Source organism: Escherichia sp. MOD1-EC4550 (genome assembly GCF_963876935.1).
GTDB classification, from domain to species: Bacteria; Pseudomonadota; Gammaproteobacteria; order Enterobacterales; family Enterobacteriaceae; genus Escherichia; species Escherichia coli_F.
Window position 1 is genome coordinate 230,200 of the sequence record NZ_CAWNSE010000053.1, and the last position, 57,671, is coordinate 287,870.

55 protein-coding genes (2 of these 55 only partly in view) are annotated in these 57,671 nt (G+C 51.9%); 33 read left to right on the forward strand and 22 right to left on the reverse strand.

Going from position 1 to position 57,671, the window contains the following annotated elements; translation table 11 throughout:
* The 4 genes from feoB to greB all read right to left on the reverse strand — a co-directional run.
* A protein-coding gene (gene feoB / locus AACU19_RS23085) for a Fe(2+) transporter permease subunit FeoB (RefSeq protein ID WP_000737014.1) crosses the window boundary here: on the reverse strand, positions 1–2,060 show its 5' portion. Its footprint begins 262 nt before the window's first position; the window shows 2,060 of its 2,322 coding nt (coding positions 1–2,060); the start codon lies at positions 2,058–2,060; its stop codon lies off the left edge, out of view.
* Positions 2,061–2,076: 16 nt separating this feature from the next.
* Entirely contained in the window at positions 2,077–2,304 is a 228-nt protein-coding gene (gene feoA, locus AACU19_RS23090; protein WP_001200455.1) for a ferrous iron transporter A, read from the reverse strand.
* A 456-nt stretch (positions 2,305–2,760) separates the two neighbouring features.
* A complete protein-coding gene (locus AACU19_RS23095) occupies positions 2,761–5,082 on the reverse strand; it encodes a Tex family protein (protein ID WP_000980750.1) in 2,322 nt (773 codons plus the stop codon).
* Between the two features lie 96 nt (positions 5,083–5,178).
* The gene (greB, locus tag AACU19_RS23100) at positions 5,179–5,655 is read right to left on the reverse strand and encodes a transcription elongation factor GreB (protein ID WP_000856744.1); all 477 of its coding nucleotides are present in this window, start codon (positions 5,653–5,655) and stop codon (positions 5,179–5,181) included.
* A gap of 227 nt (positions 5,656–5,882) precedes the next feature.
* Here greB and ompR point away from each other — a divergent pair, with 227 nt between their 5' ends.
* The 5 genes from ompR to AACU19_RS23125 all read left to right on the forward strand — a co-directional run bounded on the left by ompR (position 5,883) and on the right by AACU19_RS23125 (position 10,589).
* Positions 5,883–6,602, forward strand: coding sequence for an osmolarity response regulator transcription factor OmpR (ompR, locus tag AACU19_RS23105; RefSeq protein ID WP_001157751.1), 720 nt, complete (start codon positions 5,883–5,885; stop codon positions 6,600–6,602).
* Positions 6,599–7,951, forward strand: a complete 1,353-nt coding sequence (envZ, locus tag AACU19_RS23110; RefSeq protein ID WP_001253705.1) for a two-component system sensor histidine kinase EnvZ — start codon at positions 6,599–6,601, stop codon at positions 7,949–7,951. The genes ompR and envZ overlap by 4 nt, the downstream gene beginning before the upstream one ends.
* Before the next feature lie 163 nt (positions 7,952–8,114).
* Positions 8,115–9,398: an SMI1/KNR4 family protein gene (locus tag AACU19_RS23115; protein WP_032185310.1), complete on the forward strand. Its 1,284-nt coding sequence runs from the start codon at positions 8,115–8,117 to the stop codon at positions 9,396–9,398.
* Positions 9,399–9,435: 37 nt separating this feature from the next.
* Positions 9,436–9,966 carry a hypothetical protein gene (locus tag AACU19_RS23120; protein ID WP_105277453.1) on the forward strand — a complete coding sequence of 177 codons (531 nt, stop codon included), beginning with the start codon at positions 9,436–9,438 and terminating at the stop codon, positions 9,964–9,966.
* Positions 9,963–10,589: a hypothetical protein gene (locus tag AACU19_RS23125; protein WP_105271512.1), complete on the forward strand. Its 627-nt coding sequence runs from the start codon at positions 9,963–9,965 to the stop codon at positions 10,587–10,589. Before AACU19_RS23120 ends, AACU19_RS23125 begins: the two co-directional genes overlap by 4 nt.
* Before the next feature lie 52 nt (positions 10,590–10,641).
* On the opposite strand, the gene pckA is transcribed toward AACU19_RS23125, so the two are convergent.
* Positions 10,642–12,264 carry a phosphoenolpyruvate carboxykinase (ATP) gene (pckA, locus tag AACU19_RS23130; protein WP_001298201.1) on the reverse strand — a complete coding sequence of 541 codons (1,623 nt, stop codon included), beginning with the start codon at positions 12,262–12,264 and terminating at the stop codon, positions 10,642–10,644.
* Positions 12,265–12,642: 378 nt separating this feature from the next.
* Between pckA and AACU19_RS23135 the strand changes: the two genes are divergently transcribed.
* The gene (locus tag AACU19_RS23135; protein ID WP_105278603.1) at positions 12,643–14,364 is read left to right on the forward strand and encodes a DUF4153 domain-containing protein; all 1,722 of its coding nucleotides are present in this window, start codon (positions 12,643–12,645) and stop codon (positions 14,362–14,364) included.
* A 145-nt stretch (positions 14,365–14,509) separates the two neighbouring features.
* On the opposite strand, the gene hslO is transcribed toward AACU19_RS23135, so the two are convergent.
* From hslO to igaA, 4 genes are all read right to left on the reverse strand, one after another.
* Positions 14,510–15,388 carry an Hsp33 family molecular chaperone HslO gene (hslO, locus tag AACU19_RS23140; protein WP_024211926.1) on the reverse strand — a complete coding sequence of 293 codons (879 nt, stop codon included), beginning with the start codon at positions 15,386–15,388 and terminating at the stop codon, positions 14,510–14,512.
* Positions 15,389–15,412: 24 nt separating this feature from the next.
* Entirely contained in the window at positions 15,413–15,814 is a 402-nt protein-coding gene (gene hslR, locus AACU19_RS23145) for a ribosome-associated heat shock protein Hsp15 (RefSeq protein ID WP_000660487.1), read from the reverse strand.
* A 10-nt stretch (positions 15,815–15,824) separates the two neighbouring features.
* The gene (gene yrfG, locus AACU19_RS23150; RefSeq protein WP_001353628.1) at positions 15,825–16,493 is read right to left on the reverse strand and encodes a GMP/IMP nucleotidase; all 669 of its coding nucleotides are present in this window, start codon (positions 16,491–16,493) and stop codon (positions 15,825–15,827) included.
* Between the two features lie 64 nt (positions 16,494–16,557).
* Positions 16,558–18,693 (reverse strand): intracellular growth attenuator protein IgaA, encoded by a 2,136-nt coding sequence (gene igaA / locus AACU19_RS23155; protein WP_000104521.1) that lies wholly within the window; start codon positions 18,691–18,693, stop codon positions 16,558–16,560.
* 319 nt (positions 18,694–19,012) lie between these two features.
* Here igaA and nudE point away from each other — a divergent pair, with 319 nt between their 5' ends.
* Positions 19,013–19,573 carry an ADP compounds hydrolase NudE gene (gene nudE, locus AACU19_RS23160; RefSeq protein WP_000045742.1) on the forward strand — a complete coding sequence of 187 codons (561 nt, stop codon included), beginning with the start codon at positions 19,013–19,015 and terminating at the stop codon, positions 19,571–19,573.
* Between the two features lie 168 nt (positions 19,574–19,741).
* On the opposite strand, the gene mrcA is transcribed toward nudE, so the two are convergent.
* A complete protein-coding gene (gene mrcA, locus AACU19_RS23165; RefSeq protein WP_105278604.1) occupies positions 19,742–22,294 on the reverse strand; it encodes a peptidoglycan glycosyltransferase/peptidoglycan DD-transpeptidase MrcA in 2,553 nt (850 codons plus the stop codon).
* 119 nt (positions 22,295–22,413) lie between these two features.
* Between mrcA and hofM the strand changes: the two genes are divergently transcribed.
* From hofM to AACU19_RS23265, 20 genes are all read left to right on the forward strand, one after another.
* Positions 22,414–23,193: a DNA utilization protein HofM gene (hofM, locus tag AACU19_RS23170; RefSeq protein WP_001354999.1), complete on the forward strand. Its 780-nt coding sequence runs from the start codon at positions 22,414–22,416 to the stop codon at positions 23,191–23,193.
* Positions 23,193–23,732: a PilN domain-containing protein gene (locus AACU19_RS23175; RefSeq protein ID WP_105278605.1), complete on the forward strand. Its 540-nt coding sequence runs from the start codon at positions 23,193–23,195 to the stop codon at positions 23,730–23,732. The genes hofM and AACU19_RS23175 overlap by 1 nt, the downstream gene beginning before the upstream one ends.
* Positions 23,716–24,156: a DNA utilization protein HofO gene (gene hofO / locus AACU19_RS23180; protein WP_000367369.1), complete on the forward strand. Its 441-nt coding sequence runs from the start codon at positions 23,716–23,718 to the stop codon at positions 24,154–24,156. Before AACU19_RS23175 ends, hofO begins: the two co-directional genes overlap by 17 nt.
* Positions 24,146–24,550: a DNA utilization protein HofP gene (hofP, locus tag AACU19_RS23185; RefSeq protein WP_001264139.1), complete on the forward strand. Its 405-nt coding sequence runs from the start codon at positions 24,146–24,148 to the stop codon at positions 24,548–24,550. The genes hofO and hofP overlap by 11 nt, the downstream gene beginning before the upstream one ends.
* Positions 24,462–25,700 (forward strand): DNA uptake porin HofQ, encoded by a 1,239-nt coding sequence (hofQ, locus tag AACU19_RS23190; protein ID WP_105278606.1) that lies wholly within the window; start codon positions 24,462–24,464, stop codon positions 25,698–25,700. Before hofP ends, hofQ begins: the two co-directional genes overlap by 89 nt.
* A gap of 400 nt (positions 25,701–26,100) precedes the next feature.
* Entirely contained in the window at positions 26,101–26,622 is a 522-nt protein-coding gene (gene aroK, locus AACU19_RS23195; RefSeq protein ID WP_000818618.1) for a shikimate kinase AroK, read from the forward strand.
* Between the two features lie 56 nt (positions 26,623–26,678).
* Positions 26,679–27,767 (forward strand): 3-dehydroquinate synthase, encoded by a 1,089-nt coding sequence (gene aroB, locus AACU19_RS23200; protein ID WP_000439850.1) that lies wholly within the window; start codon positions 26,679–26,681, stop codon positions 27,765–27,767.
* 91 nt (positions 27,768–27,858) lie between these two features.
* Positions 27,859–29,145, forward strand: coding sequence for a cell division protein DamX (gene damX, locus AACU19_RS23205; RefSeq protein ID WP_105278607.1), 1,287 nt, complete (start codon positions 27,859–27,861; stop codon positions 29,143–29,145).
* Between the two features lie 106 nt (positions 29,146–29,251).
* The gene (dam, locus tag AACU19_RS23210; protein ID WP_000742143.1) at positions 29,252–30,088 is read left to right on the forward strand and encodes an adenine-specific DNA-methyltransferase; all 837 of its coding nucleotides are present in this window, start codon (positions 29,252–29,254) and stop codon (positions 30,086–30,088) included.
* Between the two features lie 17 nt (positions 30,089–30,105).
* Positions 30,106–30,783, forward strand: a complete 678-nt coding sequence (gene rpe / locus AACU19_RS23215; protein WP_105278608.1) for a ribulose-phosphate 3-epimerase — start codon at positions 30,106–30,108, stop codon at positions 30,781–30,783.
* Positions 30,776–31,534, forward strand: coding sequence for a phosphoglycolate phosphatase (gph, locus tag AACU19_RS23220; protein WP_001031720.1), 759 nt, complete (start codon positions 30,776–30,778; stop codon positions 31,532–31,534). The genes rpe and gph overlap by 8 nt, the downstream gene beginning before the upstream one ends.
* A complete protein-coding gene (trpS, locus tag AACU19_RS23225; protein WP_000165543.1) occupies positions 31,527–32,531 on the forward strand; it encodes a tryptophan--tRNA ligase in 1,005 nt (334 codons plus the stop codon). The genes gph and trpS overlap by 8 nt, the downstream gene beginning before the upstream one ends.
* A 269-nt stretch (positions 32,532–32,800) precedes the next feature.
* Positions 32,801–33,706, forward strand: a complete 906-nt coding sequence (gene yhfZ / locus AACU19_RS23230) for a GntR family transcriptional regulator YhfZ (protein ID WP_105278609.1) — start codon at positions 32,801–32,803, stop codon at positions 33,704–33,706.
* Positions 33,707–33,722: 16 nt separating this feature from the next.
* Complete coding sequence (locus tag AACU19_RS23235; RefSeq protein ID WP_002432776.1) at positions 33,723–34,085, forward strand: hypothetical protein; 363 nt, start codon at positions 33,723–33,725, stop codon at positions 34,083–34,085.
* A gap of 83 nt (positions 34,086–34,168) precedes the next feature.
* A complete protein-coding gene (locus AACU19_RS23240) occupies positions 34,169–35,332 on the forward strand; it encodes a YhfX family PLP-dependent enzyme (protein WP_105278610.1) in 1,164 nt (387 codons plus the stop codon).
* Positions 35,332–36,558 (forward strand): phosphopentomutase, encoded by a 1,227-nt coding sequence (locus AACU19_RS23245; RefSeq protein WP_105271503.1) that lies wholly within the window; start codon positions 35,332–35,334, stop codon positions 36,556–36,558. Before AACU19_RS23240 ends, AACU19_RS23245 begins: the two co-directional genes overlap by 1 nt.
* Positions 36,555–37,433, forward strand: coding sequence for a phosphotriesterase-related protein (locus AACU19_RS23250; protein ID WP_032303907.1), 879 nt, complete (start codon positions 36,555–36,557; stop codon positions 37,431–37,433). Before AACU19_RS23245 ends, AACU19_RS23250 begins: the two co-directional genes overlap by 4 nt.
* A gap of 10 nt (positions 37,434–37,443) precedes the next feature.
* Complete coding sequence (locus AACU19_RS23255; RefSeq protein ID WP_000719728.1) at positions 37,444–37,797, forward strand: DUF2620 domain-containing protein; 354 nt, start codon at positions 37,444–37,446, stop codon at positions 37,795–37,797.
* An 11-nt stretch (positions 37,798–37,808) separates the two neighbouring features.
* The gene (locus AACU19_RS23260; RefSeq protein ID WP_105278611.1) at positions 37,809–39,113 is read left to right on the forward strand and encodes a YhfT family protein; all 1,305 of its coding nucleotides are present in this window, start codon (positions 37,809–37,811) and stop codon (positions 39,111–39,113) included.
* Positions 39,114–39,124: 11 nt separating this feature from the next.
* Positions 39,125–40,210 (forward strand): aminotransferase class I/II-fold pyridoxal phosphate-dependent enzyme, encoded by a 1,086-nt coding sequence (locus AACU19_RS23265; RefSeq protein ID WP_105278612.1) that lies wholly within the window; start codon positions 39,125–39,127, stop codon positions 40,208–40,210.
* A 104-nt stretch (positions 40,211–40,314) separates the two neighbouring features.
* Here AACU19_RS23265 and AACU19_RS23270 read toward each other — a convergent pair whose 3' ends face one another.
* The 6 genes from AACU19_RS23270 to tsgA all read right to left on the reverse strand — a co-directional run bounded on the left by AACU19_RS23270 (position 40,315) and on the right by tsgA (position 47,363).
* Positions 40,315–40,482 (reverse strand): YhfL family protein, encoded by a 168-nt coding sequence (locus AACU19_RS23270; RefSeq protein WP_001031834.1) that lies wholly within the window; start codon positions 40,480–40,482, stop codon positions 40,315–40,317.
* Between the two features lie 246 nt (positions 40,483–40,728).
* Complete coding sequence (cysG, locus tag AACU19_RS23275) at positions 40,729–42,102, reverse strand: siroheme synthase CysG (protein ID WP_105278613.1); 1,374 nt, start codon at positions 42,100–42,102, stop codon at positions 40,729–40,731.
* Between the two features lie 18 nt (positions 42,103–42,120).
* Complete coding sequence (gene nirC, locus AACU19_RS23280) at positions 42,121–42,927, reverse strand: nitrite transporter NirC (RefSeq protein WP_000493563.1); 807 nt, start codon at positions 42,925–42,927, stop codon at positions 42,121–42,123.
* A gap of 126 nt (positions 42,928–43,053) precedes the next feature.
* A complete protein-coding gene (nirD, locus tag AACU19_RS23285) occupies positions 43,054–43,380 on the reverse strand; it encodes a nitrite reductase small subunit NirD (RefSeq protein ID WP_000084764.1) in 327 nt (108 codons plus the stop codon).
* Complete coding sequence (gene nirB, locus AACU19_RS23290) at positions 43,377–45,920, reverse strand: NADPH-nitrite reductase large subunit (RefSeq protein ID WP_000049213.1); 2,544 nt, start codon at positions 45,918–45,920, stop codon at positions 43,377–43,379. Before nirB ends, nirD begins: the two co-directional genes overlap by 4 nt.
* Before the next feature lie 261 nt (positions 45,921–46,181).
* The gene (gene tsgA / locus AACU19_RS23295; RefSeq protein WP_000185225.1) at positions 46,182–47,363 is read right to left on the reverse strand and encodes an MFS transporter TsgA; all 1,182 of its coding nucleotides are present in this window, start codon (positions 47,361–47,363) and stop codon (positions 46,182–46,184) included.
* A 269-nt stretch (positions 47,364–47,632) separates the two neighbouring features.
* Here tsgA and ppiA point away from each other — a divergent pair, with 269 nt between their 5' ends.
* The 5 genes from ppiA to argD all read left to right on the forward strand — a co-directional run bounded on the left by ppiA (position 47,633) and on the right by argD (position 50,970).
* Positions 47,633–48,205: a peptidylprolyl isomerase A gene (gene ppiA / locus AACU19_RS23300; protein ID WP_000477225.1), complete on the forward strand. Its 573-nt coding sequence runs from the start codon at positions 47,633–47,635 to the stop codon at positions 48,203–48,205.
* A 104-nt stretch (positions 48,206–48,309) separates the two neighbouring features.
* Positions 48,310–48,477: a YhfG family protein gene (locus tag AACU19_RS23305; RefSeq protein ID WP_000736860.1), complete on the forward strand. Its 168-nt coding sequence runs from the start codon at positions 48,310–48,312 to the stop codon at positions 48,475–48,477.
* Positions 48,467–49,069: a putative adenosine monophosphate-protein transferase Fic gene (locus AACU19_RS23310; protein WP_105278614.1), complete on the forward strand. Its 603-nt coding sequence runs from the start codon at positions 48,467–48,469 to the stop codon at positions 49,067–49,069. The genes AACU19_RS23305 and AACU19_RS23310 overlap by 11 nt, the downstream gene beginning before the upstream one ends.
* Before the next feature lie 31 nt (positions 49,070–49,100).
* Complete coding sequence (pabA, locus tag AACU19_RS23315; protein ID WP_105278615.1) at positions 49,101–49,664, forward strand: aminodeoxychorismate synthase component 2; 564 nt, start codon at positions 49,101–49,103, stop codon at positions 49,662–49,664.
* A gap of 85 nt (positions 49,665–49,749) precedes the next feature.
* The gene (gene argD, locus AACU19_RS23320; protein ID WP_105278616.1) at positions 49,750–50,970 is read left to right on the forward strand and encodes a bifunctional acetylornithine/succinyldiaminopimelate transaminase; all 1,221 of its coding nucleotides are present in this window, start codon (positions 49,750–49,752) and stop codon (positions 50,968–50,970) included.
* 66 nt (positions 50,971–51,036) lie between these two features.
* On the opposite strand, the gene AACU19_RS23325 is transcribed toward argD, so the two are convergent.
* A complete protein-coding gene (locus tag AACU19_RS23325) occupies positions 51,037–53,127 on the reverse strand; it encodes a YccS/YhfK family putative transporter (protein WP_001356072.1) in 2,091 nt (696 codons plus the stop codon).
* 50 nt (positions 53,128–53,177) lie between these two features.
* A complete protein-coding gene (gene crp, locus AACU19_RS23330; protein ID WP_000242755.1) occupies positions 53,178–53,810 on the reverse strand; it encodes a cAMP-activated global transcriptional regulator CRP in 633 nt (210 codons plus the stop codon).
* Between the two features lie 301 nt (positions 53,811–54,111).
* Between crp and AACU19_RS23335 the strand changes: the two genes are divergently transcribed.
* Positions 54,112–54,516, forward strand: coding sequence for an OsmC family protein (locus tag AACU19_RS23335; RefSeq protein ID WP_001148910.1), 405 nt, complete (start codon positions 54,112–54,114; stop codon positions 54,514–54,516).
* Between the two features lie 54 nt (positions 54,517–54,570).
* Here the strand turns inward: AACU19_RS23335 and AACU19_RS23340 are convergent, their stop codons facing one another.
* The 4 genes in view from AACU19_RS23340 to AACU19_RS23355 are tightly spaced (at most 53 nt apart) and all read right to left on the reverse strand, a layout consistent with a single transcriptional unit that may run on beyond the window.
* Positions 54,571–55,440: a phosphoribulokinase gene (locus AACU19_RS23340; RefSeq protein WP_001274680.1), complete on the reverse strand. Its 870-nt coding sequence runs from the start codon at positions 55,438–55,440 to the stop codon at positions 54,571–54,573.
* A 53-nt stretch (positions 55,441–55,493) separates the two neighbouring features.
* The gene (locus AACU19_RS23345; RefSeq protein ID WP_000907085.1) at positions 55,494–55,712 is read right to left on the reverse strand and encodes a YheU family protein; all 219 of its coding nucleotides are present in this window, start codon (positions 55,710–55,712) and stop codon (positions 55,494–55,496) included.
* Positions 55,706–56,728 (reverse strand): hydrolase, encoded by a 1,023-nt coding sequence (locus AACU19_RS23350; protein ID WP_105278617.1) that lies wholly within the window; start codon positions 56,726–56,728, stop codon positions 55,706–55,708. The genes AACU19_RS23345 and AACU19_RS23350 overlap by 7 nt, the downstream gene beginning before the upstream one ends.
* On the reverse strand, positions 56,728–57,671 hold the end of the coding sequence (locus AACU19_RS23355) for an ABC transporter ATP-binding protein (protein ID WP_000634783.1). Its footprint extends 970 nt past the window's final position; only the last 944 of its 1,914 coding nucleotides appear in the window; its start codon lies off the right edge, out of view; it ends in the stop codon at positions 56,728–56,730. The genes AACU19_RS23350 and AACU19_RS23355 overlap by 1 nt, the downstream gene beginning before the upstream one ends.

Here is a 57,671-nt window from a genome sequence, read left to right on the forward strand (position 1 = left end):
TCACGCGCGATAGCACCCATCACCGAGATACACGGTACATACAGCAGAACGAAAATCAGGTAGCTGTAAGCAGCTGCTGCGCTTCCAAATTTCTGATCCATCACGCCCATCGCTCCGGTACCCATTTCACCGTCGCCTTTGCTCGCTTCAATGGGGTTCATCAGTACGCTAAGACTGAAGGTGTCTTTCAGGCTCTGCCAGGTTTCATCTACCGCGCTGAATAGCTCTTCACCGAGGTTAAATTCCGCCGGATTGAACTCTTCGTCCTGAATATTTTCTGCGGTGTAGAGGGTGTTGAGCGTACCCACCACCACTTCTTTCGCCATTGCGCCTGTAAACAGGCCAACAGTTGCCTGCCAGTTATCTTCATGTACGCCAATCGGCTTGAAGACCGGGGTGATCACCCGGCTGACGGAAGCCAGCGCCGAGTCGTTGATGTTATCGACGATTTTCCCGCTCAGAGAGAAGCTGTTGAAAGCGCTCAGGAAAATGCTGACGATGATAATCACTTTACCAGCACGCAGAACGAAACCTTTCAGACGCTGCCAGGTCTGGATAATCAGGCTTTTAACGTGTGGTACATGGTAGACCGGTAGCTCCATGACAAACGGCGTCGCTTCACCGCGCATGATGGTGTACTTGAGCATCAGGCCAGTCAGCACCGCCATCACAATACCGAGCATATACAGCGAGAAGACCGCCAGCGCACCGTTCTGCCCGAAGAAGGCAGCCGCGAATACGGCGAAGATAGCCAGACGCGCGCCGCAGGACATAAACGGTGCCATCATGATGGTCATCAGACGTTCACGCGGTGCATCAAGCGTACGTGCGCCCATTACCGACGGTACGTTACAACCGAAACCAACGATCAGCGGTACAAAGGATTTCCCGGGCAAGCCCAGCGCCTGCATCAGACGGTCCATCACAAACGCCGCACGCGCCATATAGCCGGAGTCCTCGAGGAAGGAGAGGAACAGGTACATCATGCCGATCTGTGGCACCAGTGGCAGAACGGTGTTAATACCGCCACCCAAGCCCTGGGCGAGGAAGATAGTCAGCCAGTCCGGGAAGTGGAGCGTGTAGCCAATCCACTGAATACCATGCACAAATAGCGCCACGGAGCCGACGTCAAACAACGGCTGTAACGCCCCGCCGATGTTGATAGCTAGCAGGAACATCAGGTACATCACAAAGAGGAAAATCGGCAGACCGAGGAAACGGTTGAGCACGATTTTATCTACCGCAGTGGTGAAACGGCTGGGTTCTGCCGTCAGGGTGTTGCTTACCACATCACAGATGGCAGCAATGCACTGGTAACGCGCATCGGCAATATGCAGCGCCGGATCGTCCATCTCATTACGCAGACGGGCGAGGGCGGCATCAAGATGCTGCGACGCTTCACCGGCGTAGGCGCGGCTGTAGATATCGCCTTCCAGCATTTGTAGGCCCAGCCAGCGACGTTGTTTCAGCGGGATGTCGGAAGGCATCACTTTTGCCAGTGAATCTGCTTCGTTGAGCAGCGGCTGTGCGTAATGCACCAGTTCCACATTCTCGTTAGCTTTATAGCGATCAATCGCCAGCTTGAGCGCTTCAATACCGCGACCACGAGTTGAAACCAGCGGGATCACCGGGCAGCCAAGACGCGCCGACAGAGCATCAATTTCAATGCGAATATTTTGCTTCTCGGCAATGTCTAGCATGTTCAGCGCCACGATGCAGGGAATGCCGAGTTCCAGCAGTTGTAGCGTCAGGTACAGGTTACGCTCAAGGTTAGACGCATCCACCACGTTAATCAGCAGGTCAGCGTCGCCACTCAAAATGTAGTGACAGGCGATTTGCTCATCGAGCGAGGTCTGCGATGAGATGGTGGTCAGAGAATAGGTGCCGGGGAGGTCCACCAGCGTGACCTGATGATCGGTGGTGGAGAATTGCCCTTCTTTACGTTCGACGGTAACGCCAGCCCAGTTACCTACACGCTGACGTGCGCCAGTGAGCTGGTTAAATAAGGTTGTCTTGCCAGAATTTGGATTACCAATTAAGCCAATGGTTAATTTTTTCATTGTTGTTATCACCGTATTAACAGGAAACCGCTTCCACTTCTAATAAGGCCAGATCTTTTTTGCGTAATACCAGGCTCACACGACGGGTTTCGATATGAATGGGGTCGCCAAGTGGAGCGACGCGCACCACATTAAAAGAGGAGCCAGGTAACATGCCAAGAGAAAGCAGTTTTTGGCGATATGCCGGGCTGATTTCACGGGAAAAGCCAGTGATTTTCCACGCAGTATCTGGAGTGTATTGCATAGGTGCCTACTTGTTTCTCATTAACTGGATAACTACCTCATGGGGCGTTTGACAGCGACATGAGACCAGATGATTTGCCAACGAAGGAGAGATTAAATAATCAACAACACAATGATAATGAGAATGGTTTCTATCAGCAATACTTAAAATGTGTGCGAATGTTGGTTTAGATAATAATCTGCGTGAATGTTGATGTGGCTCAAGGTTATATCGCAGCGAAAATATAATTCGAATGGCGAATTATCAGGGCGGGTTAATGTTTAATTAAGGTTTCAGTTGTTAATGAAGTGATAAATATTGACGAAATATAGTGTGAGTTTCGTTGTGGAATAAAAATGCCGGAGATATTCTCCGGCATTTTTATGTCAGGCATGGCGTTTATTGCCAGATGCGGCGTGAACGCCTGATCTGGCCTACGATCTTGTGCAAATTCGAACCGTAGGCCAATCAGGAGGTTTAACGTTTTTTGCCCATTGCCGCCGCCAGCGCATCCATCATCGCGCTGTTACCGGCAGGCTGCGCTTCACGACCGCGTGGTTTGGCTGCCGGGCGGTTGTTTTGCGGACGTTCATTACCGCCGCCGCGACGGGCGTTGGTTTCGCCAGGCTGCTCGTCCAGACGCATAGTCAGGGCGATACGTTTACGCTGAAGATCCACTTCCAGCACTTTCACCTTCACAATGTCGCCCGCTTTCACCACGGTATGCGGATCTTCCACAAACTTGTTCGACAATGAAGAGATGTGAACCAGGCCGTCCTGATGCACGCCAATATCGACAAACGCGCCAAAGTTGGTGACGTTGGTCACCGCACCTTCGAGGATCATACCCGGTTGCAGGTCGTTCATTGTCTCGACGCCATCGGCAAACTGAGCAGTTTTAAATTCCGGACGCGGATCGCGACCCGGTTTTTCCAGCTCTTTGATGATGTCGGTTACCGTCGGCACACCGAATTTCTCATCAGTAAAGTCAGACGCTTTCAGGTTACGCAGTTCGCTGCTGTTACCCATCAGATCTTTCAGTGCCTGCTGTGTTGCTGCCAGAATGCGTTCCACCACCGGATAGGCTTCCGGGTGAACAGTAGAGGCATCCAGCGGGTTGTCACCGTGGTTAATGCGCAAGAAGCCTGCGCACTGCTCGAAGGCTTTCGGCCCCAGACGGCTGACTTTCAGCAGTTGCTGGCGGTTCTGGAACTGGCCGTTCTCATCGCGCCAGGCCACAATGTTTTGCGCCATCATGCGCGTCAGACCCGCCACGCGAGTTAACAGCGGGACAGAAGCGGTGTTGAGATCGACGCCAACGGCGTTCACGCAGTCTTCTACTACTGCGTCAAGCTTGCGGGCCAGCTGCGTCTGGCTGACGTCATGCTGATACTGACCTACGCCGATAGATTTCGGATCGATTTTCACCAACTCCGCCAGCGGATCCTGCAAACGACGGGCGATAGACACCGCGCCACGCAGCGAAACATCGAGATCCGGGAACTCCTGCGCCGCCAGTTCGGAAGCCGAGTAAACCGACGCGCCTGCTTCGCTGACGATCACTTTCTGTGCAGTCACTTTCGGAAACTGCTTCTGAACGTCGAGATAGAAACGCTCGGTTTCGCGGGAAGCCGTACCGTTACCGATTGCCACCAGTTCAACGTTATGTTTTTCACACAAGGCAGCAACGGTCATCGCTGCTTTTGCGGCTTGTCCGGTGTGCGGATAAATGGTGTCGGTCGCCACCAGTTTACCCGTCGCATCGACTACCGCCACTTTTACCCCAGTACGCAGACCCGGATCGAGGCCCATCGTTGCACGCAGTCCGGCAGGGGCCGCCATCAGAAGATCGTGCAGGTTACGGGCAAAGACGTTGATTGCTTCATCTTCCGCGCGTTCACGCACTGTGCCCATTAGTTCGGTTTCCAGATGCATCAGCACCTTGATGCGCCACGTCCAGCTCACCACGCCTTTGCGCCAGCTATCCGCCGGGGCATTGTTCAGGCGCAGGCCAAGGTGATCCATGATGATTTGCTCGCAATAGCTCTCTTTTGGCGGCTCATCGAACTGCGGATCGGCATTCAGCGAAAGTTGGAGTACGCCTTCGTTACGCCCACGGAACATCGCCAGCGCGCGGTGAGAAGGCACCGTTGACAGCGGTTCGTGATGATCGAAATAGTCGCGGAATTTCGCCCCTTCCTCTTCTTTACCGTTCACCACCGTAGAAACCAAATGCGCGTTCTTCCACAGATAATCACGCACTTTCGCCAGCAGCGCGGCATCTTCGGCAAACCGTTCCATCAGGATATAGCGCGCGCCGTCCAGCGCGGCTTTGGTATCTGCTACGCCTTTATCGGCATCAACATATTGTGCAGCGGCGACTTCTGGTGTGTGCGACGGATCGTTCCACAGCAGGTCGGCCAGTGGCTCAAGTCCTGCTTCAATAGCAATTTGCCCGCGGGTGCGGCGTTTAGGTTTGTAGGGCAGGTAGAGGTCTTCGAGTTCGGTTTTGCTTAAGGTGGCGTTGATAGCATTCGCCAGCTCGTCGGTCAGTTTGCCTTGCTCGGAAATGGACTTGAGGATTGCCTGACGTCTCTCTTCCAGCTCGCGCAAATAGCTCAGACGCGTTTCCAGATTACGCAACTGCGTGTCATCCAGACCGCCGGTGATTTCCTTACGATAACGTGCGATAAACGGCACAGTATTCCCTTCGTCAAGCAGGCGAACGGCAGCGTCAACCTGTTCCGGGCGCGCCTGAATTTCACCCGCAATAATGCGGCAGAACGAATCATTCATCATGGTTTGAGTTCATCTTTTCGGATCAAAAATCAGGGGATAGTTATACGGACTGGCTGGCAAAAATGCCAGCCATCGGCAGGAGGTTAAGACTCTTCCTTACGGTTTCACGTACTCGATAGCATTAACATACCAGCTCGCTTCCCCGGCAGGGGTATTCACCACCGCCAGATCGCCCACTTCTTTTTTCAGCAATGCGCGGGCCATTGGGGAATCGATAGAGATGTAATCTTTACGGCCAAAAATTTCATCGTAGCCGACAATACGAAAACGGTGAGTCACGCCATCGTCGTTTTCAATCTCCACCCATGCGCCAAAAAAGACTTTGCCTTCCTGTTGCGGGGAGTAATCGACGATTTTGAGATTTTCCATGCATTTAGTGAGATAGCGCACGCGACGGTCGATTTCACGCAGACGCTTTTTATTATACTGATAGTCAGCATTTTCGCTGCGGTCGCCCAGACTTGCAGCCCAGGTCACTTTTTTTGTGACCTCCGGGCGCTCTTCACGCCAGAGATAATTTAGCTCTTGTTTGAGTTTTTCATACCCTTCCCGGGTAACCAGGGGCGTTTTCATCTCGTTGATTCCCTTTGTCTGTTTGATAATGCGCACATTGGGTATAACGTGATCATATCAACAGAATCAATAATGTTTCGCCGAATAAATTGTATACTTAAGCTGCTGTTTAATATGCTTTGTAACAATTTAGGCTGAAATTCATACCAGATTTAGCTGGTGACGAACGTAAGCTTTTTTAAGAATACACGCTTACAAATTGTTGCGAACCTTTGGGAGTACAAAGAATGCAAGAGAACTACAAGATTCTGGTGGTCGATGACGACATGCGCCTGCGTGCGCTGCTGGAACGTTATCTCACCGAACAAGGCTTCCAGGTTCGAAGCGTCGCTAATGCAGAACAGATGGATCGCCTGCTGACTCGTGAATCTTTCCATCTTATGGTACTGGATTTGATGTTACCTGGTGAAGATGGCTTGTCGATTTGCCGACGTCTTCGTAGCCAGAGCAACCCGATGCCGATCATTATGGTGACGGCGAAAGGGGAAGAAGTGGACCGTATCGTTGGTCTGGAGATTGGCGCTGACGACTACATTCCAAAACCGTTTAACCCGCGTGAACTGCTGGCCCGCATTCGTGCGGTGCTGCGTCGTCAGGCCAACGAACTGCCGGGCGCGCCGTCACAGGAAGAGGCGGTAATTGCTTTCGGTAAGTTCAAACTTAACCTCGGTACGCGTGAAATGTTCCGCGAAGATGAGCCGATGCCGCTCACCAGCGGTGAGTTTGCGGTACTGAAGGCGCTGGTTAGCCATCCGCGTGAGCCGCTCTCCCGCGATAAGCTGATGAACCTTGCCCGTGGTCGTGAATACTCCGCAATGGAACGTTCCATCGATGTGCAGATCTCGCGTCTGCGCCGCATGGTGGAAGAAGATCCAGCGCATCCGCGTTACATTCAGACCGTTTGGGGTCTGGGCTACGTTTTCGTGCCGGACGGTTCTAAAGCATGAGGCGATTGCGCTTCTCGCCACGAAGTTCATTTGCCCGTACGTTATTGCTCATCGTCACCTTGCTGTTCGTCAGCCTGGTGACGACTTATCTGGTGGTGCTGAACTTCGCGATTTTGCCGAGCCTCCAGCAGTTTAATAAAGTCCTCGCGTACGAAGTGCGTATGTTGATGACCGACAAACTGCAACTGGAGGACGGCACGCAGTTGGTTGTGCCTCCCGCTTTCCGTCGGGAGATCTACCGTGAGCTGGGGATCTCTCTCTATTCCAACGAAGCTGCCGAAGAGGCAGGGCTGCGTTGGGCGCAACACTATGAATTCTTAAGCCATCAGATGGCGCAACAACTGGGCGGCCCGACGGAAGTACGCGTTGAGGTCAACAAAAGCTCGCCTGTCGTCTGGCTGAAAACCTGGCTGTCGCCCAATATCTGGGTACGCGTGCCGCTGACCGAAATTCATCAGGGCGATTTCTCCCCGCTGTTCCGCTATACGTTGGCGATTATGCTATTGGCGATAGGTGGGGCGTGGCTATTTATTCGTATCCAGAACCGACCGTTGGTCGATCTCGAACACGCTGCCTTGCAGGTGGGTAAGGGGATTATTCCGCCGCCGCTGCGTGAGTATGGCGCTTCGGAGGTGCGTTCCGTTACCCGCGCCTTTAACCATATGGCGGCTGGTGTTAAGCAACTGGCGGATGACCGCACGTTGCTGATGGCAGGGGTAAGCCACGACTTGCGCACGCCGCTGACACGTATTCGTCTGGCGACCGAGATGATGAGCGAGCAGGATGGCTACCTGGCAGAATCGATCAATAAAGATATCGAAGAGTGCAATGCCATCATTGAACAGTTTATCGACTACCTGCGCACCGGGCAGGAGATGCCGATGGAAATGGCGGATCTCAACGCAGTGCTCGGTGAGGTGATTGCTGCCGAAAGTGGCTATGAGCGGGAAATTGAAACTGCGCTTTACCCCGGCAGCATTGAAGTGAAAATGCACCCGCTGTCGATCAAACGTGCAGTGGCGAATATGGTGGTGAACGCTGCTCGTTACGGCAACGGCTGGATTAAAGTCAGCAGCGGCACGGAGCCGAATCGCGCCTGGTTCCAGGTGGAAGACGACGGTCCGGGAATTGCGCCGGAACAGCGTAAGCACCTGTTCCAGCCGTTTGTCCGCGGCGACAGTGCGCGCACCATTAGCGGCACTGGGCTAGGCCTGGCGATTGTGCAGCGTATCGTGGATAACCATAACGGCATGCTGGAGCTTGGCACCAGCGAACGGGGTGGGCTTTCCATTCGCGCCTGGCTGCCAATGCCGGTAACGCGGGCGCAGGGCACGACAAAAGAAGGGTAAATAAAACGGGAGGCGAAGGTGCCTCCCGTTTTATTTTGTGCACTCAGTATCTACTGAATGAATACGGTTTCAGACATCGGCACCATACGAAGTAAAGTGTACTGTAAGCTGATTGCAGGCTAGCGTATCCTGATTAGTAAAAGCACACTAAAGGAATAGCTTGATGCAACTTACCAACGAAGAACAAGTACAGATTGCTCGTATAAAAGAAAAAATCCCACGCATTGCCGCACTGGATCCTGAATGTAAGTTATTCGGTTCTGAAGGTTGGAAATATCAATGGCCGAAGCCTGCCAGCGAGGCGGAAATAGCTTCCTGGGAGAAAAAACATAGCGTCACTTTGCCACGGGAATATCGAATTTTTCTTCGCTATATCGCTAATGGCGGTCCGGCACATGCCTACGGTCTTGAATCTTTAGGCGGTACAGATATTTATGGCGATATAACAAAAGAAAGCCCTGTACCGCTTTATATGACGCAGCAGGATGTTGATGTGTTGAATGCTGGCCGTACAGAAGATGATGAAGAATATAGTTTTTTTGACGGCGCATTGACCATTCTCACCCTGGGATGTACTTATGATATTTGCCTGGTGGTGACGGGGCAGTATCGCGGAAGGTTAATGCTGACTGATGGTGATGAAGATTATCCGTTTGATTTTATATATGATAAAAATTTCCTCAACTGGTATGAACGCTGGCTGGACGATTTTATTGCTGGTATGAGTATGAAGGGTTTCGATAGAAGTTTGCCAGGAACGCAAATTCAACTGCGTGAGTGGTTTTTAACTGAGAAAATCCCGGATTTACGTAGATCCATTTTATTCTCGCTATGCCGTTTTCCACAGATAGAACCCGAAACTTTTGCCCTTTGGGAACATGTTTGCCGCACAGAGAATGATAAAGAATTGTGTGAAGAGGCATTCATAAGATTACGCCAAAAAAAAGTTTCTTGTGCTGCAGATATTTTTCGACTCTATTTTACAATGCCAGATGAATTACGTGATATTGCTATTAAAGATCTCCGTTTTGCCTGTAGAGATAGTGTGGTGAATATTGAGGATTATATTCATTCACTGTTAATAATAATGCCTGAACTTGACGATGACACTCTATCCTCAGCTGTCTTTGCTATACGAGAAACAGAGTATAATAAATATGATACTTTTCTGCCGCTTCTCGAACGTATCACTGATGACCGTCAGCAAACATTATTGTGGGCGATGAGTAAGGCGCCTGATTTCAATGAAAGCCGAGGATTCGTTGAGTTGGTATTACCGCTTTTTGCATCATCAAAGATGGAGAATGTAAGGAAGGCTATTTTGTTGCTCATTGAAGTTAAAGATAATCGTATTCCACCATTGGTTGATGAAGCTGCAACTCGTTTCCCTGAACTGACCATTTTACGAGAAAACTACTATCTCAGGACGTGGGGACATAAGCCATAAATTAATGGCTCAGAAATGATCTAACGCGGAGAGAAATATGATCAGGGAACATATTCAGCAAGCGATAAATACCAGGTTAGCATTTGATGGCCCATTCAATGTTGTTCCTGAACCTGCAAGCACTGCGTTTGATAGCCGGATCCCGACATTGAAAAACGGTGTCTGGCAGAAGGCCAGCCCTATGTTGCAGGCGCGTTTTGCACATTGTGGACGTTGGTTAAGCGCTACACATGGAAGCTGGCTAAGTATAAGTGACATGGAAACGCTTTGGCAGGAACACATAGAAGATACGTTTCTTGATGAAATCAAAATGAATGCTGTAGCTTCAAGTGATAATTGGGATAACCATGCCTTGGGACTATTTCGTTCTCATCGCCTGTCACTTTTTGCCGGTAGTGATTACAGTTATGAAATGGTTTTTCTCCTTTGGCTAGATAGTACCGTTGAGCCAGAGGTCTGGGTTTATGACTGCAATGGGGAATCACGTTATAAAGATCTTAATGATTACCTGAATGCATATATTAATGATGACGTAAGCGCCTGTGAGCGCTCCTGGCGAGTAGAATGAATAGCCCCCCTTGCCCCTTTGATCCACAAACCGCACATTACCTCGGCACAGTGCAAATCCACTACACCCAAACCGCCTTCAACGCTGCCGTTAAGCATTATACCTGTTACATTAAAAAGCGTTTTAAAGGGTTTAAATGGGGAATTCGAACCGCTGGCTTATTGGCTATACTGCCCATGATCCCACAATGGTTGAAACCTTCTCATGACTTTAAACTCAACGCAATCAGTACGTTAATTCTTCTATTAATGTTGCCACTCCTCTTATCAATGTTCCTGTTAATCAGCAGAAGAATTAACGATTTTAAGTCAAAAACAAAGCAAGTTACTTTTACGAAACCCGTGCGTTATGCGTTTTATTTCGAGGGGATTGTTTTTTATGAATCTCATCAGCAGGGCATACTTCGCTGGGAAGATTTTTATAGCATTGAGTATGAAGAAGATTATTTGTGGCTTTTTCTGCATTTACCGAAGAGTTGGCCCAGAGAAGCGACGAAAGCGTTTTGCGATATTTTCATTCCCACCAGCGCGATAAAAGCGCAGCCTGAACTGGATACGTTTTTTCGTGAAACACGCCACTCGCTGGATTATCTGTTTGTCCCGTTTAATTCTGACAGAAAATAAAAAATCCCCCGTATCTGGTGAAACGGGGGATTTCGTCGCTTAACTTATCGGATTACAGTTTTGGACCAGCCGCTACCAGCGCGGCACCCGCAGGGGTGTCGGTGTATTTATCGAAGTTGTCGATAAACAGTTTCGCCAGCGTTTCAGCTTTTTCCTGCCACTGTTCCGGAGAAGCGTAGGTGTTACGCGGATCGAGGATCTTAGTGTCTACGCCCGGCAGTTCAGTCGGGATCGCCAGGTTAAACATCGGCAGAGTGAAGGTTTCTGCGTTATCCAGCGAACCGTTGAGGATAGCGTCGATAATGGCGCGGGTATCTTTAATGGAGATACGTTTGCCAGTACCGTTCCAGCCAGTGTTAACCAGATATGCCTGCGCACCCGCCGCTTGCATACGTTTCACCAGCACTTCTGCGTACTGAGTTGGGTGCAGCGACAGGAACGCCGCGCCGAAGCAAGCGGAGAAGGTTGGCGTCGGTTCGGTGATGCCACGTTCAGTACCGGCCAGTTTGGCGGTGAAGCCAGAGAGGAAGTGGTACTGAGTTTGATCGGCAGTCAGGCGAGAAACCGGCGGCAGCACACCAAAGGCGTCTGCGGTCAGGAAGATAACTTTAGTTGCGTGGCCCGCTTTGGAAACCGGTTTAACGATGTTATCGATGTGATAGATCGGATAAGAAACGCGGGTGTTCTCGGTTTTTGAACCATCGTCAAAATCGATAGTGCCATCTTCACGTACGGTGACGTTTTCCAGCAGCGCATCGCGACGGATAGCGTTGTAGATTTCAGGTTCCGCTTCTTTCGACAGCTTGATGGTTTTCGCGTAGCAGCCGCCTTCGAAGTTAAACACGCCATCGTCATCCCAGCCGTGCTCGTCATCGCCAATCAGGCGACGTTTCGGGTCGGTGGAAAGGGTGGTTTTACCGGTGCCGGAAAGACCAAAGAACACCGCAACATCGCCTTTCTCGCCAACGTTGGCGGAGCAGTGCATAGAAGCGATGCCTTTCAGCGGCAGCAGGTAGTTCATCATTGAGAACATCCCTTTCTTCATTTCGCCGCCGTACCAGGTGCCACCAATCAGCTGCATGCGCTCGGTCAGGTTAAACGCCACGAAGTTTTCGGAGTTCAGACCCTGTTCTTTCCACTGCGGGTTAGTGCATTTTGCGCCGTTCATAACGATAAAGTCAGGTTTAAAACCAGCCAGCTCTTCATCGCTCGGGCGAATAAACATGTTTTTGACAAAATGCGCCTGCCAGGCCACTTCGGTGATGAAACGGACGGAAAGACGCGTGTCTGGGTTCGCACCACAGAAAGCGTCGACAACGAACAGACGTTTGCCGGAAAGCTGTTTGGTCACCAGGCCTTTAAGATGCTGCCAGGTTTCCGGAGAGAGAGGTTTGTTGTCGTTCTTACCTTTGCCTTTGTCTGCCCACCAGAAAGTATCGCGAGTGGTATCGTCACGGACGATATACTTATCTTTTGGTGAACGACCGGTGAAGATCCCGGTATCGACGGCAACGGCACCCAGATTAGTTAACACCCCGCGCTCATAACCTGTCAGGCTCGGATCGAGCTCTTCCTGATACAGCAGGTCGTAGCTTGGGTTGTAAACGATATCATGTACGTCACTGATACCATAAGCCTCGAGTTCTTGCGGGGTCAAACCATTGTTAACGCGCATTTCACTGCTCCTTAGCCAATATGTATTGCCTGAATAGTAAAGTCTTTTTGGGGGTGTTAACCGCGACAAGGCTCATAGATTTACGTATCTGGAGAAATTCATATTTGACAAAAAACTCCGTGATTCCTGTCACGAAACGGTTGCTATTATCGCAGAAATAGCATTTTAGGTGTGGAAAATGTTCTTAAAAGGTTAAATCTTGGTTTATATGGCGGGAATATTGTGAGTGGAATCGCATTCCTGAATGAAATTGATGCAAATTCAATCAGTAAAGTATCGATTCACCACGCTAACTTTTTTTGATTATTTTCTGAAAAAAGCAAAATACTACGGCCCGGATGCGATAATTAACCCACTTTTTGATTCTGGATAACTAACATGGATAACGTTGAACTTTCACCCGCAACACGCTGGGGGATGATTGCTACCGGATTACTTCAGGGTCTGGTTTGCTACCTACTGATCGCCTGGCTTGCCGGAAAAAATCTCAGTTGGATTGTTTATGGCGTGCCTGCGACCGTCGCGTTTTCATCCGTTTTACTCTTCTCCGTGATCTCCTTTAAACAGAAGCGCCTTTGGGGATGGCTGGCGCTGGTGTTTATTGCCACGCTGGGAATGAGCGGCTGGCTGAAGTGGCAAACTGATGGCATGAACCCCTGGATAGCTGAAAAGGCGCTTTGGGATTTTGGTTGCTATCTGCTGCTGATGGCGATGTTGTTGCTACCGTGGATACAACAAAGCCTTCGCATCCGCAATGACAGTAGCCGCTATCGCTATTTTTACCAGTCAGTATGGCATAACGTACTTATATTACTGGTGATTTTTCTCGCCAATGGCCTGACGTGGCTGGTACTTTTACTGTGGGGCGAGTTGTTTAAACTTGTTGGCATCACGTTTTTCAAAACGCTCTTTTTTGCAACCGACTGGTTTATTTATCTCACGTTAGGTCTGGTTACCGCACTGGCGGTGATCCTCGCGCGTACACAGTCACGTTTAATCGACTCTATTCAAAAGTTGTTCACGTTAATCGCCACGGGGTTGCTGCCGTTAGTATCATTGCTAACCCTGATGTTTATCATCACCCTGCCGTTTACGGGCCTGAGCGCGATTTCTCGCCATATCTCCGCCGCCGGGTTGCTGTTGACGCTGGCCTTTTTGCAATTGGTTTTAATGGCTATTGTCCGCGATCCGCAAAAAGCGTCACTTCCCTGGACGGGGCCGTTGCGTTGCCTGATTAAAACCGCTCTGCTGGCTGCTCCGCTGTATCTGTTCGTCGCCGCCTGGGCGTTATGGCTGCGGGTCGCTCAGTACGGCTGGACTGTCGACCGCTTGCAGGGCACGCTGGCGGTGCTGGTGTTACTGGTATGGTCGCTGGGGTATTTTGTCAGTATCGTCTGGCGTAAAGGGCAAACCCCTCTTGTTCTTCAGGGCAAAGTGAACCTTGCGGTTTCGTTATTGGTGTTGGTAATACTGGTGCTTCTTAATTCGCCGGTACTGGATAGTATGCGCATTAGTGTGAACAGTCATATGGCACGTTATCAGAGCGGCAAAAACACGCCAGACCAGGTAAGTCTCTACATGCTCGAACAGAACGGTCGCTATGGACGTGCAGCGCTTGAGTCGCTGAAAAGCGATGCCGAGTATATGAAAGACCCGAAACGCGCACGGGATCTGCTGATGACGCTAGGTGGAGAGAAATATCTTGAGGCACAGGTATCGGAAAAAGTATTAGCCGAAAATGTGTTAATTGCTCCAGGTTCAGGCAAACCGGATGCGACATTCTGGTCGGCCTTAATCCAGGATTATAACGTCATGACTTGCATTGAAAAGGACGCCTGCGTATTGGTCGAGCAAGATCTGAATAGTGATGGTCAGGTGGAGCGGATCCTGTTTGCTTTTAATGATGACAGAGTCATTGTCTATGGCTTTGATCCGGCCAGAAAAGAATGGGACGCGCTTGATATGAGTTTACTTCCGCGCCAAATAACGAAAGAAAAATTACTCGCTGCTGCGAAGGATGGAAAACTGGGGACGAAGCCTAAAGCATGGTGTGATCTGACGGTAGATGGTGAAACGCTGGAAATAAACCTAAGTAAGTGACAATGCGTATTTGATTTTTTATCGGATACGACGCTTTATCTTACCAACAATAACTTGCGAATTATTGCGTAGGCCTGATAAGCGCAGCGCATCAGGTTATTAAGTCGTAAAATCCGGCAGAGCACTCTCTGCCGGAAGGACTAGTTTAATGAACCTGCGGATCTGCCGGAGACGCGTTGTTGCGGATCTCTGCAATATCCATCGCATTGAACAGATAGTGGTTACCGCAGTAATCACAATGCATGTCAATTTCGCCTTCTTCCGCCAGAATGCTATCCACTTCTTCATCCGGCAGTGTTTTTAGCGCGTCGGCGCAACGTTCACGCGAGCAGGTGCATTTGAATTCAACATCCTGCGGATCGTAAACCGTCACCTCTTCTTCGTGATACAAACGCCACAACACTTCGTTTGCCGGTAAGGTCAGCAGTTCTTCGGTTTTGATGGTTTCGGTTAGCGTTGCCAGGTGGTCAAAGTCGTCCTGCTGGGCATTTTGCGCAGGCATTACCTGCAACAACATACCGCCTGCAGCCGGTTTGCCGTCTACGTCGCCGGTGCGAATAAACAGGCGCGTCGGCAGCTGTTCAGAACGCATAAAGTAATCTTCCAGGCAGGCCGCCAGGGTATCACCTTCCAGACCCACCACGCCCTGATAGCGTTCACCTTCGCTCGGGGTGATGGTGATCACCACGTAACCATTGCCCACTAGCGTTTTCAGGTCGGCATTTTCTGGAATTTCGCCCTGCACGCGCGCCACACCGCGCATCTGCTGGTTGTTGTTACCGTTAATAACCGCCAGATTCATCGGTCCGTCGCCTTGCAGTTGTACGGTGATATCACCATCAAACTTCAGCGTAGCGGTTAACAGGCTGGTCGCAACCAGCAGTTCTGCCAGCACGTTTTTAACGGGCTGCGGATAATCGTGATTCTCAAGGATCTGTTGCAGGGTTTCCGAAACGGTTACCAGTTCGCCGCGTACGGCAAAGTTTTCAAACAGATAGCGATGTAATTGGTCATGTTGCGGCATAATCATCTCTCTTGCAGGTGACAGTTATTCACTGTCGCCGTGTTTAAATCGTAACAGGTCGCGGCGCTCTTTTTTGTCCGGGCGTCGGTCCGGGTGCGGCATGGTTAAGGCATTAAGTTTACGTGCCAGCGCCATTTTTTCGCGTTTCTCTACACTTTCTGCAGTCTCTTCATACAGCAAGACTGCCTCGCTGGCGGGGCGACGCTGTTCAGTAATCGCCTTTACAATCACCGTTCGTTCGTCATTTCCCTGGCGCAGAGTGAGCGTGGCATTCAGCTCGACGATTTTGCTTGGCTTGCTGCGCTGCCCGTTGTAGTGCACCTTACCGCCTTCGATCATTTCGCGGGCCAGCGCGCGGGTTTTATAAAAACGGGCGGCCCATAGCCATTTATCCAGTCGAACCTCAACAGCAGGTTTTTCTTTCATGGCGTCTCCTTCACATTAGCGAGGGGATCAGGCGGCGGTAGTCATTCAGTGACGGATGGTGCTGATACTGTTTCTCGGCAATCCCGGAGTCAGGATTAGTCACACCGAGGCAGTAACGAATACCAAATTGTGCGGCAGCATCGAGAATCGCTTCGCTGTCATCAATAAACAGCGTTCTTTCAGCTTTCAGACCCGTAGCTTCGGCCACCGCATGCCATAACCGCTGATCCTCTTTCGGATAACCAAATGTGTGGGTGGAAAGTAATAAATCAAGGTGTGCGTCCAGACCGGTATGCTCAAGTTTTACCGCCAGGTTATGCGGATGAGCATTGGTGAGCAAAATTCGTTGCTTACCACTGGCTTTCAGTGCCTCAAGAAACGGAATGGTATCTTCACGCAGCACGGCACGCGGTCCCATCTCAGTGGTCATCGCACAGATATCCAGACCCAGTTGCTCACTCCAGTAATCAAGACAGTACCAGTTTAGCGTATGCTGCACGTCGTGATATTGCTGGCGCATATAGTCCATCGCTTCCTGTGGTGTGACCCCGTTTTTCGCCCCCCATGTTTCAGGCACCAGCTTTTGCCAGAAATAGTTATCGAAGGCGAGGTCGAGCAACGTGCCGTCCATATCCAGCAGAACGGTATCTACGTCCTGCCAGGCAATGTTGATATGCATGAGGGAAATCTCCAGAGTGAAGCAATTTGCGCGACAGGGTAGCATAACCTGCCGCGCAAACGTGTTATTCGATAAGGCTTTCTGAAGGGGTGATCAGTTGCGGGTTCAGGCAGCTTTCATAATAGGCCTGAATCTCCATCATGCGAGTGCGATGACGCTGGTAACGACGCCAGGCCTGTACGCCATTGTAAATGGCGCTACCCAGCATCGTCAGTAGCAGCAGTGTGGTGCTGAGATAGCGCCACAGACCGGAACGATCCGGGATCGGATGAAGGCCAATATGCTGCGTACCATTGGCGTCAGTGAAGATTTTTGTGACGATACCCTCGGCGTTAAACGGCGTATGCATCAGCATTTGTGCCAGTTTCTGGAAAGCGTTCCACTGTTCTTGCGGCGGGTAGTCGTAAAGTGATGCCGAAGGCCAGGGCTGATCAACAAAATCGCTGCCTTCGTCGCTGACAATCAGGAATCCGCCGGGGGCCGGACTGTTTAGTGATTGTGCCGCTCGCGCCGTTTCATGCGTGATAAACGGCGCGGTGGAAGTTGCCACCAGGTTATCCAACGATTCCGCACTCACCGGGCGTAATAACACATTCACGCCATCGAGTTTCCCGGCGTTGGCGCGTTTTACCAGCGCGTCCCAGTCTTTACTGTTGCCGAGATTGACCAGCGCATTTTTCAGTCGCACACAGTCATCTTTGGCAGAACAAAGATCCGCTGTCTTCAGTACGATATCGCCAAAATCATCAAGCAATACCATGCCGGATTTTTGAATTGCTGAACGTAATGAGGCGCTGACGCGAGATTCATCTTCCGGTTTAGGGTGCAGCTGGCGATTAACTGCTTCGGTCAATGCCGTCGCTTTGTTGACCAGTTCAGATTCTGGTAATGGCAATGAGCGGGCGTCATTCCATATGATCTGCGAGCAGTCAAACGGTAAAAAAGGTGAGTTGGTTTTCGCGCTCCAGGTACCGGAAGTGCGAATATTACACATTCCCGTACCGCTAATACGCAATGTATCGCCAACCCGCACGCCAGCGTCAGCCAGTTGTTTCACGCTGGTGGCTTCAATGGTCTGCGCGCCTTTCATCCACGAGAGGGTGAATTTCAGCGGCATATCCAGCGGGATCCAGAATAACAGCATAAACAGCACCAGTAGCGAGCCCGCAGCGATAATCGTACTGCGCAGCCAGTGCTGTAACGGAAAGTTTTTTACTTCATCATGCAGCGAAAGATATCGCCCCTGACGCACTACGTGGCGGTCGAGATAGATATCGATATCGGTTTGTTGGCCGAGATCCTGAGCAATGTAGGGCTGCCAGTGTGCGGGATAGACCAGGTCGATAATACCGAGTGAAATATTGTTGATCTGTTCCTGATCGTTTTCGCCAAACAATCCCCAACGACGGGGTGTACCGCGCAGACAATGAATTTCCCGCAGGGAGGATTTTGCCGGGGGCGCGAATAGCCCCCACAGTCCTGCGCCCAGCAGCAGTAACGCGCCGCCTGCCAGCCACGGAACAAATACATCCGGGGTAATCAGGCAGAAAAAGAACATCAGGAAGGAGGCGACAATCAGCAACGCTTCGCGCAGCCCGCGCGGACGACTTAGCGCATACTCTTCGTGCGTTTCTTTGCGAATATTGAGTAGCTCGATTTGCTCACTCTCTTCCCCGCGAATAGACGCCTGTGTTGACGGAACAGGTTGCAAGGCATAGCCGCGAGTTTCCTGCATGTACTCCTGCAGCGTATGACCGTTGAGTGAAATAACCAGCGGCAGCGAATCGGTATGAATCAGTTCAACGGTATTCTCATCGTTGATGTACTGCTCCCAGAAAGGGGGCAGGTGGACTTCTACCGAATCGAGGTAGTAACGCCATTTATTCGGATCGTCGGTAGAGATGCCGTAACGCGTGATAGCGTGTGTCAGCATCATGACGTTGTTGCTTTCGGCATTCAGCGCCAGAGAGATCGGTGCCGCGCTGGCTCCCGTTGGGCCCGGCACCTGTAATACCTGCGTCAGGCTCTCAAGATAATTTTCAACGGCGCTACGTTCTTCAGGTGTGAGTTTACGCGTTTGCGCATCCGCGAAGGCGTTGGTCCAGGGCAGCTGACGCCGTCTGGATCGCACTTTTATCAGCCATCCCGCAAGTAGTGAGCAGGCCAGCAAAGCAGCTAAAAAAATCACAATGGTGCTCATGCTTTCCCCATCTTACTTAGTCTGTCAGGCGTGGTCAGTCGCACCGGACACAATACATGATTCTGCGGTTGGCTATCGGCAAGCGTGGAGTTTAACTTGAGCATCATTAAGCACATCACAGTAACCGCTGATCATAGCAAACCCTCTGAAGGCGGAATATCAGCAAATTCCTGGAGTTATTTCAACCTATTGACTTTTAATTTGATTTGAGGATGATTATTTAATAAGTTACATAAATGTAAATAACATGCAATTCACATTGCCGAAAGCGTGTCCGATATCGCACAATAACCGCTGATTTCACAGCATAGATCCCACGATGAGCAAATCATTACAAAAACCCACCATTCTGAATGTTGAAACTGTAGCCCGTTCACGACTGTTTACCGTCGAAAGCGTGGATCTGGAGTTCAGCAATGGCGTGCGGCGTGTTTATGAACGAATGCGTCCAACCAACCGGGAAGCGGTGATGATTGTGCCGATTGTGGACGATCACCTGATCCTGATCCGCGAATACGCAGTGGGAACGGAATCCTACGAATTAGGTTTTTCGAAAGGATTAATTGATCCGGGTGAAAGCGTATACGAAGCCGCTAACCGCGAGCTAAAAGAAGAAGTGGGATTTGGTGCGAACGATCTGACTTTTTTGAAGAAGCTCAGCATGGCGCCGTCTTACTTTTCCAGCAAAATGAATATCGTGGTAGCGCAAGATCTCTACCCGGAATCGCTGGAAGGCGATGAGCCAGAGCCGCTACCACAGGTGCGCTGGCCGCTGGCGCATATGATGGATTTGCTGGAAGACCCTGACTTCAACGAAGCACGTAATGTCAGCGCACTGTTCCTCGTGCGCGAGTGGTTGAAGGAGCAGGGGCGAGTGTAAATGCGTGAAGTTTGCCTGATGCACAATGCTTATCAGGCCTGCGCGGCTCATGCAATAGATTGATTTTTCTCGATATTTTCAGACGGATAACGTGTTCACGCCGTATCCGGTATAAATAAAGTGACACTTTGTCAGCAAACAGAAAAAGGCGCCGAAGCGCCTTTTTAATCAGAACAATTCCTGTGCCTCGCCATTATCGATAATGGTCGTTCCCACCTCGTGCACCGCCTGTTGTGTCGGCTGTGTACCTTCGATGAAATACTCTTCGCGGCTGTTGCCACCATTAGCTAACTGCCCGGTGCTGCGATCGATATTCACCGTCACAATACCCGGCGGCGGCGTCAGCGGCTGCTCCGGCACACCTTCAAGAACGGCTTTCATATAAGCGTCCCATGCAGGCTGGGCACTCTTGGCACCGCCTTCGTAACCTGAGATCTGATCTTTAATCGCTCCGGAAGCCGTTGTATGACCGAGATTACGGCGGTGATCATCAAAGCCAATCCAAACCGAGGTCACAACGCCCGGACCGTAACCCGAGAACCACGCATCTTTCGAACTGTTAGTGGTACCCGTTTTTCCGCCGATATCATGCCGTTGTAAATCACGACCTGCTCGCCAGCCGGTACCCTGCCAGCCTGGCTCACCAAAAATATTGGTGTTCAGGGCGCTCTTAATCAGGAATGCCAGCGGAGTGTTGATGACGTGCGGTGCGTACTCCTGCGCGCCAGTCTTCGCGACTAACGCCTGATTCGCCTGCTCCAGCTGCGGCATTGGTACAGAAACATTCTGCTGCTCGCGGGAGATAGCGACATCTTCAACATCGTTATTTTCCAGCACGTTCGATTTCTGCGTATCACCGTAAATCACCGGAATATCGCATTTCGGGCAGGCTACTTTCGGTTTCGCTTCGAAAATCACGCCGCCCTGATCGTTTTCAATTTTGCTGATAAACCACGGGTCCACCAGGAAGCCGCCGTTCGCCATTACCGCGTAGCCGCGCGCCACCTGCATTGGGGTGAAGGACGCTGAACCCAGCGCCAGCGATTCGGTGTGGACAATGTTTTGCGCTGGGAAGCCGAAGCGTTGCAGATATTCTGCAGCGTAGTCGACGCCCATCGCCCGCATTGCGCGTACCATCACCACGTTTTTCGACTGGCCCAGTCCCTGACGTAAGCGAATTGGACCGGCATACTGTGGTGGTGAGTTCTTCGGCTGCCAGTCAGAACCGGCACCTGCATCCCAGCGGGAAATTGGCACATCGTTCAACATGCTTGCCAGCGTCAGACCTTTATCCATCGCCGCGGTGTAGAGGAACGGTTTGATGTTGGAACCTACCTGACGCAGTGCCTGGGTGGCGCGGTTAAACTTGCTCTGATTGAAATCAAAGCCACCGACCAGCGCCATAACGGCACCGTTTTGCGGATTGATCGACACCAGCGCCGAGTTCACTTCCGGCACTTGTGCCAGCCACCATGCATCGCCAACCTGACGAACCCAGATTTGCTGACCCGTTTGCAGAACATCGGTCACTTTACGCGGCGTCGGTCCCTGCTGAGTATCCGAACGGTAAGGACGCGCCCAGCGAACGCCTTCCATACTCAATGCGACGGTCGACCCGTCCGCCAGCATCGCCGTCGCTTCCTGAGGATTGGCGCTGGTGACTGCGGCAGGCAGCAGCGGACCATAGGTCGGCAGCGCCTTCAGCGTATCGGTAATCTTGTTGTTATCCCACGCCGATTCGCCCACTTTCCACAGCACATTTGCCGGGCCGCGATAGCCGTGGCGCATGTCGTAGTCCAGCACGTTATTACGTACTGCCTGCTGTGCGGCCTGCTGTACTTTGCGGGTGATGGTGGTGTAAATGCGATAACCGTCTTCATAGGCACTTTCGCCATAACGGTTATACATCTCCTGGCGCACCATTTCGCTCAGGTATGGCGCAGAGAAAGCAATCTCCGGCGCGTGATAGTTAGCGTTAATCGCCTCAGTGCGTGTCTGATCGAACTGTTGTTGGGTGATATACCCTTCATCCAGCATCCGCGACAGTACGACGTTACGCCGCGCGACGGCACGATCCATTGAGTAGAGCGGATTAAAGGTGGAAGGCGCTTTCGGCAGCCCGGCTATCACCGCCATTTCGTTCAGCGTCAGTTGGTCGACCGTTTTACCGAAATAGACTTGTGCCGCAGCACCGACACCATAGGCGCGGTAACCGAGGTAAATCTTGTTCAGATAAAGCTCGAGGATCTCGTCTTTCGTCAGCAACTGTTCAATGCGAATCGCGAGGAAGACTTCCTTAATCTTACGCATCAGCGTGCGTTCTGGACTGAGGAAGAAGTTTCTCGCCAGCTGCTGGGTAATGGTACTCGCCCCTTGTGACGCGTGGCCGGAGAACAGCGCCACACTTGCCGCACGGAAGATCCCCACCGGGTCAACGCCGTGATGCTCGTAGAAGCGGCTGTCTTCCGTCGCGATAAAGGCTTTCACCATCTCCGGCGGGATTTGATCCAACGTAACCGGAATACGACGTTTCTCACCGTATTGAGCAATCAGCTCGCCATCGGCGCTGTAAATCTGCATCGGAATTTGCAGGCGAACATCTTTTAATGTCGCCACATCCGGCAGTTGTGGCTCGATGTAGCGGTATAGGCCATAAATCGAGCCTGCTCCCAGCAGAATGCAACAGACTGCAAGGATCAAAAAATACTTTACGAACTTCACTGGAAATTTCCCATTTAGTTTCATTTGGGCAGTTTATAAACAAACGCGCGGTAGTATAAAGGCAAGCCAGACGCATTGATATACCCGTCAGAGTGACGGGTGATAAGGAGATCATCACGATGGCATTTAAGATCTGGCAAATTGGTTTGCATTTACAACAGCAAGAAGCGGTGGCGGTTGCGATCGTGCGGGGCGCAAAAGAATGCTTTTTGCAACGCTGGTGGCGGTTGCCGCTGGCGAACGACATAATCAAAGATGGGCGGATTGTCGATGCACAGCGGCTGGCTAAAACGTTGTTACCGTGGAGTCGCGAACTGCCGCAGCGTCATCACATTATGTTGGCGTTTCCCGCCAGTCGCACATTACAGCGGTCATTTCCGCGCCCGTCGATGTCCCTTGGTGAGCGGGAGCAAACGGCCTGGCTGTCCGGGACGATGGCCCGCGAGCTGGATATGGATCCGGACTCCCTGCGCTTCGATTACAGCGAAGACTCACTCAGTCCCGCCTATAACGTGACTGCCGCGCAAAGCAAAGAGCTGGCAACGCTGCTTACTCTGGCAGAAAGGTTGCGTGTTCATGTTAGTGCGATCACCCCGGATGCCAGTGCATTACAGCGATTCCTGCCTTTTTTACCTTCTCATCAGCAATGTCTGGCCTGGCGTGATAACGAACAGTGGCTGTGGGCGACGCGCTATAGCTGGGGGCGCAAACTGGCGGTGGGGATGACTAGCGCGAAGGAGCTGGCGGCAGCGTTATCCGTTGATCCCGAAAGCGTCGCGCTATGTGGCGAAGGCGGATTTGACCCCTGGGAGGCGGTTTCTGTTCGTCAGCCGCCGCTACCGCCGCCAGGTGGAGACTTTGCCATCGCGCTGGGGCTGGCGCTAGGGAAGGCGTACTGATGAACCCGCCAATTAATTTTTTGCCCTGGCGACAGCAACGCCGGACCGCTTTTCTTCGTTTCTGGTTGCTGATGTTCGTTGCGCCTCTGCTGCTGACCGTCGGGATAACGCTAATATTGCGTCTGACAAGCAACGCCGAAGCTCGCGTAGATGCCGTTTTGCTTCAGGCGGAACAACAACTCGCCCACAGCTTACAAATAACGAAACCACGTTTGCTGGAGCGCCAACAAATTCGTGCGCAGCGTTTGCAAAGGCAGCGCCAGCGACAATTTACCCGTGACTGGCAATCTGCGCTGGAAGCACTGGCGGCGCTTTTACCCGAACACGCCTGGTTGACAACGATAAGCTGGCAGCAGGGAACGCTGGAGATCAAGGGGCTAACAACAAGCATTACCGCGTTAAACGCGCTGGAAACGTCACTCCGCCAGGATGCTTCTTTTCATCTCAATCAGCGGGGGGCCACGCAGCAAGATGCGCAGGGACGCTGGCAATTTGAGTATCAGTTAACAAGGAAGGTTAGCGATGGACATGCTCTTTGACTGGTGGTTCGCCACATCACCCCGCCTCCGCCAGCTTTGCTGGGCATTCTGGTTGATGATGTTAGTTACGCTCATTTTTCTGTCATCGACACACCAGGAAGAGAGCGACGCATTAATTCGACTACGGGCAAGTCATTACCAGCAGTGGGCCGCACTGTATCGCCTGGTAAACACCACTCCCTTCAGCGAGGAAAAAACGCAGCCCTTTTCGCCACTGGATTTTCAGTTATCCGGCGCGCAACTGGTTTACTGGCATCCATCCGCGCAGGGAGGTGAGTTGGCGTTGAAAACGCTGTGGGAAGCAGTGCCGTCGGCATTTACACGGCTGGCAGAGCGCAACGTCAGCGTGAGCCGTTTTTCGTTAAGCGTGGAAGGTGATGACCTTTTGTTCACGCTACAACTGGAGACGCCGCATGAGGGTTAAACGCTGGTTGTTGGCAGGTATTGCATTGTGCCTTTTAACCGGTATGCGTGACCCTTTTAAACCGCCGGAAGATCTATGCCGGATTAGCGAACTTAGCCAGTGGCGCTATCAGGGGATGGTAGGGCGAGGCGAGCGCATCATCGGTGTAATAAAAGATGGGCAAAAAAAATGGCGACGAGTGCAGCAAAACGATGTGCTGGAAAACGGCTGGACGATCTTACAGTTAACGCCAGACGCACTAACGCTGGGAACCGGGACAAACTGCGAACCGCCACAATGGTTGTGGCAACGGCAAGGAGATACAAATGAAGCAATGGATAGCCGCACTACTGTTGATGCTGATACCCGGCGTACAGGCGGCAAAGCCGCAAAAAGTGACGCTGATGGTGGATGACGTTCCGGTAGCTCAGGTGTTGCAGGCGCTGGCTGAACAGGAGAAGTTGAACCTGGTGGTGTCGCCAGACGTCAGCGGTACGGTGTCGTTACATCTAACAGATGTTCCCTGGAAGCAAGCACTACAAACTGTAGTGAAAAGCGCCGGACTGATAACGCGTCAGGAGGGCAACATTCTCTCGGTGCATTCCGTTGCCTGGCAGAATGACAATATCGCCCGTCAGGAGGCGGAGCAGGCGCGGGCGCAGGCAAATCTGCCGTTGGAAAATCGCAGTATAAACCTGCAATACGCCGACGCGGGAGAACTGGCGAAAGCGGGGGAGAAGCTACTGAGTGCCAAAGGGAGTATGACCGTCGATAAACGCACCAATCGCCTTTTGCTGCGAGATAACAAAGCGGCGTTAAGCGCGCTTGAACAGTGGGTAGCGCAAGTGGATCTGCCGGTCGGGCAGGTTGAGCTGTCGGCGCATATTGTCACCATTAATGAAAAAAGTTTGCGTGAGTTAGGCGTGAAATGGATGTTGGCTGATGCGCAACAAGCTGGTGGCGTTGGGCAAGTCACCACGCTTGGCAGCGACCTCTCCGTAGCGACGGCGACAACGCATGTCGGTTTTAACATTGGACGCATCAACGGACGTTTACTGGATCTTGAGCTTTCCGCGCTCGAACAAAAACAGCAGCTGGATATTATCGCCAGTCCGCGTCTGCTGGCCTCACATCTTCAGCCTGCCAGCATTAAACAGGGGAGCGAAATTCCATATCAGGTTTCCAGCGGGGAAAGTGGCGCGACGTCGGTGGAATTTAAAGAGGCCGTCCTGGGGATGGAAGTTACGCCCACGGTGTTACAAAAAGGTCGCATCCGGCTGAAATTACACATCAGCCAGAACGTTCCGGGGCAGGTGCTACAGCAGGCCGATGGCGAAGTGCTGGCGATTGATAAGCAGGAGATCGAAACGCAGGTCGAGGTCAAAAGCGGAGAAACGTTGGCGCTGGGTGGCATTTTTACCCGTAAAAATAAATCGGGTCAGGATAGCGTACCGTTGCTTGGCGACATTCCCTGGTTCGGGCAATTATTTCGTCATGACGGAAAAGAAGATGAACGACGCGAGTTAGTGGTGTTTATCACGCCACGACTGGTTTCCAGTGAGTAAACAGCCGTAAAAGCGGTAATGTTTTTACGCTGAACGTGTTTCATCTATTTGACGCGCGCAGGTATTTAGCATACAAGGAGTACCGATTTGAGAGTTGGTGCTCTTCGCTGCCTGCGTTCCATGATGATGATTTATCATTCAGGCGGCATTTTGCTGTCTTTTTTACGCTAATCTTACCCGGTGATTTATCGCCAGAGCGGTGGTAGCAAGGCAGCGCGCTTGCAGCGACCAGATATGCAGAGGGATGGGTGATTTATTCAGTTGCCAAACCCGCTGGAGTATTGAGATAATTTTCAGTCTGACTCTCGCAATATCTTATGAGGTTTCAGTTCATGTCCTGCGGCGCTCTCTGAGCGAAGCGGGTTTATCATTAACGAATAGTCTTAGTAGTACCGAAAAAATGGCAGAGAAACGCAATATCTTTCTGGTTGGGCCTATGGGTGCCGGAAAAAGCACTATTGGGCGCCAGTTAGCTCAACAACTCAATATGGAATTTTACGATTCCGATCAAGAGATTGAGAAACGAACCGGAGCTGATGTGGGCTGGGTTTTCGATTTAGAAGGCGAAGAAGGCTTCCGCGATCGCGAAGAAAAGGTCATCAATGAGTTGACCGAGAAACAGGGTATTGTGCTGGCTACTGGCGGCGGCTCTGTGAAATCCCGCGAAACGCGTAACCGTCTTTCCGCTCGTGGCGTTGTCGTTTATCTTGAAACGACCATCGAAAAGCAACTTGCACGCACGCAGCGTGATAAAAAACGCCCGTTGCTGCACGTTGAAACACCGCCGCGTGAAGTTCTGGAAGCGTTGGCCAATGAACGCAATCCGCTGTATGAAGAGATTGCCGACGTGACCATTCGTACTGATGATCAAAGCGCTAAAGTGGTCGCAAACCAGATTATTCACATGCTGGAAAGCAACTAATTCTGGCTTTATATACACTCGTCTGCGGGTACAGTAATTAAGGTGGATGTCGCGTTATGGAGAGGATTGTCGTTACTCTCGGGGAACGTAGTTACCCAATTACCATCGCATCTGGTTTGTTTAATGAACCAGCTTCATTCTTACCGCTGAAATCGGGCGAGCAGGTCATGTTGGTTACCAACGAAACCCTGGCTCCTCTGTATCTCGATAAGGTCCGCGGCGTACTTGAACAGGCGGGTGTTAACGTCGATAGCGTTATCCTCCCTGACGGCGAGCAGTATAAAAGCCTGGCTGTACTCGATACCGTCTTTACGGCGTTGTTACAAAAGCCGCATGGTCGCGATACTACGCTGGTGGCGCTTGGCGGCGGCGTAGTGGGCGATCTGACCGGCTTTGCGGCGGCGAGTTATCAGCGTGGTGTACGTTTCATTCAAGTCCCGACGACGTTACTGTCGCAGGTCGATTCCTCCGTTGGCGGCAAAACCGCGGTCAACCATCCCCTCGGTAAAAACATGATTGGCGCGTTCTACCAGCCTGCTTCAGTGGTGGTGGATCTCGACTGTCTGAAAACGCTTCCCCCGCGTGAGTTAGCGTCGGGGCTGGCAGAAGTCATCAAATACGGCATTATTCTTGACGGTGCGTTTTTTAACTGGCTGGAAGAGAATCTGGATGCGTTGTTGCGTCTGGACGGTCCGGCAATGGCGTACTGTATTCGCCGTTGTTGTGAACTGAAGGCAGAAGTTGTCGCCGCCGACGAGCGCGAAACCGGGTTACGTGCTTTACTGAATCTGGGACACACCTTTGGTCATGCCATTGAAGCTGAAATGGGGTATGGCAATTGGTTACACGGTGAAGCGGTTGCTGCGGGTATGGTGATGGCGGCGCGGACGTCGGAACGTCTCGGGCAGTTTAGTTCTGCCGAAACGCAGCGTATTATAACCCTGCTCACGCGGGCTGGGTTACCGGTCAATGGGCCGCGCGAAATGTCCGCGCAGGCGTATTTACCGCATATGCTGCGTGACAAGAAAGTCCTTGCGGGAGAGATGCGCTTAATTCTTCCGTTGGCAATTGGTAAGAGTGAAGTTCGCAGCGGCGTTTCGCACGAGCTTGTTCTTAACGCCATTGCCGATTGTCAATCAGCGTAACAACAAGAAAGGTCAGGCCGCTTATCAAGCGGTCTATTAGCTTCAGGTTAATTGCAACGTGGTAAGCATTAACCTTTTAGTGGGGTGTTAAATGGATGAATTCAAACCAGAAGACGAGCTGAAACCCGATCCCAGCGATCGTCGTACTGGTCGTTCTCGTCAATCTTCTGAACGTTCTGAGCGTACTGAACGTGGCGAACCGCAGATCAATTTTGATGATATTGAACTTGATGACACTGACGATCGCCGTCCGACTCGTGCGCAAAAAGAGCGCAATGAGGAACCGGAAATCGAAGAAGAAATTGACGAATCCGAAGATGAAACCGTGGATGAAGAGCGCGTAGAGCGTCGTCCGCGTAAGCGCAAAAAAGCAGCCAGTAAACCCGCTTCTCGTCAGTATATGATGATGGGCGTCGGCATTCTGGTTCTCCTGCTGTTGATCATCGGTATCGGTTCTGCGCTAAAAGCCCCCTCGACCTCTTCCAGCGATCAAACCGCGTCTGGCGAGAAGAGTATTGATCTTGCTGGCAATGCGACCGATCAGGCGAATGGCGTGCAGCCAGCGCCGGGAACCACGTCTGCGGAAAATACTCAGCAGGATGTTTCTCTGCCGCCGATCTCTTCTACGCCGACTCAAGGGCAAACCCCGGCGGCAACGGATGGTCAACAACGTGTTGAAGTGCAGGGTGACCTGAACAATGCGCTGACCCAGCCACAAAATCAGCAACAGTTGAATAATGTGGCGGTCAATTCCACGTTGCCGACTGAACCCGCGACGGTCGCGCCTGTTCGCAATGGCAATGCATCGCGTGACACGGCGAAAACGCAAACCGCTGAACGTCCGGCCACTACGCGTCCAGCTCGCCAGCAGGCGGTGATTGAACCGAAAAAACCGCAAGCAACCGTGAAAACGGAACCGAAGCCGGTAGCACAGACGCCGAAGCGTACTGAACCAGCTGCTCCTGTGGCGAGCACGAAGGCACCGGCTGCGACCTCTACGCCAGCACCAAAAGAGACCGCAACTACGGCTCCAGTACAGACGGCATCCCCGGCGCAAACCACGGCAACACCAGCCGCTGGAGGGAAGACCGCAGGTAATGTTGGTTCGTTGAAATCGGCACCGTCCAGCCATTACACTCTGCAGCTGAGCAGTTCCTCTAACTACGACAACCTGAACGGTTGGGCGAAGAAAGAGAATCTGAAAAACTACGTTGTCTATGAAACGAAGCGTAATGGTCAGCCGTGGTATGTCCTGGTTTCTGGCGTGTACGCTTCGAAAGAAGAGGCGAAAAAAGCGGTATCTACATTGCCAGCAGATGTCCAGGCCAAAAACCCGTGGGCGAAACCGCTGCGTCAGGTACAGGCCGATCTGAAGTAATCAAGGTTATCTCCCGCAATGGTTTATCATCGCGGGAGTTGCCTGAAGCGCTGGATGCTGTCGGAGCTTTCTCCACAGCCGGAGAAGGTGTAATTAGTTAGTCAGCATGAAGAAAAATCGCGCTTTTTTGAAGTGGGCAGGGGGCAAGTATCCCCTGCTTGATGATATTAAACGGCATTTGCCCAAGGGCGAATGTCTGGTTGAGCCTTTTGTAGGTGCCGGGTCGGTGTTTCTCAACACCGACTTTTCTCGTTATATCCTTGCCGATATCAATAGCGACCTGATCAGTCTCTATAACATTGTGAAGATGCGTACTGATGAGTACGTACAGGCCGCACGCGAGCTGTTTGTTCCCGAAACAAATTGCGCCGAGGTTTACTATCAGTTCCGCGAAGAGTTCAACAAAAGCCAGGATCCGTTCCGTCGGGCGGTACTGTTTTTATATTTGAACCGCTACGGTTACAACGGCCTGTGTCGTTACAATCTGCGCGGTGAGTTTAACGTGCCGTTTGGCCGCTACAAAAAACCCTATTTCCCGGAAGCAGAGTTGTATCACTTCGCTGAAAAAGCGCAGAATGCCTTTTTCTATTGTGAGTCTTACGCCGATAGCATGGCGCGCGCAGATGATGCATCCGTCGTCTATTGCGATCCGCCTTATGCGCCGCTGTCTGCGACCGCCAACTTTACGGCGTATCACACAAACAGTTTTACGCTTGAACAACAAGCGCATCTGGCGGAGATCGCCGAAGGTCTGGTTGAGCGCCATATTCCAGTGCTGATCTCCAATCACGATACGATGTTAACGCGTGAGTGGTATCAGCGCGCAAAATTGCATGTCGTCAAAGTTCGACGCAGTATAAGCAGCAACGGCGGCACACGTAAAAAGGTGGACGAACTGCTGGCTTTGTACAAACCAGGAGTCGTTTCACCCGCGAAAAAATAATTCTCAAGGAGAAGCGGATGAAACAGTATTTGATTGCCCCCTCAATTCTGTCGGCTGATTTTGCCCGCCTGGGTGAAGATACCGCAAAAGCCCTGGCAGCTGGCGCTGATGTCGTGCATTTTGACGTCATGGATAACCACTATGTTCCCAATCTGACGATTGGGCCGATGGTGCTGAAATCTCTGCGTAATTATGGCATTACTGCCCCTATTGATGTGCATCTGATGGTGAAACCGGTCGATCGCATTGTGCCAGATTTCGCTGCCGCAGGTGCCAGCATCATAACCTTTCATCCAGAAGCCTCCGAGCATGTTGACCGCTCGCTGCAACTGATTAAAGAAAATGGCTGTAAAGCGGGGCTGGTATTTAACCCGGCGACACCGCTGAGCTATCTGGATTACGTGATGGATAAGCTGGATGTGATCCTGCTGATGTCCGTCAACCCTGGTTTCGGCGGTCAGTCTTTCATTCCTCAAACACTGGATAAACTGCGCGAAGTACGTCGTCGTATCGACGAGTCTGGCTTTGACATTCGTCTGGAAGTGGACGGTGGCGTGAAGGTGAACAACATTGGCGAAATCGCTGCGGCAGGTGCCGATATGTTCGTCGCTGGTTCGGCCATTTTCGATCAGCCAGACTACAAAAAGGTCATTGATGAAATGCGCAGTGAACTGGCAAAGGTAAGTCATGAATAAGTTTGAAGATATTCGCGGCGTCGCTTTTGATCTCGATGGTACGCTGGTGGACAGTGCTCCTGGTCTGGCTGCTGCGGTAGATATGGCGCTGTATGCGCTGGAGTTGCCCGTCGCAGGTGAAGAGCGTGTTATTACCTGGATTGGTAATGGCGCAGATGTTCTGATGGAGCGTGCATTGACCTGGGCACGTCAGGAACGTGCGACTTTGCGTAAAACAATGGGGAAACCGCCCGTTGATGACGACATTCCGGCAGAAGAACAGGTACGTATTCTGCGTAAACTGTTCGATCGCTACTATGGCGAGGTTGCCGAAGAGGGGACGTTTTTGTTCCCGCACGTTGCCGATACGCTTGGCGCATTGCAGGCTAAAGGCCTGCCGCTAGGCCTGGTCACCAACAAACCGACGCCGTTTGTTGCGCCGCTGCTCGAAGCCTTAGATATCGCCAAATATTTCAGCGTGGTGATTGGTGGCGATGATGTGCAAAACAAAAAGCCGCACCCGGACCCGCTGTTACTTGTGGCTGAGCGGATGGGAATTGCCCCACAACAGATGCTGTTTGTTGGCGACTCACGCAATGATATTCAGGCAGCAAAAGCAGCCGGTTGCCCTTCAGTTGGCTTAACCTATGGATATAACTACGGCGAGGCTATCGATCTTAGCCAGCCTGATGTAATTTATCAGTCTATCAATGACCTTCTGCCCGCATTAGGGCTTCCGCATAGCGAAAATCAGGAATCGAAAAATGACTAAGCCCATCGTTTTTAGTGGCGCACAGCCCTCAGGTGAATTGACCATTGGTAACTACATGGGTGCGCTGCGTCAGTGGGTAAACATGCAGGATGACTACCATTGCATTTACTGTATCGTTGACCAACATGCGATCACCGTGCGCCAGGATGCACAGAAGCTGCGTAAAGCAACACTGGATACGCTGGCGTTGTATCTGGCTTGTGGTATCGATCCTGAGAAAAGCACCATTTTTGTTCAGTCCCACGTGCCGGAACATGCGCAGTTAGGCTGGGCACTGAACTGCTATACCTACTTCGGCGAACTGAGCCGCATGACCCAGTTTAAAGATAAATCTGCGCGTTATGCCGAGAACATCAACGCGGGTCTGTTTGACTATCCGGTGCTGATGGCGGCGGATATCCTACTGTATCAAACCAACCTGGTGCCGGTGGGTGAAGACCAGAAACAGCACCTGGAACTGAGCCGCGATATCGCCCAGCGTTTCAACGCGCTGTATGGCGATATTTTTAAAGTACCGGAGCCGTTTATTCCGAAATCTGGCGCGCGCGTAATGTCTCTGCTGGAGCCGACCAAGAAGATGTCCAAGTCTGACGATAACCGCAATAACGTTATCGGCCTGCTGGAAGATCCGAAATCGGTAGTTAAGAAAATCAAACGCGCGGTCACTGACTCCGACGAGCCGCCGGTAGTTCGTTACGACGTGCAGAATAAAGCGGGCGTTTCCAACCTGCTGGATATCCTTTCTGCGGTAACTGGCCAGAGCATCCCGGAACTGGAAAAACAGTTCGAAGGCAAGATGTATGGTCATCTGAAAGGCGAAGTGGCTGATGCCGTTTCTGGTATGCTGACTGAATTGCAGGAACGTTATCACCGTTTCCGCAACGACGAAGCCTTCCTGCAACAGGTGATGAAAGACGGCGCAGAAAAAGCCAGCGCACACGCTTCCCGTACGCTAAAAGCGGTGTACGAAGCGATTGGATTTGTGGCGAAGCCGTAATATCAAAACGCTCGGACAGTCCCCTCGCCCCTTTGGGGAGAGGGTTAGGGTGAGGGGAGCAGGCAAGCGCCAGTGCGAATTACCCTCTGCTCGCATTGTCGAATAAATCAATTCGTCATCACTCTGAAACCGGGGAAACCCGGTTTTTTATCCTCCTATTTGCAATAATCCGAAAAAATGTGAAGCGCCTCGCCGTTTCCACATCTCGCTGTTGCGCCTTATCTTCGAATTCCTGAATATATAAATATTCAATTTAATGAAAATTTACTATGCGTCGAACGTTTATCAAAAAAGAAGGCGTCGTCATCACGACACTGGCCCGTTATTTGTTGGGTGAAAAATGCGGTAATCGACTGAAAACCATAGATGAACTGGCAACTGAATGCCATTCATCCGTTGGCCTGACGCAGGCCGCGTTGAAAACGCTGGAATCAAGCGGTGCGATACGAATTGAACGCCGCGGGCGCAATGGCAGTTATCTGGTGGAAATGGATAACAAAGCACTGCTGAGTCATGTGGATATCAACAACGTTGTGTGTGCCATGCCTTTGCCCTATACCCGCTTGTACGAAGGTTTAGCAAGCGGGCTGAAAGCCCAGTTTGATGGCATTCCTTTTTACTATGCGCATATGCGCGGCGCGGATATTCGCGTGGAGTGTCTGCTTAATGGCGTGTATGACATGGCGGTGGTTTCCCGACTGGCGGCGGAAAGTTATCTCACACAAAAAGGCTTATGCCTCGCGCTGGAGTTGGGGCCGCATACCTACGTTGGTGAGCATCAGTTGATTTGCCGTAAAGGGGAGTCTGCAAAGGTGAAACGCGTGGGGCTGGATAACCGCTCGGCGGATCAGAAAATTATGACCGATGTCTTTTTTGGTAATAGCGATGTGGAGCGTGTTGACCTCTCATATCACGAGAGTTTACAACGCATTGTTAAAGGCGATGTCGATGCGGTTATCTGGAACGTGGTGGCAGAAAGCGAACTGGCCATGCTGGGATTAGAGGCGACGCCGCTGACGAACGATCCTCGATTTTTACAGGCCACTGAAGCCGTGATACTAACACGTGCCGATGATTACCCGATGCAACAACTGCTGCGTGCAGTTGTTGATAAACATGCCCTGCTTGCTCATCAACAGCGAGTAGTCAGTGGGGAACAGGAACCCAGTTATTAAACGAAAGGCATCTGAAATGGAAACCAGACTCAACCTGCTTTGTGAGGCAGGGGTTATTGATAAGGACATCTGCAAAGGCATGATGCAGGTCGTCAACGTACTGGAAACAGAGTGCCATCTACCGGTGCGCAGCGAGCAAGGAATGATGGCGATGACACATATGGCGAGCGCACTGATGCGCAGTCGCCGTGGTGAAGAAATAGAGCCGCTGGATAACGAATTGCTGGCAGAGCTGGCGCAATCCAGCCACTGGTCAGCCATTTTACAATTGCATCAGGTGTTGTTGAAGGAATTCGCACTGGAAGTTAACCCGTGTGAAGAAGGCTATTTGCTGGCCAACCTTTATGGATTATGGATGGCTGCTAACGAAGAGGTTTGAGGCTCCCGACAAATCCACGTCGCACAACCTAAATATTCAAAAAAATGAATATTTAATTCAAGGAACAGAAACGAGGCAACAAGATGTTTGTAGAAGCATTGAAACGCCAGAACCCGGCACTGATTTCCGTCGCACTCAGTTTGTGGCAACAGGGCAAAATCGCCCCGGACAGTTGGGTAATCGACGTCGATCAGATACTGGAAAACGGTAAGCGGCTGATTGAGACGGCGCGGCTTTACGGTATTGAACTGTATCTGATGACCAAACAGTTCGGTCGTAATCCGTGGCTGGCAGAAAAACTGCTGGCGCTGGGTTACAGCGGCATTGTGGCGGTGGATTACAAAGAGGCACGAATCATGCGCCGCGCAGGTTTACCGGTGGCGCATCAGGGGCATCTGGTGCAAATCCCTTGTCATCAGGTGTATGACGCTGTTGAACAGGGAACCGACGTCATCACCGTGTTTACCCTCGATAAAGCGCGGGAAGTTTCTGCGGCAGCGGTGACGGCCGGACGGATCCAGCCTGTGCTGCTCAAAGTTTATAGCGACGATGATTTTCTTTATCCGGGGCAGGAGAGCGGTTTTGTACAGCATTCGCTGCATGAGGTGGTTGCTGAAATTAAGAAACTGCCGGGGCTGCATTTAGCCGGATTAACCCATTTCCCTTGCCTGCTTTGGGATGAGGCTGCCGGGAAAGTTTTGCCGACACCGAATCTTCACACGCTGGTACAAGCACGGGATCAACTGGCGAAATCTGGTATTGCGATTGAGCAACTGAACGCGCCTTCAGCGACCAGCTGCACTTCGCTGCCATTGCTGGCGGAATACGGTGTGACTCATGCCGAACCCGGTCATGCGCTGACGGGCACTATTCCGGCAAACCAGCAGGGCGACCAGCCTGAACGTATCGCCATGCTCTGGTTAAGTGAAATTTCCCACCATTTCCGTGGCGACAGCTACTGCTACGGCGGCGGTTACTACCGTCGTGGGCATGCGCATAACGCACTGGTATTTACGCCAGAAAATCAAAGCATTACTGAAACATATCTCAAAGCCGTAGATGACAGCAGTATCGACTACACCCTGCCGCTGGCAGGCGAGCATTCGGTAAGCAGTGCTGTGGTGCTCTGCTTTCGCACGCAGATTTTTGTCAGCCGTAGCGATGTGGTGCTGGTGTCCGGTATTCACCGTGGCGAACCGGAAATCGTTGGTCGTTATGACAGTCTTGGAAGCTCTCTGGAGGCGTAATGGCGCGATTTGTGGTGTTAGTGATTGATAGCTTTGGCGTAGGGGCAATGAAAGATGTCACGTTGGTGCGTCCGCAGGATGCCGGGGCGAATACCTGTGGTCACATCCTGAGCCAGTTGCCGCATTTACAGCTACCAACGCTGGAGAAAATGGGGCTAATCAACGCATTAGGTTATGCGCCTGGCGATATGCAGCCGTCAGACTCCGCAACCTGGGGCGTTGCAGAGTTGCAACATGAAGGTGGCGACACCTTTATGGGGCATCAGGAAATTTTAGGCACGCGCCCGTTACCGCCGCTGCGGATGCCCTTTCGCGATGTGATTGACCGTGTTGAGCAGGCATTAGTCACCGCTGGCTGGCGGGTTGAGCGCCGTGGCGAAGAGTTGCAATTTCTGTGGGTTAATCAGTCGGTTGCCATTGGCGATAACCTCGAGGCGGATTTAGGCCAGGTCTATAACATCACCGCCAATCTCTCTGCGATCTCTTTTGACGACGCAATCAAAATTGGTCGTATCGTGCGTGAGCAGGTACAGGCCGGTCGGGTCATTACATTTGGCGGCCTGTTAACTGACAGTCAGCGCATTCTCGATGCCGCAGAAAGCAAAGAAGGGCGCTTTATTGGCATCAATGCGCCGCGTTCTGGCGCTTATGACAACGGTTTCCAGGTCGTACATATGGGCTATGGCGTCGATGAAAAAGTGCAGGTGCCGCACCAACTGCATCAAGTGGGCGTGCCCACGGTGCTGGTGGGTAAGGTGGCAGATATCGTCAGCAATCCTTATGGCGTGAGCTGGCAAAACCTGGTGGATAGCCAGCGGATTATGGATATCACCCTCGACGAATTTAACACGCATCCGACGGCGTTTATTTGCACCAATATCCAGGAAACCGACCTCGCTGGTCACGCAGAAGACGTCGCACGTTATGCCGAACGTTTGCAGGTCGTTGACCGTAACCTTGTCCGGCTTGTTGAGGCGATGCAGCCAGATGATTGCCTGGTCGTGATGGCGGATCACGGTAACGACCCGACTATTGGTCATAGCCACCATACCCGCGAAGTGGTGCCAGTGCTGGTTTATCAGCAAGGGCTGGTCCACACGCAACTCGGTGTGCGCACCACGCTTTCTGATGTGGGGGCTACCGTGTGTGAATTTTTCCGTGCGCCACCGCCACAAAATGGTCGCTCTTTTCTTTCCTCCCTCCGGTTTGCAGGAGACACCCTATGAGTTTTGATCCGACGGGCTTCACCCTCGCCCATGAGCATCTGCATATTGATCTCTCCGGCTTTAAAAACAACGTGGACTGCCGCCTTGATCAGTATGCGTTCATTTGCCAGGAGATGAACGACCTGATGGCACAGGGTGTGCGTAATGTGATTGAGATGACCAACCGTTACATGGGGCGCAATGCACAATTTATGCTCGATGTAATGCACGAGACGGGGATCAACGTGGTGGCCTGCACCGGTTATTACCAGGACGCGTTTTTCCCGCAACATGTGGCGACCCGCAGCGTGCAGGAACTGGCGCAGGAGATGGTCGATGAAATTGAACAGGGTATCGATGGCACGGAGCTGAAAGCCGGGATCATCGCGGAGATTGGCTCCAGCGAAGGAAAGATTACGCCGCTGGAAGAGAAAGTTTTTATTGCCGCCGCGCTGGCACATAACCAGACCGGACGCTCGATCTCCACGCATACGTCGTTCAGCACGATGGGGCTGGAGCAATTGGCTCTGTTGCAAGCCCACGGAGTTGATCTTTCGCGCGTCACCGTTGGTCACTGCGATCTGAAAGACAACCTCGACAACATTTTGAAGATGATCGATCTCGGCGCGTATGTGCAGTTCGACACCATCGGCAAGAACAGTTACTACCCGGACGAAAAGCGCATTGCGATGCTCCACGCGCTACGTGACCGTGGGTTGCTGAACCGCGTCATGCTGTCGATGGATATTACGCGCCGCTCTCATTTAAAAGCCAACGGTGGTTATGGCTATGACTATTTATTAACCACCTTTATTCCGCAATTGCGCCAGTCAGGATTCAGTCAGGCCGATGTGGATGTGATGTTACGTGAAACTCCCTCTCAATTTTTCCAATAAGGACAGACTCATGAAAAAGATTGGTGTTGCAGGCTTACAGCGTGAGCAGATTAAAAAAACCATTGAAGCGACGGCTCCTGGCTGTTTTGAAGTTTTCATTCATAACGACATGGAAGCGGCGATGAAGGTGAAATCCGGGCAACTGGATTACTACATCGGCGCGTGTAATACCGGGGCGGGCGCGGCATTGTCGATTGCCATCGCGGTGATTGGCTATAACAAAAGTTGCACTATTGCCAAGCCGGGCATTAAAGCGAAAGACGAGCATATCGCCAAAATGATCGCCGAAGGGAAAGTGGCGTTTGGGCTTTCCGTTGAGCATGTCGAACACGCGATTCCGATGCTGATTAACCATCTGAAATAAAAGGCACGACTATGGATCTGTATATTCAGATTATCGTGGTGGCGTGCCTGACGGGTATGACATCGCTTCTGGCGCATCGCTCGGCAGCCGTTTTTCATGACGGTATCCGCCCGATCCTGCCGCAACTGATTGAAGGCTATATGAACCGTCGTGAGGCGGGGAGTATCGCTTTTGGTCTGAGCATTGGTTTTGTGGCCTCGGTGGGGATCTCTTTTACCCTGAAAACCGGGTTGCTCAACGCATGGTTACTCTTTCTTCCTACCGATATCCTCGGTGTCCTGGCGATAAACAGCCTGATGGCGTTTGGCCTTGGTGCACTCTGGGGCGTACTGATCCTCACCTGCCTGCTGCCGGTAAACCAGCTGCTGACCGCGCTACCGGTGGATGTATTAGGTAGTCTGGGGGAATTAAGCTCGCCAGTGGTTTCAGCTTTTGCACTGTTCCCTCTGGTGGCGATTTTCTACCAGTTTGGCTGGAAGCAAAGTCTGATCGCCGCCGTGGTTGTGCTGATGACCCGTGTGGTGGTAGTGCGCTATTTCCCGCATCTCAATCCGGAATCCATCGAAATCTTTATTGGTATGGTGATGCTGCTGGGGATCGCGATTACTCACGACCTGCGTCATCGTGATGAAAATGATCTTGATGCCAGCGGGCTTTCGGTGTTTGAAGAACGTACGTCGAGGATTATCAAAAATTTACCCTATATCGCCATCGTAGGGGCGCTGATTGCCGCCGTTGCCAGCATGAAGATTTTTGCTGGTAGTGAAGTGTCGATCTTCACCCTGGAGAAAGCATATTCCGCAGGCGTTACACCGGAGCAATCACAAACGCTGATCAACCAGGCGGCGCTGGCGGAATTTATGCGCGGGCTTGGCTTTGTGCCTTTGATTGCCACCACCGCGTTAGCAACAGGTGTGTATGCAGTTGCGGGCTTTACCTTTGTTTATGCGGTGGGCTATCTCTCGCCGAATCCGATGGTTGCGGCGGTATTAGGCGCAGTGGTTATTTCGGCAGAAGTCCTGTTACTTCGTTCGATCGGCAAATGGCTGGGACGCTACCCATCGGTACGTAATGCGTCGGATAACATCCGTAACGCCATGAATATGCTGATGGAAGTGGCTCTGCTGGTCGGTTCTATTTTCGCAGCAATTAAGATGGCGGGCTATACCGGATTCTCCATCGCGGTTGCCATTTACTTCCTCAACGAATCCCTGGGCCGTCCGGTACAGAAAATGGCGGCACCGGTCGTGGCAGTAATGATCACCGGTATTCTGCTGAATGTTCTTTACTGGCTTGGCCTGTTCGTTCCGGCTTAAGGAAGGCACCTATGAAGACGTTTCCTCTGCAAAGCCTGACGCTTATTGAGGCGCAGCAAAAGCAGTTTGCGCTGGTGGATAGCATTTGCCGTCACTTTCCCGGCGCGGAGTTTCTTACCCGCGGGGATTTAGGCTTAACGCCAGGGCTGAATCAACCGCGCATTACCCAGCGTGTGGAACAGGTGCTGGCTGACGCGTTTCATGCGCCAGCGGCGGCGCTGGTACAGGGCGCGGGTACTGGAGCGATTCGTGCGGCGTTGGCGGCTTTGCTCAAACCGGGGCAGCGTCTTCTGGTGCATGACGCGCCGGTTTACCCGACGACTCAGGTCATTATTGAGCAGATGGGGCTGACGCTTATTACTGCTGATTTCAACGACCTGTCGGCGCTTAAACAGGCCATTGAAGAGCAACAACCTGATGCCGCGCTGGTGCAGCATACGCGCCAACAGCCGCAGGACAGCTATGTGCTGGCAGATGTGCTGGCAACATTGCGTTCGGCTGGCGTTCCTGCGTTAACCGATGACAATTATGCGGTGATGAAGGTGGCGCGCATTGGCTGCGAATGCGGCGCGAATGTTTCGACATTCTCCTGTTTCAAGCTGTTTGGACCAGAGGGTGTTGGCGCAGTGGTAGGTGATGCCGATGTTATTAACCGGATCCGCGCCACGCTCTATTCCGGCGGCAGTCAGATCCAGGGCGCACAGGCGCTGGAAGTATTGCGTGGTCTGGTGTTTGCGCCAGTGATGCACGCGGTGCAGGCGGGGGTATCTGAACGGTTGCTGGCTTTACTTAACGGTGGCGCAGTGGCGGAAGTGAAAAGCGCCGTTATTGCCAATGCGCAGTCGAAGGTGTTGATTGTGGAGTTTCATCAACCGATTGCCGCCAGAGTGCTTGAAGAGTCGCAAAAGCGCGGTGCCTTGCCTTACCCGGTGGGTGCAGAGTCGAAATATGAAATCCCGCCGCTCTTCTATCGACTTTCAGGAACGTTTCGTCAGGCGAATCCACAACTCGAACATTGCGCGATTCGCATTAACCCGAATCGCAGCGGTGAAGAGACGGTGCTGCGGATTTTGCGTGAGAGTATTGCCAGCGTTTAATTCTGGGACCGATGTTTTCGCAGAGTATGGAGAAAAATACGCCCTCGGAAAATTCAGAGGGCGTTAGCTCATTAAATCGGTGTTAGCCGATTTCTGTCAGAGACTTACTGTGCAGTAGGACCGCAACCGCCAATGATTTTAGAAATAGAAATTGCCGGGTGCAGCAGGTAGTCGTAAGAGCAGTTCTTATCACGGTTTTCAATATGACCAGTACATGCAGTTAACGTAGCCAGTACCGCACCAACCAGTGCAACTTTAATAAATTTGTTCATTTACATTCCCTATGTATTATATATTAATTAATATTCATTGATTATATGAATATAAGCAGACTGCTCATTAAGAACGATACAGGAATATTTAATTGGCGTCAGTGAGTGAATGACTTAATTTTGTAAGTCGCTGTAACGGTGAAAATAACCCATTAGCAAATGATATTTACTAAGAGGCTATGATTTATTTACTGAATATATAAAAAGAGTGATAAAGAGGGCCAGAATTCTCTGGCCCGGGTAAAATTAATGGTTAGAGAACCAGTTCAATTTATCGCGCAGGCCAACGACCCGACCAATAATAATTAATGAGGGGCTGTTCATTTGCTGCGCCAGCTCGCCCAGTTGCGTGAGCGTACCGTCAATCACGCGTTGCGTTACCGCCGTTCCGTTTTCGACAATTGCCACCGGCATTTCGCCAGGCATACCGTGTTCAATCAGCTTTTGCTGAATAGTCGCGGCCTGATTCAACCCCATATAGAACACCAGCGTCTGTTTTTCTGCCGCCAGGTTTTCCCAGTCCAGTTCGCCACCGGTTTTTAAGTGTCCGGTAATTAAGCGTACGCTCTGGGCATAATCGCGATGCGTGAGCGGAATGCCCGAATAGGCAGAGCAACCAGACGCTGCGGTAATACCTGGAACCACCGAGAATGGAATGCCTGCATTGCACAGTGTTTCCAGCTCTTCGCCACCACGGCCAAAAATAAACGGATCGCCGCCTTTCAGCCGCACCACGCGTTTGCCTTTTTGCGCTTCCCGCAGCAGGATCTGGTTAATCTCTTCCTGCGGTACGCAGTGGTATCCCGCGCGTTTACCGACGAAGACACGATCCGCATCGCGCCGTACCAGATTCATAATATCGTCTGAAACCAGACGGTCGTAGACCACCACATCTGCCTGCTGAATTTGTTGCAGACCTTTCAGCGTCAGCAGACCGGCATCGCCCGGACCTGCGCCAACCAGCACCACTTCACCGCGATGATCGAGCGGTTCATTGATTAACTGTTCGGTCGTTTCGGTAATGGCTTTCTGATCGTTGTTCGCCAGCGACTGCGCCAGGCGATCATTAACGAACAGTTTTTCCCAGAAACGGCGACGTTCACCCATCGTGGCGAACTGTCGTTTGACCCGACCGCGTAACTGCCCCGCATATTTTGCTACCTGGCCGAGATGCAGCGGAAGCAGTGATTCAAGTTTTTCGCGCAACAGTCGCGCCAGAACCGGAGAGGTGCCGCCAGAGGAGACCGCTACCATGAGCGGGGAGCGGTCAATAATCGACGGCATAATAAAGCTGGCGGCTTTCGGCGCATCGACCACGTTACAGAAGATACGACGAGATTCGGCGGCTTCGCTGACACGCTGGTTAAGCGCGTCATCATCCGTCGCCGCAATTGCCAGCCAGCAGGTGTCGAGAAGGCTTTCATCAAATGGCCCTTCGACGAGGGTTAACATGCCTGCATCTGCCCATGCGGTGAACTGTGGAATAAACGCTAATGCATTCACCGTTAAGCGAGCACCTGCGTCTAACAGCAACCTTGCTTTGCGTTCCGCGACATCACCACCGCCGACAATCAAACAGTCGCGGTCGCGTAATTGGCAAAATATAGGCAAATGATCCACGTAAAAACCCCTTAATAATTAACCGGCAGCCGTTTCAGTTTGATTAAATTTGTCCGCAACCGGACGATTAGCTTTCGGCGTAGCATACCAATAACCCAATCCCATGAATACGGCACCCGATAAAGTATTACCCAGCGTCACCCACAGCAGGTTATGACCAATACCCGCCAGCGTGTAGGCTTCGCTGTGGTTGCCGAACCATGAGAGCGCGAACAGCGTCATGTTAGCGATGGAGTGCTCGTAACCGGACGCAATAAACGCCAGCAGACACCACCAGATTGCGATAAATTTCGCCGCGCCTTCAGTACGCAGTGCCATCCAGATTGCCAGACAAACCAGCCAGTTACACAATGCGCCTTTGAAGAACAGTACCATTGCCGGTGCGGTGGTTTTAGCCAGCGCGACGGAGTGAACAATACTGGTATCTACTGGCAAAAGGCTACCACCGCCCCAGCTATAAAGCATGGCAACAAAGACGGAACCGACCAGGTTACCCAGCCAGGTTTGCGGCAGGATTGCCCACATTTGCCCGTGGCTAATGGTGCCCGCTTTCACCCCAAAGGTGAGGAACATGGTGTGTCCGGTGAACAGTTCAGAACCGGCGATAATGACCAGCGTTAAGGCGATACCAAAGGTCGCGCCCATCACCAGAGGACGTACGGACGGATCGAGCAAATTACCGAGCGTGAAAATCAGGATGATCCCCAGCCCCACATACGCGCCCGCCATCGCGGAGCTTACCCAGAAGCCGAGCGGGTTATTTGCCGACAGGCGTGCAATGCGCGCAGCGTTAGCCGCACACTTATTAATAGTGTCTGTAAACATTTGATTATCCTTTAAAAAATAAAAACAAAAAATAAAACAAAAAGTTTAAAAAATGTCCTGCAATATACTTAAGGTCATTACAGGACAATGCAAAAAGGGGAGGCATTGCGCCTCCCGTTAAAACAATTAACCGCGTAGCTGTACCACGCCGTCTTTCACTCGTGCCTCGTAATGCTTGACGGAAAACTGTTCATCTTCCATGCATAAACCGTCGCTTAAGCGAAAACGCTGTTTTTTCAGCGGACTGGCGACCCACAGCTCGCCCTGGTGTTCCGCAATCAGCCCGCGTGACAGCACGCTGGATTCGAAGAACGGATCGATGTTGCTGATCGCAAACACCTGGTCGCTGTGATACGGGCGGAAAATCGCTACCTGCTCGTCACCTAACAGCGCGCAGACGCCGGTTTCAGGCAGGATGTCATCAATTTTGCAGATGTCTTTCCACTGGCTCATGCGTTGTCCTCCACCAGAGTTACCGGGATACGTTCATACGGCGTTGCCGGACGGTGCTGTTCGCGCTCTGGCACCATCTGCACGTTCGGGTCACGCTTATCGCTGTTGATGAAGTGTTTGAAGCGAGTCTGCGCAGACGGCGTATTGACCGTTTCAGTCCACTCACACACTACCGCTTCACGCAGGCGCGCCATCTCTTCTTCCAGATGTGCGTTCAGCCCCAGCTTGTCGTCAATGATCACCGCTTTCAGGTAATCGATGCCGCCTTCGAGGTTTTCTAACCACGGTGCGGTACGCGTCAGTTTGTCGGCAGTACGGATGTAGAACATCATGAAGCGGTCAAGATATTTGATCAGCGTTTCGCGATCGATATCCGCTGCCAGCAGATCCGCATGACGCGGTTTCATGCCGCCGTTACCGCACACATACAGGTTCCAGCCTTTTTCAGTGGCGATAATACCCACATCTTTACCCTGAGCTTCTGAACATTCACGGGTACAGCCGGAGACACCGAACTTCATTTTGTGCGGCGTACGGATGCCTTTGTAGCGGTTTTCCAGTTCCACGCCGAGGCCGACGCTGTCGCCAACGCCGTAGCGGCACCAGGTGCTACCCACGCAGGTTTTCGCCATACGCAGTGCTTTCGCATACGCATGACCGGTTTCGAAACCTGCTTCAATCAGCTGACGCCAGATCTCCGGCAGATCGTCTTTCTGTGCGCCAAACATCGCCAGACGCTGGGAGCCGGTGATTTTGGTGTAGAGATTAAATTCACGCGCGATACGACCCACTGCCATCAGCCCTTCTGGGGTGATTTCACCACCCGGAGAACGCGGGATCACCGAGTAGGTGCCGTCTTTCTGGATGTTAGCGAGGAAGTTGTCGTTAGAATCCTGCAGCGGAGTATGTTCCGGCTTCAGAATGTATTCGTTCCAGCAGGAGGCCAGCAGCGAACCGACGGTCGGTTTACAAACCTCACAACCGTAGCCTTTACCGTGTTTCGCCAGCAGTTCTTCGAAGGTTTTAATGCCTTCAACGCGGATCAAATGGAACAGTTCCTGACGCGAATAAGCAAAGTGTTCGCACAGGTTATTGTTAACTTCGATACCCTGTTTTGCCAGTTCCGCGTTCAGTACCTGAGTGACCAGCGGGATACAGCCACCGCAGCCAGTACCCGCTTTGGTTTCGGCTTTCAGCGCCGCAACGGTGTGGCAGCCTTTGTTGATGGCAGCAATCAGATCGCCTTTGGTGACGTCGAAGCAGGAGCAGATTTGCGCGCTGTCCGGCAGTTTATCAACACCAATAGACGGCTTGCCGCTACCTGAGTGCGCCGGCAGAATCAGAGAATCCGGGTTTTCCGGCAGCTCGATTGCGTTCAGCACCAGTTGCAGCAGGTTACCGTAGTCGCTGGTATCACCCACCAGTACTGCACCGAGCAGGGTTTTGTTGTCTTCGCTGACAATCAGGCGTTTGTAGATCTCTTTACTTTCGTCGAGGTAAACGTAGCTACGTGCGCCAGGCGTGCGACCGTGAGCATCGCCAATACCGCCTACGTCTACGCCCAGCAGTTTCAGCTTGGCGCTAAGGTCAGCACCTTCAAAGGCGTTTTCGCTACCGAGAATATGGTCAACGGCGACCTGCGCCATTTTGTAGCCAGGTGCTACCAGACCAAATACACGGTTGTTCCAGCTTGCGCATTCACCGATGGCGTAGATATCTGGATCGGAAGTCTGGCAGGAATCATTTATGACGATACCCCCACGCGGAGCAACGTCCAGACCACACTGGGTTGCCAGCTTATCGCGCGGACGGATACCGGTAGAGAAGACGATAAAGTCGACTTCCAGTTCGCTGCCGTCGGCAAAACGCATGGTTTTACGCGCTTCAACACCTTCCTGCACAATCTCAAGAGTGTTTTTGCTGGTGTGAACGCGTACACCCATGCTTTCGATTTTGCGACGCAATTGCTCGCCGCCCATCTGATCAAGCTGTTCCGCCATCAGCATAGGGGCAAATTCGATAACGTGGGTTTCAATGCCTAAGTTTTTCAGCGCGCCAGCGGCTTCCAGACCTAACAGGCCGCCGCCAACAACGGCACCGCGCTTACTGCGACGGGCGCAGGATTCAATGGCGTTGAGGTCTTCAATGGTGCGATAGACAAAGCAGTCCTGAGTATCAGAACCTTTGATTGGCGGGATCCACGGATAGGAACCGGTCGCCATGATCAGCTTGTCATAAAAAACGGTACGTCCGGCGCTGGAGTGAATCACCTTCTCCTGACGGTTGATGGTGATAGCGCGTTCGCCGACCAGAACTTTAATACCGTGTTTTTCGTAAAAGCCTTCGCGCACCAGCGACAGCTCTTCGGCGGTGTGGTGAGAGAAGTAAGACGAGAGGTGTACGCGGTCATAAGCGATGCGCGGTTCTTCACAGAAAACGGTAATATCAAAGTTGGCCGCATCAGATTTATCAAGAAGATCTTCGATAAAGCGATGGCCGACCATACCGTTACCGATAATTGCGAGTCTGACTTTGCTCATTTTTGCCTCGATTTCTTTTCTATTACCGCCTACCTTAACGATTCAGCAACCCCGCTTATTGATGTAAATCAAATTCACCTTTATATACTCCTTAAGAGGTATATTGCTGATTTGTATAAATTTTCTTAAGTCACGGAATTGTCTGACATTTCATTCGTGTGCAAAAAATAGACAAAATGAAAGGGTTTATAGAAATAGACGTACGTAGCGGGGTAAGTGAGGAAAAGGCCGGACGACGATAGCGCCGCCCGGCATGAGCAATTAATGAGAGGTCAGGGTGTTATGCTGACGGTGACGGCTGACGAAACCTAACAGGAAGCACATCACAAAGACGACAGCGTACAGACCGTTTGCCGTCAGCAGCGCCGCCTTTGGACCGCTATGTTCAACAATCGGGCCGGTAACGACAAAGGTCAGCATGGTACCGATGGTCCCGCAGGTCAGGACAAAGTTAACCAGTTTTGGTGACGGTACTTTGGTTTGCTGTGAACCCAGGGTGATGATGGTGGTATAGATCGCGCTGGAGAAGAAGCCCAGGGCGAGAATTGACCACGCCATATGTGCCGGTGTTCCGGTGTTAAAGACGTACATTAGAATCGCAGCCAGACCGGCCAGTACGGTCAGAATACGTTGCAAATCAAAGAAGCGAAGAATAAAGCTGAACGCCCACATGCCGACCATATATGACATCCAGAAGTTACTCACCAGCGTACCTGCGTCGTTCAGGCTCATGCCCAGGCCTTTGGCATACTCTGGTACCCAGGAGATAAAACCTAACTGACCGAGGATGTAGCACAGCGCTGCAATTGAGAGAAACAGTACGCCGATGCCCCATTTTTCTTTCGCTACTGGAGCATCCGTTTTTGGCGCATGTTTGCCCAGTGCCGGAAACTCACAGCCGAAGGTCAGAATAAAAATAGCGACGTAAACCAGCCCGATGCAGGCATAAACCCAGTACCACTCAATGCTGCGCGCCAGCAGAAACGCGGCGATCATTGGGAAAATCATCCCTGCCATACTGAAGAAGGAGTCGGTAAATAACAGGCGAGAACCGCGCTGACGCCCTTCATACATTTGTGTTATCAGGAATGTACCAATCGACATGGTGATGCCGCTGACCACCCCGAGAATGAACATCGCTGCCGAGAAAAGCGCCAGGCTATGGCTGAACATCAAACCGGCAACCGCCAGCACCATCAGGAGAAAGCCAAAACGTAACTGCGTTTTCAACGGGACGATTTCCATCAGCCAGGCATTGAGGAAGATAGAGATTAAAATGCCAGCATTGAGGAAGGTGAAGGTGTTACTCATACTGGAAACAGGCAGATTGAAATAATCGGCGATATTTCCCATCACCATCCCGGTGACAATAACCAACGCACCTGTCAGTGCGTAGGAGAGAAAGCTAATCCATGTGAGCTTGATGCGATTGCTGTTAGTCATGATTGGCCTGCGTTCAAAAATAAAATGGCATAGCGGGATATGCCGCGAGCGGGCGATTTTAGGTGATTTTGTGATCTGTTTAAATGTTTTATTGCAATCGGTTGCTAAATTGCATTTTAAGGGTGATTTTGATCACGGAATAAAAAGTGATCGTCAGGTTACATATATTTCAGATACGTAAAATTAGGTAAAGGGATGGCCTTGTTCTTGAAGGCTATTTAGAATCTCTTCACTTGCTTTTTTTCTGCTCTGTTTGTTAAGGAAATCTCATGTTCAAATCGACCCTGGCGGCGATGGCTGCTGTTTTCGCTCTTTCTGCTCTTTCTCCCGCAGCAATGGCAGCGAAAGGGGACCCGCACGTATTGTTGACAACCTCAGCTGGTAACATCGAACTGGAGCTGGATAAACAAAAAGCGCCAGTATCTGTGCAAAACTTTGTCGATTATGTGAACAGCGGTTTTTATAACAACACCACCTTTCACCGCGTCATTCCTGGCTTTATGATTCAGGGCGGCGGTTTCACCGAGCAGATGCAGCAGAAAAAACCAAACCCGCCAATCAAAAATGAAGCCGATAACGGCCTGCGCAACACGCGTGGCACCATCGCGATGGCGCGTACCGCTGACAAAGACAGCGCCACCAGCCAGTTCTTTATCAACGTTGCCGATAACGCCTTCCTTGACCATGGTCAGCGTGATTTCGGTTACGCGGTATTTGGTAAAGTGGTGAAAGGCATGGACGTTGCCGATAAGATTTCCCAGGTGCCGACTCATGATGTTGGTCCGTACCAGAATGTGCCGTCAAAACCGGTAGTTATCCTTTCCGCTAAAGTCCTGCCGTAATGACTTCTCGCGCGGGCAATCTTGCCCGCGCTTCTGCTCTCCCGGCGTAACCCGGATTTGCCGCTTATACTTGTGGCAAATGGACACGTTCAGGGAGGCATCAAGTGAAGAAACTCACCGATAAGCAAAAGTCCCGTCTCTGGGAGCTTCAGCGTAATCGTAATTTCCAGGCCAGTCGCCGTCTTGAAGGCGTCGAGATGCCTTTAGTTACTCTTACTGCCGCAGAGGCTTTAGCGCGCCTTGAAGAGCTGAGGAGGCACTATGAGCGATAAATTCGGCGAAGGGCGCGATCCGTATCTTTATCCTGGCCTTGATATCATGCGTAACCGGCTGAACATCCGCCAGCAACAGCGGCTGGAACAGGCCGCTTACGAAATGACGGCGCTGCGTGCTGCGACCATTGAGCTTGGTCCGCTGGTGCGCGGTTTACCGCATTTGCGCACTATCCATCGCCAGCTGTATCTGGATATTTTCGACTGGGCGGGGCAACTGCGTGAAGTTGATATTTATCAGGGCGATACGCCGTTCTGCCACTTTGCTTATATCGAAAAAGAGGGCAATGCCCTGATGCAGGATCTGGAGGAAGAAGGGTATCTGGTTGGCCTGGAGAAAACGAAGTTCGTCGAGCGGCTGGCACACTACTATTGTGAAATCAACGTCCTGCATCCCTTCCGTGCGGGAAGTGGTCTGGCACAGCGTATCTTCTTCGAGCAACTGGCGATTCATGCTGGTTATCAACTGAGCTGGCAGGGTATCGAAAAAGAGGCCTGGAATCAGGCAAATCAGAGTGGGGCAATGGGGGATCTCACTGCGCTGCAGACGATATTTAGCAAAGTGGTAAGCGAAGCCGGGGAATCTGAGTAAAATAGCGCGGTTCTTTCGTACCGGAGCCGCCATGATCCTGCTTATTGATAACTACGATTCTTTCACCTGGAACCTCTACCAGTACTTTTGTGAACTGGGGGCCGACGTGTTGGTTAAGCGCAACGATGCGTTAACGTTGGCGGATATCGACACACTCAAACCGCAGAAAATTGTTATCTCACCTGGACCCTGTACGCCGGACGATGCAGGGATCTCCCTTGACGTTATTCGCCACTACGCCGGCAGTTTGCCGATTCTTGGCGTCTGCCTCGGTCATCAGGCAATGGCGCAGGCTTTTGGTGGCAAAGTTGTGCGCGCCGCAAAGGTGATGCACGGCAAAACCTCGCCGATCACACATAACGGTGAGGGCGTATTTAAGGGGCTGGCAAATCCACTCACCGTGACACGCTACCATTCGCTGGTGGTGGAGCCTGACTCATTACCGGAGTGCTTTGAAGTGACGGCCTGGAGCGAAACCCGCGAGATTATGGGGATTCGCCATCGCCAGTGGGATCTGGAAGGTGTGCAGTTCCATCCAGAAAGTATTCTCAGCGAACAAGGACATCAACTGCTGGCTAATTTCCTGCATCGCTGATTTCTGATTGCTATTAAGTGATTTTTTATGCATATTTTGTGATTATAATTTCACATTGGTTTATGCGTAACAGGGTGATCATGAGATGGCAATTGAACAAACAGCAATTACACGCGCGACTTTCGATGAAGTGATCCTGCCGATTTATGCTCCGGCAGAGTTTATTCCGGTAAAAGGTCTGGGCAGCAGAATCTGGGATCAGCAAGGCAAGGAGTATGTCGATTTCGCGGGTGGCATTGCAGTTACGGCGTTGGGCCATTGCCATCCTGCGCTGGTGAACGCGTTAAAAACCCAGGGCGAAACTCTGTGGCATATCAGTAACGTTTTTACCAATGAACCGGCGCTGCGTCTTGGTCGTAAACTGATTGAGGCAACGTTTGCCGAACGCGTGGTGTTTATGAACTCCGGCACGGAAGCTAACGAAACTGCCTTTAAACTGGCACGCCATTACGCCTGTGTGCGTCATAGCCCGTTCAAAACCAAAATTATTGCCTTCCATAACGCTTTTCATGGTCGTTCGCTGTTTACCGTCTCGGTGGGCGGGCAGCCAAAATATTCCGACGGCTTTGGGCCAAAACCGGCAGACATCATCCACGTTCCCTTTAATGATCTCCACGCAGTGAAAGCGGTGATGGATGATCACACCTGCGCGGTGGTGGTTGAGCCGATTCAGGGCGAGGGCGGCGTGACGGCTGCGACGCCAGAGTTTTTGCAGGGCTTGCGCGAGCTGTGCGATCAACATCAGGCATTATTGGTGTTTGATGAAGTGCAGTGCGGGATGGGGCGGACCGGCGATTTGTTTGCTTACATGCACTACGGCGTGACGCCGGATATTCTGACCTCTGCGAAAGCGTTAGGCGGCGGCTTCCCGATTAGCGCCATGCTGACCACGGCGGAAATTGCTTCTGCGTTTCATCCTGGTTCTCACGGTTCCACCTACGGCGGTAATCCTCTGGCCTGTGCAGTAGCGGGGGCGGCGTTTGATATCATCAATACCCCTGAAGTGCTGGAAGGCATTCAGGCGAAACGCCAGCGTTTTGTTGACCATCTGCAGAAGATCGATCAGCAGTACGATGTGTTTAGCGATATTCGCGGTATGGGGCTGTTGATTGGCGCAGAGCTGAAACCACAGTACAAAGGTCGGGCGCGTGATTTCCTGTATGCGGGCGCAGAGGCTGGCGTAATGGTGCTGAATGCCGGACCGGATGTGATGCGTTTTGCACCGTCGCTGGTGGTGGAAGATGCGGATATCGATGAAGGGATGCAACGTTTCGCCCACGCGGTGGCGAAGGTGATTGGGGCGTAAATAAGACGCATCAGGCAAAAGATGTCGGATGCGGCGCGAACGCTGTATCCGATGGTTTAGCCTGTATTACGCCTTCGAATCCCGCAACTTGCGACTCAGCCAAATCCCGTGATGCGGTCGCTGACGCCATGCCATCGACGAAATGGTGTGCATGGTGTTCAGATGACCAATAACCCGCTGTAGATGCTGCTCCAGCGTACCTGCCGCGCCTTCGTGCGGCTGCATCTCCGGCGAATCCATGATATTGGCATCGCCAGAACTCCCCGGTTCGTCATATTCCAGTCGCTGCTGACAACGCTGAATGGCGATTTCACAAGACTGTAAATACTCTTGTGCCAGTTCAGGTGGCAATGCCCGGTGTTCCCGTGCCAGCGTGGTCATGGCATTAATATGCTCAACAATAAACTGGCTGTGCGTTACCCACAGTTTCATATCTGCCAGATAATGGCTGTTAAACGCCGGTTCCTGCATCGCCTGATTCAATGAGTTATACAGAGTGTTATGTGCCTGATTTACCCGCATTCGCTGCCAGGCCAGTGGCGTAGGTTGCGGATCCTCGCTAAGAATCAAGCGAATCGCTTCCTGATAGGCTTCTAAAGCGTCATGGGCGTTTTTACGCAATAACCCGCTCTGCCACTGCGGCCACAGCCAGACAGTACCGCCGAAAGCAATTAAACAACCAATAATGGTATCGATAAGACGCGGAAGGATGTATTGCTCGCCGTTCAACCACAATAGTTGCAGGGTATACACTGCGGTAATAGTAAAACCGACCGTCGCCCAGCCGTAGTTTTTGCGCAATATCAGGTAGCTGGCGAGGGTGGTAATCAGCATCAACGTCAGGGTGTAACCTTCGGGAATTTTAAAGTGCAGCGCCACGCCCGCAATGATTAACCCGACCACGGTTCCCACGGAGCGATTCACAATCCTCAGACGGGTTGCGCCATAGCCATTTTGTGTCACCAGCAATACCGTCATCAGGATCCAGTACGACTTCGGCAGATGCAGCGCGGTGCCCATCAGGCTGGCAACGCTTAACATCACACTGAGTCGTCCGGCATTGCGTAGCGCCGGAGACTTTAGTGACAGATAACTTTTCAGCGCCGGAAGTAACGGCATTCGCCGCTGTTTATCGGCCAGTAAGTCACGGGCATAGAGCGGTTTTTGGGTGCGCAGCACGCGGGCGATGCGGCTGAAATGCCAGTAGCAGAATTGCCCAACCGGATTATCCGGATGCTGGCGGGCGATTTTTTCCAGTGCGCCAATTTGCTTTTCCATCGTAAAACGCGTTGGCAGGCGATGGTAAAGAATGTCATCAGCCAGCACGCGCAGGCGAGCGGCGACGGTTTGCGCATTCCAGCGGATAACTTCTTCCGCATGGCTACGCTCGACCAGCTTTTGCACCTCTTCCGGCTGATGCAAACTGACCGAAATATGTTCCTGTAAATCCAGCGCCTCCTGGAAAATACGCAGCATCCGCTTGTAATCAGTATTATTTTGCGCGGAAAGCATATGCATTTGCTGATAGCACTGGGTAATTAGATCGACCGCTTTTTGCTGGCGCACCAGCAGCGGCGGCAGCGCTTTTTCAGGGTCGGTGTGCTGGGTAAGCAGGCTGTATTTGGCTTCACAATAATCTGCCAGTTCGCGGTACAGCAGACTTAGTGACTCGCGCAGCGGTTGTTCGCGCCAGATCCAGAACCAAAACCAGTTAAACAATCCGTACCAGAGAGTGCCCAACGCATAGATGAGCAATGGTTCCCAGACCGGCATGTATCCCGCCAGACTGAGGGTAAAAATGGCGGCGAGCAGCGATGCGGGAAGCAATTTTGCGTGCAATGGCCCCAGCTCAGCAGTGACGCCAAGTACCAGCGTTAATCCGGTCAGCAAAAAGGGCAGGGGAACATCTTTTACCAGTAGCAGCTGTGTCAGTAAGCTACAGGTGGCAAACAGCGACGCACCAATGATTAAGCGTTTGAAAAAACGTTTATGAGGCGTATCAAGGCCCGCAATATTGCAACAGGCAGGAACGAGGGAGAAGAGCAGACCGAATCGTAATTCGCCAAGCATTAACCCAACGGCCACGGGCAAACATAGCACCAGCGTTTGTCGAAGTGCATAGTTGATATCGGGGTGATAAATCAGTCTGCGCCACATCGGGGGAAACAAAATGGCGCGCTACCAGGTAACGCGCCACTCCGACGGGATTAACGAGTGCCGTAAACGACGATGGTTTTACCGTGTGCGGAGATCAGGTTCTGATCTTCCAGCATCTTCAGAATGCGTCCCACGGTTTCACGAGAACAGCCGACAATCTGACCGATTTCCTGACGGGTAATTTTGATTTGCATACCGTCCGGGTGAGTCATAGCGTCTGGTTGTTTTGCCAGGTTCAGCAGAGTCTGTGCAATGCGGCCCGTCACGTCGAGGAACGCCAGGTTGCCCACTTTCTCTGAAGTGACTTGCAGACGACGCGCCATCTGTGCAGACAGACGCATCAGAATGTCCGGGTTTACCTGAATCAATTGGCGAAATTTTTTGTACGAAATTTCAGCCACTTCACAGGCGGTTTTCGCACGTACCCATGCGCTACGTTCCTGGCCCTCTTCAAACAGGCCCAGTTCGCCAATAAAATCACCCTGATTCAGATAGGAGAGGATCATTTCTTTACCCTCTTCATCTTTGATCAGCACTGCCACAGAGCCTTTAACGATGTAGTACAGCGTTTCCGCTTTTTCACCCTGGTGAATAAGCGTGCTCTTGGATGGGTACTTATGAATGTGGCAATGAGACAAGAACCATTCGAGAGTCGGGTCTGTTTGCGGTTTGCCAAGCACCATGCGCGGTTATCCTCTGTTATAAGCTTTCTCCAGAGCCAGATAACGCCGCTGTCTCTGGATTGCCGAAATATGCTTCCCGCTACCTGGGAAGGGGCTATCAACTGTACTGCACGGTAATGTGACGTCCTTTGCATACATGCAGTACATCAATGTATTACTGTAGCATCCTGACTGTTTTAGCATAGCTTTCGCTTTGTGTCTCCTGGTGTCTCGCTTCAGCATGACCCAGGTCGCCTTCCGTTGCGCGATTTGGTTAGTACGCGTACTCTGTCAGGAAAATTGACGCAGTGGAGTAGCAAAAATGCAAGCGCGAGTGAAGTGGGTCGAAGGGTTAACTTTTCTGGGCGAATCCGCCTCTGGTCATCAGATTTTAATGGACGGCAACTCAGGCGATAAAGCACCAAGTCCGATGGAAATGGTGTTGATGGCGGCGGGTGGCTGTAGCGCGATTGATGTGGTATCTATCCTGCAAAAAGGGCGTCAGGATGTGGTCGATTGTGAAGTAAAATTGACCTCTGAACGCCGCGAAGAGGCACCACGCCTGTTTACGCACATTAATCTGCATTTTATCGTCACCGGTCGCGACCTGAAAGACGCAGCGGTTGCGCGTGCGGTTGATCTCTCTGCTGAGAAATATTGTTCAGTGGCGTTGATGCTGGAAAAAGCGGTGAATATTACTCACTCGTATGAAGTGGTTGGCGCGTGATTTAACTATCCCGTTGTGAAGCCGGATAGTATTTTATCCGGCGTAATAGCAGAGTTACTCGATTTTCTTTCCTTCCATCAATCGTTGCACCAGCGGCAGCATAATTAATTCCATTGCCAGACCCATTTTGCCGCCGGGCACCACTAACGTATTGATGTGGGAAATGAATGAGCCTTGCAACATCGCCAGCAGCCAGGGGAAATCGATCCCTTCCAGATTACGAAAATGGATCACCACAAAGCTTTCATCCAGCGACGGGATACCTTTTGCCGCGAACGGGTTTGAAGTGTCGACGGTGGGAACGCGCTGGAAGTTAAGATGGGTGCGGGAAAACTGCGGTGTGATGTAGTTGATATAGTCTTCCATTGAACGCACTACTGAGTCCATCACTGCTTCTCGTGAGTGCCCGCGCTCGCTGGTGTCGCGGATCAGTTTTTGAATCCACTCAAGGTTAACGATAGGCACCACGCCGACCAGTAAGTCCACATGCTGCGCAACGTTATGCTGTGGCGTGACTACGCCGCCGTGTAAACCTTCATAAAACAGTACATCAGTGGGTTCTGGTAAAGGTTGCCAGGGGGTGAATGTTCCCGGTACCTGATTCCAGGGTACGGCTTCGTCGTAGGTATGCAGATATTTGCGAGATTTCCCTTTGCCGCTCTGACCGTATTCAATGAAGGTTTGTTCCAGCAGGCCGAAGTCGTTCGCTTCGGGGCCGAAGTAGCTGATATGCCGCCCGGCGTCGCGCGCTTTGCGGATCGCCATGTCCATTTCCGGGCGGGTGTAACGGTGAAAACTGTCGCCTTCCACCTCAGCTGCATGCAGATTTAACTGCGCGAATATTTTACGAAACGCGAGGCTGGTGGTGGTGGTCCCCGCGCCGCTGGATCCTGTTACCGCAATGACCGGATGTTTGGCAGACATAGTAACTCCATGACTTAGCTATCATTATTATCTCGTCCGCCGACGGTTGCAGGTTATTCGCGAAACTGACTGCGCGGCATGATATTGACCGTTTCGTGCAGCTCCGACCATACCAGCACCGCTTCTCCGCACTGTAGCTGGCGTTTGACGTCGGCGACTTTCTGTTCAAGTGTACGCTCATGTTCACCATAATCGGTGCCTTCACGTAACACAAAGCTTTCAATTAAATTTTCCAGCGTTTCGGGAGAGAGGTCTTGCCACGGAATCAACATGATTTCGCCTCCAGATACGTTGTTAACCAGTCAGGAATGCGTGACTCCAGCCACATTTGCGGATGAAGTAATGTACCGCCAATAAAGCCAACATGACCGCCATGTTCAGTCAGTTGATACTCCACCTGCGGGGGGAGACTTTCCGGTTTCGGGATCACCTGATGATCCATAAACGGATCGTCTTTGGCGTGAATAATCAGCGTCGGTTTGGCGATCCGGTTCAGCATCGGCATGGCGCTACACTGACGATAATAGTCGATAGCGTCAGCGTAGCCGTGAATTCTGGCGGTGATGAGATCGTCAAATTCACGGATGCGACGTACCGATTTTAACTGCGCGAGATTAATCGGCAGTGTTCCGGGGTAGGCTGCCAGCTTGCGCGCGGCATTGGCTTTTAACAGGTTCAGCAAGTAACGCTGATAAATGCGGGAAAAGCCCTTTTCCATATGATAGCTACAGGCTTCCAGCATAAATGGCGCGGAGACAATTACCGCTGCATCAATCGGGAGGTTATTACCTTCTTTTGCCAGCAAACAGGCGAGCATATTACCGCCGAGCGAATAGCCGACGGCAGCCGTTGGCGCATGTCCAAATTCGCGCTGCAGCCAGCGTAAAAACCAGCTGGCGTCTTCGGTTTCGCCCGAATGGTAAATGCGGTGCATACGGTTTGGTTCACCGCTGCATCCGCGAAAATGCATCACCACGCCCAGCCAGCCGCGTTTTTGCGCCGCCTCGACCAGACCGTGGGCGTAAGGGCTATTGAGGCTGCCCTCCAGCCCGTGAAACACCACTAAACGCGGTTTCTGTTTCGCCTGGGCAGGGTCTTCACTCCATGCGAGATCGACAAAATCGCCGTCGGGCAACTCCAGTCGCTGCCAGTGCGGGGTGAATTTCACCTTGCGACGAAACAGACGCGGCAGCATGGTTTGCAGATGACAATTGCTAAAGCCGCGCATAGGGGTGAATTCAGCACTGCTGCTGAATTCATTGGCATCGGCCGTCGTTATCTGCGCCATCAGTTGCTTTGGCCTTCCAGCAGCATCTGCTCAAGCTGCTCCTGGGCTTCCAGCCACGCCATTTCGCACTCTTCCAGGCCGGATTTGGCGCTGGCTTGCTGTTGCAGGCAGGCGGTCAACTCCGCTTTACGGCTTTGATCGTACAGTTCGCTGTCGCCGAGTTTCTCTTCCGCCTGCGCCAGTTGCGCGTTCAGCTTCTCCATCTCTTTTTCCAGACGGGCGATTTCTTTACGCAGTGGCTGGGTTTGCGCACGCAGCTCCGCTTCCCGACGCTTCTGGTCTTTACGTGCCTGGGCGCTGTTCGCGTTCTCTTTTGGCGCGTCGTCGGTCTGGTTTTCCTGCTTTTGAACGTCGCTCAACCACTGTTGATAATCTTCCAGATCGCCGTCGAACGGTTCGACTTTACGATCGTGAACCAGATAGAGATCGTCAGTGGTGGAACGCAACAAATGGCGGTCGTGCGAAACGACAACCAATGCGCCTTCAAACTCGATCAACGCTTCAGTCAGTGCCTGGCGCATGTCGAGGTCAAGGTGGTTAGTCGGTTCGTCGAGCAGCAGTAGATTCGGACGCTGCCAGACGATTAATGCCAGCACCAGGCGGGCTTTTTCCCCACCGGAGAAACGGCGCGTTTCTTCCGTCACTTTATCGCCCTGGAAACCAAAGCCACCGAGGTAATCACGTAGTTTTTGTTCTAGTTCCTGCGGCGCTAAACGTGCCAGATGTTGAATAGGCGATTCGTCGGCGCGCAGGTATTCAAGTTGATGCTGGGCGAAGTAACCTAGTTTGATCCCTTTCGCCAGGCCAATTTCACCGCTGACAGGCGCAAGTTCTCCGGCTAACAGTTTGATTAATGTCGATTTACCCGCGCCATTGCGGCCTAACAGACCAATGCGCGAACCCGGCACCAGATTCAGTTTAATCGAGTCGAGAATAATGCGAT

Bases quoted from the DNA above. Each gene is read 5' to 3' on its own strand.
- feoA (WP_001200455.1), bottom strand. From the start codon at position 2,304: ATGCAATACACTCCAGATACTGCGTGGAAAATCACTGGCTTTTCCCGT.
- AACU19_RS23095 (WP_000980750.1), bottom strand. From the start codon at position 5,082: ATGATGAATGATTCGTTCTGCCGCATTATTGCGGGTGAAATTCAGGCG.
- greB (WP_000856744.1), bottom strand. From the start codon at position 5,655: ATGAAAACGCCCCTGGTTACCCGGGAAGGGTATGAAAAACTCAAACAA.
- ompR (WP_001157751.1), top strand. From the start codon at position 5,883: ATGCAAGAGAACTACAAGATTCTGGTGGTCGATGACGACATGCGCCTG.
- envZ (WP_001253705.1), top strand. From the start codon at position 6,599: ATGAGGCGATTGCGCTTCTCGCCACGAAGTTCATTTGCCCGTACGTTA.
- AACU19_RS23115 (WP_032185310.1), top strand. From the start codon at position 8,115: ATGCAACTTACCAACGAAGAACAAGTACAGATTGCTCGTATAAAAGAA.
- AACU19_RS23120 (WP_105277453.1), top strand. From the start codon at position 9,436: ATGATCAGGGAACATATTCAGCAAGCGATAAATACCAGGTTAGCATTT.
- AACU19_RS23125 (WP_105271512.1), top strand. From the start codon at position 9,963: ATGAATAGCCCCCCTTGCCCCTTTGATCCACAAACCGCACATTACCTC.
- pckA (WP_001298201.1), bottom strand. From the start codon at position 12,264: ATGCGCGTTAACAATGGTTTGACCCCGCAAGAACTCGAGGCTTATGGT.
- AACU19_RS23135 (WP_105278603.1), top strand. From the start codon at position 12,643: ATGGATAACGTTGAACTTTCACCCGCAACACGCTGGGGGATGATTGCT.
- hslO (WP_024211926.1), bottom strand. From the start codon at position 15,388: ATGCCGCAACATGACCAATTACATCGCTATCTGTTTGAAAACTTTGCC.
- hslR (WP_000660487.1), bottom strand. From the start codon at position 15,814: ATGAAAGAAAAACCTGCTGTTGAGGTTCGACTGGATAAATGGCTATGG.
- yrfG (WP_001353628.1), bottom strand. From the start codon at position 16,493: ATGCATATCAACATTGCCTGGCAGGACGTAGATACCGTTCTGCTGGAT.
- igaA (WP_000104521.1), bottom strand. From the start codon at position 18,693: ATGAGCACCATTGTGATTTTTTTAGCTGCTTTGCTGGCCTGCTCACTA.
- nudE (WP_000045742.1), top strand. From the start codon at position 19,013: ATGAGCAAATCATTACAAAAACCCACCATTCTGAATGTTGAAACTGTA.
- hofM (WP_001354999.1), top strand. From the start codon at position 22,414: ATGGCATTTAAGATCTGGCAAATTGGTTTGCATTTACAACAGCAAGAA.
- AACU19_RS23175 (WP_105278605.1), top strand. From the start codon at position 23,193: ATGAACCCGCCAATTAATTTTTTGCCCTGGCGACAGCAACGCCGGACC.
- hofO (WP_000367369.1), top strand. From the start codon at position 23,716: ATGGACATGCTCTTTGACTGGTGGTTCGCCACATCACCCCGCCTCCGC.
- hofP (WP_001264139.1), top strand. From the start codon at position 24,146: ATGAGGGTTAAACGCTGGTTGTTGGCAGGTATTGCATTGTGCCTTTTA.
- hofQ (WP_105278606.1), top strand. From the start codon at position 24,462: ATGAAGCAATGGATAGCCGCACTACTGTTGATGCTGATACCCGGCGTA.
- aroK (WP_000818618.1), top strand. From the start codon at position 26,101: ATGGCAGAGAAACGCAATATCTTTCTGGTTGGGCCTATGGGTGCCGGA.
- aroB (WP_000439850.1), top strand. From the start codon at position 26,679: ATGGAGAGGATTGTCGTTACTCTCGGGGAACGTAGTTACCCAATTACC.
- damX (WP_105278607.1), top strand. From the start codon at position 27,859: ATGGATGAATTCAAACCAGAAGACGAGCTGAAACCCGATCCCAGCGAT.
- dam (WP_000742143.1), top strand. From the start codon at position 29,252: ATGAAGAAAAATCGCGCTTTTTTGAAGTGGGCAGGGGGCAAGTATCCC.
- rpe (WP_105278608.1), top strand. From the start codon at position 30,106: ATGAAACAGTATTTGATTGCCCCCTCAATTCTGTCGGCTGATTTTGCC.
- gph (WP_001031720.1), top strand. From the start codon at position 30,776: ATGAATAAGTTTGAAGATATTCGCGGCGTCGCTTTTGATCTCGATGGT.
- trpS (WP_000165543.1), top strand. From the start codon at position 31,527: ATGACTAAGCCCATCGTTTTTAGTGGCGCACAGCCCTCAGGTGAATTG.
- yhfZ (WP_105278609.1), top strand. From the start codon at position 32,801: ATGCGTCGAACGTTTATCAAAAAAGAAGGCGTCGTCATCACGACACTG.
- AACU19_RS23235 (WP_002432776.1), top strand. From the start codon at position 33,723: ATGGAAACCAGACTCAACCTGCTTTGTGAGGCAGGGGTTATTGATAAG.
- AACU19_RS23240 (WP_105278610.1), top strand. From the start codon at position 34,169: ATGTTTGTAGAAGCATTGAAACGCCAGAACCCGGCACTGATTTCCGTC.
- AACU19_RS23245 (WP_105271503.1), top strand. From the start codon at position 35,332: ATGGCGCGATTTGTGGTGTTAGTGATTGATAGCTTTGGCGTAGGGGCA.
- AACU19_RS23250 (WP_032303907.1), top strand. From the start codon at position 36,555: ATGAGTTTTGATCCGACGGGCTTCACCCTCGCCCATGAGCATCTGCAT.
- AACU19_RS23255 (WP_000719728.1), top strand. From the start codon at position 37,444: ATGAAAAAGATTGGTGTTGCAGGCTTACAGCGTGAGCAGATTAAAAAA.
- AACU19_RS23260 (WP_105278611.1), top strand. From the start codon at position 37,809: ATGGATCTGTATATTCAGATTATCGTGGTGGCGTGCCTGACGGGTATG.
- AACU19_RS23265 (WP_105278612.1), top strand. From the start codon at position 39,125: ATGAAGACGTTTCCTCTGCAAAGCCTGACGCTTATTGAGGCGCAGCAA.
- AACU19_RS23270 (WP_001031834.1), bottom strand. From the start codon at position 40,482: ATGAACAAATTTATTAAAGTTGCACTGGTTGGTGCGGTACTGGCTACG.
- nirC (WP_000493563.1), bottom strand. From the start codon at position 42,927: ATGTTTACAGACACTATTAATAAGTGTGCGGCTAACGCTGCGCGCATT.
- nirD (WP_000084764.1), bottom strand. From the start codon at position 43,380: ATGAGCCAGTGGAAAGACATCTGCAAAATTGATGACATCCTGCCTGAA.
- nirB (WP_000049213.1), bottom strand. From the start codon at position 45,920: ATGAGCAAAGTCAGACTCGCAATTATCGGTAACGGTATGGTCGGCCAT.
- tsgA (WP_000185225.1), bottom strand. From the start codon at position 47,363: ATGACTAACAGCAATCGCATCAAGCTCACATGGATTAGCTTTCTCTCC.
- ppiA (WP_000477225.1), top strand. From the start codon at position 47,633: ATGTTCAAATCGACCCTGGCGGCGATGGCTGCTGTTTTCGCTCTTTCT.
- AACU19_RS23310 (WP_105278614.1), top strand. From the start codon at position 48,467: ATGAGCGATAAATTCGGCGAAGGGCGCGATCCGTATCTTTATCCTGGC.
- pabA (WP_105278615.1), top strand. From the start codon at position 49,101: ATGATCCTGCTTATTGATAACTACGATTCTTTCACCTGGAACCTCTAC.
- argD (WP_105278616.1), top strand. From the start codon at position 49,750: ATGGCAATTGAACAAACAGCAATTACACGCGCGACTTTCGATGAAGTG.
- AACU19_RS23325 (WP_001356072.1), bottom strand. From the start codon at position 53,127: ATGTGGCGCAGACTGATTTATCACCCCGATATCAACTATGCACTTCGA.
- crp (WP_000242755.1), bottom strand. From the start codon at position 53,810: ATGGTGCTTGGCAAACCGCAAACAGACCCGACTCTCGAATGGTTCTTG.
- AACU19_RS23335 (WP_001148910.1), top strand. From the start codon at position 54,112: ATGCAAGCGCGAGTGAAGTGGGTCGAAGGGTTAACTTTTCTGGGCGAA.
- AACU19_RS23340 (WP_001274680.1), bottom strand. From the start codon at position 55,440: ATGTCTGCCAAACATCCGGTCATTGCGGTAACAGGATCCAGCGGCGCG.
- AACU19_RS23345 (WP_000907085.1), bottom strand. From the start codon at position 55,712: ATGTTGATTCCGTGGCAAGACCTCTCTCCCGAAACGCTGGAAAATTTA.
- AACU19_RS23350 (WP_105278617.1), bottom strand. From the start codon at position 56,728: ATGGCGCAGATAACGACGGCCGATGCCAATGAATTCAGCAGCAGTGCT.